This window comes from Lacticaseibacillus suilingensis (genome assembly GCF_016861845.1).
Lineage (GTDB): Bacteria > Bacillota > Bacilli > Lactobacillales > Lactobacillaceae > Lacticaseibacillus > Lacticaseibacillus suilingensis.
Genome location: NZ_BOLV01000020.1, coordinates 1 through 44740, shown reverse-complemented (window position 1 = coordinate 44740; position 44740 = coordinate 1). Strand labels below are relative to the sequence as shown.

The 44740-nt window shown below is 51.2% G+C and carries 39 protein-coding genes and 1 tRNA gene; 31 read left to right on the top strand and 9 right to left on the bottom strand.

All coding sequences use genetic code 11. The features are described 5' to 3' along the window. Positions 1-280: 280 nt before the first annotated feature. Positions 281-1036, bottom strand: a complete 756-nt coding sequence (locus JUF11_RS11105) for a MurR/RpiR family transcriptional regulator (RefSeq protein ID WP_204119667.1) — start codon at positions 1034-1036, stop codon at positions 281-283. A 159-nt stretch (positions 1037-1195) separates the two neighbouring features. Between JUF11_RS11105 and pfkB the strand changes: the two genes are divergently transcribed. Further along, entirely contained in the window at positions 1196-2131 is a 936-nt protein-coding gene (gene pfkB / locus JUF11_RS11100) for a 1-phosphofructokinase (RefSeq protein WP_204119666.1), read from the top strand. Positions 2132-2133: 2 nt separating this feature from the next. Beyond that, entirely contained in the window at positions 2134-4101 is a 1968-nt protein-coding gene (locus JUF11_RS11095; protein WP_204119665.1) for a fructose-specific PTS transporter subunit EIIC, read from the top strand. A 42-nt stretch (positions 4102-4143) separates the two neighbouring features. Here JUF11_RS11095 and JUF11_RS11090 read toward each other — a convergent pair whose 3' ends face one another. Next, positions 4144-4506, bottom strand: coding sequence for a DUF4828 domain-containing protein (locus JUF11_RS11090; protein ID WP_204119664.1), 363 nt, complete (start codon positions 4504-4506; stop codon positions 4144-4146). Between the two features lie 189 nt (positions 4507-4695). Between JUF11_RS11090 and JUF11_RS11085 the strand changes: the two genes are divergently transcribed. The 13 genes from JUF11_RS11085 (at position 4696) to JUF11_RS11025 (ending at position 17670) form a co-directional block, all read left to right on the top strand. After that, positions 4696-5676 carry a Gfo/Idh/MocA family protein gene (locus JUF11_RS11085; protein ID WP_204119663.1) on the top strand — a complete coding sequence of 327 codons (981 nt, stop codon included), beginning with the start codon at positions 4696-4698 and terminating at the stop codon, positions 5674-5676. A 14-nt stretch (positions 5677-5690) separates the two neighbouring features. Further along, on the top strand, positions 5691-6974 hold the full coding sequence (locus JUF11_RS11080; protein WP_204119662.1) for a DEAD/DEAH box helicase: 1284 nt from the start codon (positions 5691-5693) through the stop codon (positions 6972-6974). Between the two features lie 125 nt (positions 6975-7099). After that, positions 7100-7522, top strand: coding sequence for a DUF3284 domain-containing protein (locus JUF11_RS11075; protein WP_125581571.1), 423 nt, complete (start codon positions 7100-7102; stop codon positions 7520-7522). Between the two features lie 62 nt (positions 7523-7584). Further along, positions 7585-7658: transfer RNA gene (locus JUF11_RS11070), tRNA-Arg, on the top strand. A 55-nt stretch (positions 7659-7713) separates the two neighbouring features. Further along, positions 7714-8397 (top strand): site-2 protease family protein, encoded by a 684-nt coding sequence (locus JUF11_RS11065; RefSeq protein ID WP_204119661.1) that lies wholly within the window; start codon positions 7714-7716, stop codon positions 8395-8397. Positions 8398-8556: 159 nt separating this feature from the next. After that, a complete protein-coding gene (locus tag JUF11_RS11060; protein WP_204119660.1) occupies positions 8557-8826 on the top strand; it encodes a GlsB/YeaQ/YmgE family stress response membrane protein in 270 nt (89 codons plus the stop codon). Positions 8827-8878: 52 nt separating this feature from the next. After that, the gene (locus tag JUF11_RS11055) at positions 8879-9100 is read left to right on the top strand and encodes an Asp23/Gls24 family envelope stress response protein (protein ID WP_204119659.1); all 222 of its coding nucleotides are present in this window, start codon (positions 8879-8881) and stop codon (positions 9098-9100) included. A gap of 192 nt (positions 9101-9292) precedes the next feature. Then, a complete protein-coding gene (locus tag JUF11_RS11050; RefSeq protein WP_204119658.1) occupies positions 9293-11626 on the top strand; it encodes an ABC transporter ATP-binding protein/permease in 2334 nt (777 codons plus the stop codon). Positions 11627-11813: 187 nt separating this feature from the next. Then, positions 11814-12251, top strand: a complete 438-nt coding sequence (locus JUF11_RS11045) for a PTS sugar transporter subunit IIA (RefSeq protein ID WP_204119657.1) — start codon at positions 11814-11816, stop codon at positions 12249-12251. A 45-nt stretch (positions 12252-12296) separates the two neighbouring features. After that, positions 12297-13232 carry a LacI family DNA-binding transcriptional regulator gene (locus JUF11_RS11040; protein WP_204119656.1) on the top strand — a complete coding sequence of 312 codons (936 nt, stop codon included), beginning with the start codon at positions 12297-12299 and terminating at the stop codon, positions 13230-13232. Between the two features lie 116 nt (positions 13233-13348). After that, positions 13349-13615, top strand: a complete 267-nt coding sequence (locus tag JUF11_RS11035; RefSeq protein WP_204119655.1) for an ACT domain-containing protein — start codon at positions 13349-13351, stop codon at positions 13613-13615. A 9-nt stretch (positions 13616-13624) separates the two neighbouring features. Beyond that, on the top strand, positions 13625-14968 hold the full coding sequence (locus tag JUF11_RS11030; RefSeq protein ID WP_204119654.1) for a PFL family protein: 1344 nt from the start codon (positions 13625-13627) through the stop codon (positions 14966-14968). A gap of 152 nt (positions 14969-15120) precedes the next feature. Further along, positions 15121-17670 carry a BspA family leucine-rich repeat surface protein gene (locus tag JUF11_RS11025; protein ID WP_204119653.1) on the top strand — a complete coding sequence of 850 codons (2550 nt, stop codon included), beginning with the start codon at positions 15121-15123 and terminating at the stop codon, positions 17668-17670. A 142-nt stretch (positions 17671-17812) separates the two neighbouring features. On the opposite strand, the gene JUF11_RS11020 is transcribed toward JUF11_RS11025, so the two are convergent. After that, positions 17813-18829, bottom strand: coding sequence for an IS30 family transposase (locus JUF11_RS11020; protein ID WP_204119669.1), 1017 nt, complete (start codon positions 18827-18829; stop codon positions 17813-17815). Between the two features lie 246 nt (positions 18830-19075). Here JUF11_RS11020 and JUF11_RS13215 point away from each other — a divergent pair, with 246 nt between their 5' ends. The 3 genes from JUF11_RS13215 (at position 19076) to JUF11_RS11010 (ending at position 24468) form a co-directional block, all read left to right on the top strand. After that, positions 19076-19987, top strand: coding sequence for a BspA family leucine-rich repeat surface protein (locus JUF11_RS13215; protein WP_236000568.1), 912 nt, complete (start codon positions 19076-19078; stop codon positions 19985-19987). Positions 19988-20013: 26 nt separating this feature from the next. Continuing rightward, the gene (locus JUF11_RS11015) at positions 20014-21648 is read left to right on the top strand and encodes a BspA family leucine-rich repeat surface protein (RefSeq protein ID WP_236000573.1); all 1635 of its coding nucleotides are present in this window, start codon (positions 20014-20016) and stop codon (positions 21646-21648) included. Between the two features lie 216 nt (positions 21649-21864). Beyond that, positions 21865-24468, top strand: coding sequence for a BspA family leucine-rich repeat surface protein (locus JUF11_RS11010; RefSeq protein ID WP_204119651.1), 2604 nt, complete (start codon positions 21865-21867; stop codon positions 24466-24468). A 60-nt stretch (positions 24469-24528) separates the two neighbouring features. Here the strand turns inward: JUF11_RS11010 and JUF11_RS11005 are convergent, their stop codons facing one another. Next, the gene (locus JUF11_RS11005) at positions 24529-25761 is read right to left on the bottom strand and encodes an aminopeptidase (protein ID WP_204119650.1); all 1233 of its coding nucleotides are present in this window, start codon (positions 25759-25761) and stop codon (positions 24529-24531) included. A gap of 307 nt (positions 25762-26068) precedes the next feature. Here JUF11_RS11005 and JUF11_RS11000 point away from each other — a divergent pair, with 307 nt between their 5' ends. The 5 genes from JUF11_RS11000 to rfbB all read left to right on the top strand — a co-directional run bounded on the left by JUF11_RS11000 (position 26069) and on the right by rfbB (position 31470). After that, entirely contained in the window at positions 26069-26680 is a 612-nt protein-coding gene (locus JUF11_RS11000; RefSeq protein ID WP_204119649.1) for a TetR/AcrR family transcriptional regulator, read from the top strand. Positions 26681-26744: 64 nt separating this feature from the next. Further along, entirely contained in the window at positions 26745-28103 is a 1359-nt protein-coding gene (locus JUF11_RS10995) for a DUF2252 domain-containing protein (RefSeq protein ID WP_204119648.1), read from the top strand. Between the two features lie 95 nt (positions 28104-28198). Beyond that, positions 28199-29218 (top strand): YihY/virulence factor BrkB family protein, encoded by a 1020-nt coding sequence (locus tag JUF11_RS10990; RefSeq protein WP_204119647.1) that lies wholly within the window; start codon positions 28199-28201, stop codon positions 29216-29218. Between the two features lie 89 nt (positions 29219-29307). Next, the gene (locus JUF11_RS10985; RefSeq protein WP_204119668.1) at positions 29308-30378 is read left to right on the top strand and encodes an endonuclease/exonuclease/phosphatase family protein; all 1071 of its coding nucleotides are present in this window, start codon (positions 29308-29310) and stop codon (positions 30376-30378) included. 81 nt (positions 30379-30459) lie between these two features. Then, positions 30460-31470 (top strand): dTDP-glucose 4,6-dehydratase, encoded by a 1011-nt coding sequence (gene rfbB, locus JUF11_RS10980; RefSeq protein ID WP_204119646.1) that lies wholly within the window; start codon positions 30460-30462, stop codon positions 31468-31470. Positions 31471-31513: 43 nt separating this feature from the next. On the opposite strand, the gene JUF11_RS10975 is transcribed toward rfbB, so the two are convergent. Next, on the bottom strand, positions 31514-31819 hold the full coding sequence (locus JUF11_RS10975) for a hypothetical protein (RefSeq protein WP_204119645.1): 306 nt from the start codon (positions 31817-31819) through the stop codon (positions 31514-31516). Positions 31820-31904: 85 nt separating this feature from the next. Beyond that, positions 31905-32363 carry a flavodoxin gene (locus JUF11_RS10970; protein ID WP_204119644.1) on the bottom strand — a complete coding sequence of 153 codons (459 nt, stop codon included), beginning with the start codon at positions 32361-32363 and terminating at the stop codon, positions 31905-31907. Between the two features lie 135 nt (positions 32364-32498). Between JUF11_RS10970 and JUF11_RS13390 the strand changes: the two genes are divergently transcribed. From JUF11_RS13390 to JUF11_RS10945, 5 genes are all read left to right on the top strand, one after another. Beyond that, a complete protein-coding gene (locus tag JUF11_RS13390) occupies positions 32499-32681 on the top strand; it encodes a transposase (protein ID WP_204119643.1) in 183 nt (60 codons plus the stop codon). Between the two features lie 250 nt (positions 32682-32931). Further along, complete coding sequence (locus JUF11_RS10960) at positions 32932-34071, top strand: RNA-guided endonuclease TnpB family protein (protein WP_204119642.1); 1140 nt, start codon at positions 32932-32934, stop codon at positions 34069-34071. 435 nt (positions 34072-34506) lie between these two features. Next, positions 34507-35442 (top strand): NAD-dependent epimerase/dehydratase family protein, encoded by a 936-nt coding sequence (locus tag JUF11_RS10955; RefSeq protein WP_204119641.1) that lies wholly within the window; start codon positions 34507-34509, stop codon positions 35440-35442. An 18-nt stretch (positions 35443-35460) separates the two neighbouring features. Continuing rightward, the gene (map, locus tag JUF11_RS10950) at positions 35461-36255 is read left to right on the top strand and encodes a type I methionyl aminopeptidase (protein ID WP_125581610.1); all 795 of its coding nucleotides are present in this window, start codon (positions 35461-35463) and stop codon (positions 36253-36255) included. Positions 36256-36312: 57 nt separating this feature from the next. Beyond that, positions 36313-37242: a glycosyltransferase family 2 protein gene (locus JUF11_RS10945; RefSeq protein WP_204119640.1), complete on the top strand. Its 930-nt coding sequence runs from the start codon at positions 36313-36315 to the stop codon at positions 37240-37242. Positions 37243-37298: 56 nt separating this feature from the next. Here JUF11_RS10945 and JUF11_RS10940 read toward each other — a convergent pair whose 3' ends face one another. Both JUF11_RS10940 and JUF11_RS10935 read right to left on the bottom strand, forming a co-directional pair. Then, on the bottom strand, positions 37299-37520 hold the full coding sequence (locus JUF11_RS10940; RefSeq protein WP_125581614.1) for a DUF2922 domain-containing protein: 222 nt from the start codon (positions 37518-37520) through the stop codon (positions 37299-37301). A 34-nt stretch (positions 37521-37554) separates the two neighbouring features. Continuing rightward, positions 37555-37764, bottom strand: a complete 210-nt coding sequence (locus JUF11_RS10935; protein WP_204119639.1) for a DUF1659 domain-containing protein — start codon at positions 37762-37764, stop codon at positions 37555-37557. A gap of 231 nt (positions 37765-37995) precedes the next feature. On the opposite strand from JUF11_RS10935, the gene JUF11_RS10930 reads away from it, so the two are divergent. From JUF11_RS10930 to JUF11_RS10920, 3 genes are all read left to right on the top strand, one after another. Continuing rightward, the gene (locus JUF11_RS10930) at positions 37996-39069 is read left to right on the top strand and encodes a phosphomevalonate kinase (RefSeq protein ID WP_204119638.1); all 1074 of its coding nucleotides are present in this window, start codon (positions 37996-37998) and stop codon (positions 39067-39069) included. 259 nt (positions 39070-39328) lie between these two features. Beyond that, positions 39329-40282, top strand: a complete 954-nt coding sequence (locus tag JUF11_RS10925) for a glycosyltransferase family 2 protein (RefSeq protein WP_204119637.1) — start codon at positions 39329-39331, stop codon at positions 40280-40282. 30 nt (positions 40283-40312) lie between these two features. Beyond that, positions 40313-40735: a GtrA family protein gene (locus JUF11_RS10920; protein ID WP_204119636.1), complete on the top strand. Its 423-nt coding sequence runs from the start codon at positions 40313-40315 to the stop codon at positions 40733-40735. A 189-nt stretch (positions 40736-40924) separates the two neighbouring features. Here JUF11_RS10920 and JUF11_RS10915 read toward each other — a convergent pair whose 3' ends face one another. Beyond that, on the bottom strand, positions 40925-43588 hold the full coding sequence (locus tag JUF11_RS10915; protein ID WP_204119635.1) for a GW dipeptide domain-containing protein: 2664 nt from the start codon (positions 43586-43588) through the stop codon (positions 40925-40927). Positions 43589-44740 lie beyond the last annotated feature (1152 nt).

Here is a 44740-nt window from a genome sequence, read left to right as displayed (position 1 = left end):
TACCGATGCATGGCGTAACAGACTAGACCACTATCAAGAATTCGTTATCATCGTTGCACTTGACTTGAAAATTGAGGAATCTTGAATAATTGCCTAGTGATTCCCGAAATTAAAACAGATTACCAGAAGCATGACGTGCTAGCCCCGATAGGAAGTTAGCCTTCGTGCTTTTTTGTTGTTCAAGAATTGTATTGCCACATTCACTTCGGTGTCGGAATTTGCACATCTAAACTGGAATGAGGGTGTAGATACCCAGTTATCGTGCCGTAACACTGCTGGTCTATTTTTGCGTGGGCTTTTCCTTTGCTCGCACAACGAAGGCATCGAGCAAGATGCGGGCGATTACCTGAACTGGGAGGCGGGAGTGTACTTCGTAGTCAGGGAAATATGCTTCTTCGGATTTATGACCAACTAATAAGATATCAGTGTTCTGGGCCAGAGGGGCGTTGGCATCTGTAGTAATTGTGATGATTGGAACACCATTATGTTGGAGACTACGAGCGGCATCAACCAACTCCGGGGTTTCGCCGTTGAGCGAAATGAAAACGGCACAGGCATCCGGTTTGACTGTTTTGGCCAAGGTTTTGATGATATTTGGATCATGAAGTGTCTGTGTATATTTACCAATCAGTTGGAGCTTTAACGACATTTCATCGGCAATCATCTCAGACAATCCGCGTGCGAACAGGTAAACGATGCGAGCCCCAGCAATCTGTTGAATGCTATCTTCAATTGTTGCTATTTCGAGTTGATCAATGGTTTCCTCGACCTCGCGTAGATTGGCTGTGATGACTTGTCGGATGTTAGCATCGGCTTCTTTCAAGACCGTTGGTTCATGAGCGGGGCTTTGGCTGACGGAGTGTCGAAAATCTGTGTAACCGCTGTATCCCATTTTTTTCATAGTGCGGACGATTGTCGCGGTCGAAACTGTAGCGTAATTCGCAAAGTCAACAATGGACATTTGAATAATTCGCGCGCGATGTTTGTTAATTAGATTCACAACATATTGCTCACTGGCACTGAACCGACTCGTCATCTAAATCACCTCTTCGATAGAGTAACACTAGGCTCAATGTTAGATGGTTAAAAAATTTTTGTAAAGTTTTTCAGCTTTTTTGACAGTAATGTCTTCTTTTGGAAAACATTTTCATCTTTGAACGCGTTAACCTGTAATTGTAGACAGGAGGTAAGTGTGATGATTTATACATTAACTTTAAATCCAGCTATTGATTTATTTATTGACACCCCCCGTCTCGACGAGGGTGTGGTCAATCGCACTAACCGTTATGACGTTCAGGCAAATGGTAAGGGAGTGAATGTTTCATTCATTTTAGAACGACTAGGGGTAGCCAATACTGCGCTTGGCCTCGGTGGAGGTTTCACTTTGGCGTATATTCAATCCCAGTTAACGGCATCGGGCATTGAGAACCAGTTTATCGACACAGGAGGAATCACACGCATTAACGTTTTCACCCATGTGGACGATGGTGAGCGTGAATATAAGCTTGTAAATCCTGGTCCCGTTGTGCCGGCTTCCGGTTTGAAGCAACTCGAGAAACTACTTGAGCAGCTGACGAATCAGGATGCTCTAATTGTTTCCGGTAGTTTTGCACAAGGCATCGAGCCAGCGTTAATCAGCCAGTTGGGCGTAAGATCACAGCAACAAGGGTTCAAACTGATTATTGATACGTCATATTCAGCTGTGATGGATTGTTTGAAATATCGCCCATTTCTGATTAAGCCGAATAATGCCGAATTGGCAAGTTGGTATGGGCGTCCAGCTAATATTGATTCAATGGAAATTGTCAAATTAGGACGGGATATGCAACACCGCGGCGCTCAAAATATTTTAATCTCTTGCGGTAATGCAGGCGCAATTTTTATCGGCGATCAAGTGCTTAAGGGCAATGCCCCACAGATTGATGTTCTCAATACAGCCGGTGCAGGTGACACCATGCTTGGAACCTTTGTCGCAGGCTTGGTGAAGGGTAAACCTTCAGCAGAGAATCTCAAGTATGCGATTGCTGCTGGTAGTGATACTGCCCGTAATTCATGGGTGACAGACTTTAATCATTTGGACGATTTGTTAGCTCAGATAACAGTTTCTACGTTTACTGAAGGGGGTAAGTAGCAATGGCAATCTATGATCTAATTGCAGCTACAGGGTGTGCAACGGGAATTGCGCATACCTACATGGCCGAAGAGGCCTTGGAACAGGAAGCAAAGCGCCGGGGCCTGAGCATTAAGGTTGAAACCCATGGACAAACCGGGGTGGATGACCCATTAACGCAGGAAGAAATTGATAATGCTAAAGCAGTAATTGTTGCTTCAGATATCGATGTGGACGCTGATCGTTTCGCTGGTCTGCCAGTAGTCATGGTGCCGGTCGCGGCTGGGATTAAAGATCCAGGCAAACTATTTGACCAGGCTTTGGCGAAAGATGCGCCCATCTATAAGGCAAATGCAACAAAAAAAGCAGCCACTTCTGGCTCTGCTGAAGGAGAGAGCCTTTGGCATCTGATCTATACTAGCTTGATGAATGGGGTTTCTCATATGCTTCCGGTAGTTGTCGCCGGTGGCGTATTAACAGCTGTGTCATTCTTTTGGGGAATCTATTCAGCAGATCCTAAGAGTATTCAGTACAATGCATTTGCCGCCATGTTAAATACCATCGGTGGTTACACGATGAACTTGATGGTTCCAGTACTCACTGCATACATTGGCGAAGCGATTGCAAAGCGTAGTGGGCTAATCGTTGGTTTTGCAGTAGGGATGATTGCCCTCAATGGCGGAACAGGGTTTCTTGGTGGTATTGTTGGCGGTTATATTGCAGGTGCTGTTATTATTCTCTTGCAATACTTGCTCCGGCCGTTACCTGATAAAGAATTTAGGGGTTTAAAGGCAATTTTCCTTTATCCAGTTCTTGGGGTCTTTATCGCGGGAAGTATCATGTGGGTGTTGACAGCCCCAATGGCCAGCATCAACACTGGCATGATGAGCTTTTTGAAGAGCATGCAAAATTCGGATCCCATCTTGCTTGGACTTATTGTTGGTGTGATGTGTGCGTCTGACTTCGGGGGGCCAATCAATAAGGCTGCTTATCTTACTGGTACAGCGCTGTTGGCGCAAGGCAATGCCTTCTTTATGGCAGGCGTTTCGGCTGCTTGCATCGCCCCTCCTCTTGCCACAGGTATCGCGGTTCTGCTAAATCCCAAGGCCTACTCTAAGGATGATCGAAGCGCTGGTTATGTTAATTTTCTTCTTGGATCAACTCATATTACCGAAGGCGCCATTCCTTTCGCGGCAAAAAATCCGTTACTCAATATTCCTTCTTTCATGATCGGTTCAGCAATTGCAGCAATTCTCACTTACATGAGTAAAATTCAAGTTCCTGCTCCTCATGGTGGATTTATCATTATTATGTTGGTTAATCACCCAATTCTTTGGATTGTCTATATTCTGATCGGATCGGCCGTTTCGGGCGTACTGTTGGCTTTGATAGCGGGCCATTCAGCAAAGAAACATGGCGTCACTGCCAGCAGTGTTTCCTTCGCCGGTTTGACCGGTGAAGAAGCAGCGACTGCTATCGCTCCTGATATAGCTCACCAGACAACTAAAGATTACGCCTCGTCGTCAAATAGTACAGAGAATGACGGTACTTTTGATGAGATTCTCACCGAAAAGAATATTGTCTTGAATCTAAAAGCCAAGGACCGTAATGACGCCTTATATCAACTGGCAGAGTTGAGCGTGAAGAATGGAATCGCTAGCGATGCAGAGGCCGTTTACCAGAAATATCTCAAGCGTGAAGATGAAGGTTCAACCGGAATGGAACAAGGCATTGCCATTCCACATGCTCAGGATGCGACAATTCACCGATCCGCGATGTTAGTGGTACGCCTAACGACACCAGTAGATTGGAAAACTTTCGACAGTCAGCCAGTCGACACCATGATTAGTTTTCTCATTCCTGAGCATGATAACGGCGACCACCTCCATTATCTCAGCGATACTGCGAAGCTTCTGACACATCAAAGCTTTATCAAGCAACTCAAAGCGGCACATACGCCACTGCAAATCATAACCTTATTCAAAGCCTAATAAAAAAAGGATGACTCGCGTGATGCGCGGATCATCCTTTTTTTAATTGTCAGTCGTGGGTTTGATAATTTGGTAGGTGGCGTCTTCCGCTTCATCATAAATCGTCGCGGGGCCGGCGCTGTCGGCGGTGATGATGAGCTGATAGCCGTAATGATCGAGGAAGGTCAGCTTATCCGTGGTAATCCCAGTGACCGTGCCAGGGAGGGTGCTACCATCAATTTTGATCTTGAGGGCAGGGGAAATCATCAGCTGGTGGGTTTTATTCGTCAGCTCGTCCAAAAAGGCGTATTTGCCCGTGTATTGCAGCGCCAACGCTTCGACGGCGGTTGGTGTGGTGGGCTCGGTTTTGCGATGCGTAACCTTTTTTTCGATTGAGTTGACCATTTTTTTGAACAACGACGCCATGCCCATCATCCCTCCCTGATGTGTTGTGCGAGCAACCCCTTGCTCTGATGCTCTTATCATAGCACGCCGAGTATTACATCCGGTTATATTTCTGTTTACAATAATATGAGCGAAATATTTCAATAAAAGCCAGGCGGCACCGACGCTGGTGAGATGGTAGAATGAAGCTATGTGAAAGGAAGGTGCGTCATGAAATTAGGCATCATTGGGACCAACTGGATCACCCAACAATTCGTCGAAGCCGCCGAAAGTACCGGGGACTATCAGCTGACTGCGATCTACTCGCGGCACGAGGCCACGGCTGCGGCTTTTGCGGCCAAGACCCATGAGGCAACGCTCTACACTGAGCTGCCAGCATTTTTTGCCAGCGACCTCGACGTGGTGTATATCGCCAGCCCCAACGGCCTGCACGCCGAGCAAGCAGCGGCGGCACTGAATGCGGGCAAGCATGTGATTGTTGAAAAGCCAATGGTGACGCACCCCAGTCAACTGGCCTTGATTGAATCTGCGCAAGCCGCGCATCCGGAATGCCTGATTTTTGAGGCGGCCCGGCATCTCTACGATCCTAACTTCGCCAAGATTACTGCACTCGTGCAACAGCGGCGGGCAGCGTTGACCGGAGCGACGCTGGTGTACGCGAAGTATTCTTCCCGTTATGATGCCTATCTGGCCGGCGAAAACCCTAATATTTTCTCCCCGCGCTTTGGCGGCGGGGCGCTGATGGATTTGGGTGTGTATTCAGTCTATGCGGCGGTGGCTTGGTTCGGCGTGCCGGAGCAGGTTGTCTACCTGCCTAGCATGCTGGCCAGCGGCGTCGACGGCGGCGGCGTGGCGCATTTGCACTACGCCGATGTCGACGTCAATCTGGTGCTTGGGAAAAACTACAACACCAGCGCTAGCAGTGAAATCTATTTTGGCAAAACCACGCTGCAGCTCGGGGCCACCGGTAGCCTCGATGAGTTGAAGCTGGTGGGGGCAGAAACGGCTGACTTGCATGTGACGCAACCGGCAAACCCGATGGTGGACGAGGCGCGGTATTTTGCTCACGCCTTGATGACCCATGATCAGAACGCTTTTGAGCAGCAATGGCAGCTTGCAAAGCAGGTTCATCAAGTGCTCGGCGACTTGCGCGCGACCACCACGATTAAATTTGGCAACGACCCACAATAGGGTAAGGAGAGAACATGGCAATTGCATCCATTTTTCAACCGCTGTGGCAAGCGGCTGGCTTTACTGAAGAAACGCCGATTCAAACGGCGGTTTATCAACCGCTCAAGCAAGATCAGTCCATCGTCGGCCTGGCTCCCACTGGTTCTGGCAAAACGCTCGCGTTTGGCCTGCCGCTGCTAGAGAAACTGGTGCCAGATGATGGCCTTCAGCTTCTGATTTTGGCGCCATCCCAAGAGTTGGCCATTCAAACCCGTGATGTGCTGCGGCCGTATGCGAAAGCGACCGGGTTGAATTTGCAAGGCGTCACCGGCTCGGCTAACGTCAAGCGCCAGCTCGACTTGCTGAAACAGCATCCAGAGGTGATTGTGGCGACAGCCGGCCGCCTGCTGGAGCTAGTGGATTCGCGCCGGGTGAGTTTGGCGCGGCTGCAGACGCTGGTGATTGATGAGGCCGACGAAATGCTGCGCGAGCCGGGCTTGTCGCAGGTGCGCGAACTGGCGCAAGCGGCGCCTGCGGATGTGCAGCTAGGCTTCTTCTCGGCCACCGATAGCCCCATGTTCCAAGAGCTGGCAAAGTGGTTTGGACAGGATGTTGAGCGCATTGATGTACGGGCGATTGACCATACCCAAGGGTCGGTCACGCATTATTTTGTCCAAACTGATAACGCGCACCGCGAAGTTTGGCTGCGGCACTTGGCCCATCTCGACAAATTTCAGGCGTTGGTCTTTTTCAACCAAAACGCCGTGATGATGAAGGTGGCACGTACGCTAAGTCATCAAAGCGTTAAATTTGCAGTGCTGAACCGCACCGACCGCGCCACCACCCGGGCGAACGCCTTGAATGCTTTTCGCAAAGGCAAAGTGACGCTCCTACTGGTGACGGATTTGGCCGGCCGGGGCCTCGATATTCCGCACCTGCCGGCGGTAATCAATTACCAGACGCCAACGCGGCCGGAAGCCTACATTCATCGGTCAGGCCGCACCGGCCGGATGGGGGCGGCGGGGATGGTCATCACCCTTGGCGACGATCATGACCTGCGCGATTTGCGCCGGCTTGTGCCCCAGTATCAAATCGTCCGCGGTTACTTGAATGACGGCAAAATGAGCACCGAAGCGCCTGTCGAACAGGCGAAACCGGCCCGCCAAGCTAAGCCGGTGGCGCCAGCGCAACCAAACACGCCGGCCGCACAGCGCCATGCCCATGTGACTGGCGAAACGGCAGCGCCAGCACCCAAGAAAGCCCACAAAAAGAACCGGTTGCGCGACCGGAAGAATAAAGGGAAGCGCAAGGCGAAATAGGTGGCGCGTTGTATTTTTATTTGCTCGGTCCCAGCTGTCTGATCCTGTTTGCGGTTTCGCTTTCAATATGGCTATAATAGTGTATACAAGTCGGCGGGGGACCGCTAGTTTCGGAGGCATTTTCCATGAAGGTTACAGATACAGTTGACGCCCCAGTGGCATTTTTCTATCAGCGAATCATTGATTCCGTGCTTTATGATATCAACCATGAAAATGGGCAGACGCTGACCCCAGCGATGTTGCAAGGCTATGAATATCGCAAGTCGATGGGTCCGCGCGGTAGCATTCGCATCAAAATCACCAAGATTGTGCAGAACCAAACCTACGCTTTCGATTCCTTTGCGGGTCCAGATACCTATCACACGCGGTATGAACTGCGCCCGACTGAAGATGGTCGGACTGAAGTGAGCTACCAAGAAGACGTGGATTACGCCGAAACGATGAAGAAGCGTAATTCCCAGCTGATGATGATTTTGATTGGCTGGAGTAAGAAACGCCGCATGAAGAAAATGTGGGCGCAAATTGCGGCTTCGCAGGACCAAATTTAACTTTTCTCCCCGGCAATTCCATTTGCCGATGGCGAATGAATTGGTTAAACTGGTACTTGTCTGCAACAATAGCTCATCTGGATAGAGCAACAGTTTCCTAAACTGTAGGTGGCCGGTTCGAGTCCGGCTTGTTGCATTGCTTGGCCTCTGATTTCACATCAGAGGCCCTTTGTGTTCTAGGAGGTGCAGCCATGATCATTGTCCAAACAGCGGGAGCCACGCTCCTGCTTCTAGTGGCAGGCGCCTTGGGGCTTTCGTGGCTCAATACCGCCACCATCCAGCATCTGGTCAATGTCCGCGGGAAAAATAGTAGCCAACTTTGGCTCACCAAGCCGGGCCTCTGGCTTCATGAGTTGAGCCACGCCTTGCTGGGCCGGCTGTTTGGCATGCAGATTGCGGACTTTTCGGTGCATGATGGGCCGCAAGCAAGTTCGGCGGGGCACGTGACGCTGCGGTTTCGCCAAAAGTCGCTGTGGCAGCGCTTCGGCTTGTTTTTCGCTGGTGGGGCCCCGCTGTGGGTCAGCGGCACCCTCGAGCTTATCACCGCTCGATATGTGTTCTGGCCGCAGGTGCCGCTCGCTTTGATTAACCAGGCCACCTTTAATCCAGATTGGCGTTGGGCGCTGGCATGGCTGGTCGGCGTCTTCTTGATCAATCTCGGCGCCAGTCTGTCTGCCGCCGATATCAAAATGATGCTCCGCGGTCTGCCGGTGGCGGCGGTGTTACTCGTCATCGTGGCTTTGCTGCTGTGGGCAGTGGCACCGACCGCTTTAACCCAGTGGGTGGCTTTAAACTGGCTGCTGGCGCGACTGATTGTGATGCTCGGCGCCATTGCTGGCGGCACTTGGCTACTGTGCCGGGTGCTCTATCGTTAATCGCTACTAATTCGAGGCTCACCCATCGCAGTGGGCTTTTTGTTACTTATTTAATTATTGAAATCATAAGCAGATTAATACTATTTGCTCACTTGATACGTTACACTCAGGCTAGGCAGGACTGTCCTGTCGGCACTTTAAGCTGAAAGGAGTGAGACCATGCTTCATTTCATTTGGGTACTGATTATTGGTGCTGTCATCGGTGCCATTGGCTCGATGATTGTTGGTCGGAATCTACCCGGGGGCTGGATTGGCAACCTGATTGGCGGCCTGCTCGGCGCATGGGTGGGCGGCAATATTTTCGGGAGCTGGGGGCCAAACGTGGCCGGAATGGCCATCCTGCCGGCGATTATTGGCGCCGCGTTAGTGGTGTTCGTGATCTCGCTACTCATGCGCATTTTCGCGGGCCGCGGCGACGCAGCCAAATAAGCCCTACGCTTATCAACTGAATCAGCGTTAGGCCGCAGTGAGGAGGGTGCAGATGCGACTAGCATTGAAAATCGGCTTTGCTTTGGTGATTTTGCTCGGGCTGGTGGAAAGCGTGATGCTGATGGCCCTGGTCTGGCCAGTGCCTGGTTTGCGTTCACTGGTCTGGTCGTACTGGCGCCCGCTGCATTGGCTTATGCTGGCTGTGGCCGGCATTGTGGGCCTAGCGCTACTGAGCGGGTGGCTGGCACTTTGGTACCGCCGCTCCCGCCGTTAGCCTGATGACTCCTCGGCACCGTGAAAGATGAGGTCAAAGCCTCATCTTTTTTGGTGAAAAAAATAACACGAATCAGTCTTGAGGCGGAGGCCGCCAAAGCGACAACCTGTCATAATCGAAACTTGTACTTGGTTGATTGAAGCGCAAACGCGTATGATGAAAGCAACCAATAAAGATGAAGGAAGTGCTCAAGTGCTAGAACTTAAACATATCAAGAAATATTATCACGTCGGCGGTACCCTCACGAAGGCGCAAGATGACGTTTCGGTTGCCTTTCGGAAGCAGGAATTCGTCGCCATCCTTGGGCCTTCCGGGTCCGGGAAAACCACGATGCTCAACATCATCGGTGGCCTGGACCGGTATGACTCCGGCGATCTGGTGATCAAAGGCAAGTCCACCAAAGACTTTAAAGATGCTGATTGGGATGCCTACCGCAACAATTCGGTCGGGTTTATTTTCCAGTCGTATAATCTGATTTCCCATCTGTCCATTATGGAAAACGTGGAGATGGGGATGACCCTATCTGGCGTGCCTGCTGCTGAGAAGCAAAAACGCGCCGAAAACGCCTTGATTCGCGTTGGCCTCAAGGATCATATGCACAAGCAGCCGAGCCAGCTCTCTGGTGGTCAGATGCAGCGGGTGGCGATTGCCCGGGCGATTGCCAATGACCCAGAAATCCTGCTGGCCGATGAGCCCACCGGCGCGCTGGATTCGCAAACCTCCGAAGAAATCATGCAACTGATCAAGGAGCTCTCCAAAGAGCGCCTGGTCATTATGGTGACGCATAACCCTGACCTGGCGCACAAATACGCCGACCGGGTGATTGAATTTGCCGATGGTCAAATCAAGCACGACTCCAATCCCCATGTGGAAAGCGAAAAGCAAGACGGCTTCAAACTCAACCACACGAAGATGAGCTACTGGACGGCGCTGAAGCTTTCCGCAACCAACATTCGCACCAAAAAAGGTCGCACTTTCCTCACCGTGTTCGCCTCGAGTATCGGGATCATCGGCATCGCGGTCGTGCTGGCGTTGTCCAACGGCTTCCAAAAGCAAATCGACAAGACACAAAGTGAGGCCATGGCCTCGATGCCGGTCACGATTTCGCAGGTCGGCACTGACACCAACGCGATGATGACCGGGACAGAAACCAAGACTTTCTCGAAATCCTCCACCGTCACTGCTGAAAAGAGTGCGGCGGATAAAGCGCAACACACGAACAAGTTGCCCCAGAGTTATCTGGATTACATTAACAAAATGCCGACCAAAGATGCCCGCAGTATCGCGGTGACCTATGGCACCGGCATGAACCTGGTGCGCAAAGTGAATGGCAAGTACCAAACCGTTAGCTTCTCGACCAGCAATCCGGACAGTTCCAGCGTAGATGCCAGCGCGATGATGGCAGCGTCCACTGGCGTTGGCGGCAGTGTCTATCCTGTGAAGCGTACCAGCAGCGGTAAGACGTTCTTGCAGACGTACTACAAGCTGCTCAGTGGTAGCTACCCAACGAAGGCGACAGACATTGTGCTGGTGGTCGACAAGAAAAACACCGTTAATATCAACGCCTTGAAGAACCTGGGCTTTTCCGTCAAGGAAGGGCAGAAATTCAACTTCAACGACCTGATTGGCACCTCGGTTCAGCTGGTGGCGAATGATGATTACTACACCAAACTGCCAACCGGAACTTATTTGCCCACGCAAGATCTGAGCAAGGCCGCGGCGTCCAGCAACACCAAGACCTTGCATATCACCGGGATCGTGCGGGTGAAGTCCAAGAACTCTGATGGCTTGCTGGCGTCAGGGATTGCTTACAGCTCTGCTTTAACCAAGCAAGTCCTGGATGAAAATAAGTCCTCAGCGATTGTGGCTGCCCAAAAACAAAGCACCACCAACATCATGACTGGTCAGCAAATGGATCAAGCGACTCGCACTGCCATCATGACCACGCTGGGCGGCGTGTCCACGCCAACTTCGGTGCAGATTTATCCCACCACCTTTAAGCAAAAAGACAAGGTGCTGGCTTATCTGGACAAGTGGAACAAAGGCAAATCCAAAGCGGACAAGGTCATCTACACGGACCTAGCAGGGACGGTTTCTGATATGACTGGCGGTTTGATGGACGCCATCACCTACGTCCTGGTCGCCTTTGCCGGCATTTCCTTGGTCACTTCAATGATCATGATTGCCATCATCACCTACACCTCAGTCTTGGAACGGACCAAGGAAATTGGTGTGCTGAAAGCCTTGGGGGCCCGGAAGAAAGACATCACCCGGGTGTTCGATGCCGAAACCTTCATCTTGGGCTTTGGCGCTGGCTTGTTTGGGATTTTCGTCGCTTGGCTGTTGACGTTCCCAATCAATGCCGTCTTGGCCAATGTCACTGGCTTGAGTGGCGTCGCCGTGCTTAATCCGGTGCACGCCATCATCCTGGTGCTGATTTCCACGATTTTGACGCTGCTGGGCGGGCATGTCCCAGCCCGAATGGCCGCGAAGAAAGACGCTGCCATCGCGTTGCGCGCCGAATAAGTCGCAGCATATCGCCCCACTGCACCCAGCTTAGCTGAATGCGGTGGGGCTTTTTGTGCGGTTTGGCAAAAAAGTTGTCCCATGTTCTTGACCTGAAACGCGTCCCACACTTTACACTGATGGTGTTGATGGGTAGCGAATCAAACTGCTCCTCACTGCAGGGTCAAAATCGAAAGGGGAACCTATCATGTTGAAGACATTTTTACAGCAGCCAGTTTCGGCCATTAACTTAGCCGCCACATCAGAGTTAACCGCGCTGACGCGAAGTGCGCAAGTCCTTGCGTACCGGTTTGATTTGGACTTCACTGCCGTTCACGCTAGTTTGCTAGCGAGCGAAGTGCAAGGGGCGCACTTTGTCCAAGATGACATGGCCTTAATCTATGCTAGCGGCCAAGCATTGGCCACGCCGGCACTGATGATTTTGAATTTGAGGCAGCCAGTGCTTTGGGGTAGCTCAGCTGGTGGTAGGCCCGTTTCGCACTTGTTGACGCTTCTGATCCCAGACACCTTTGGTTCGGTGGCGACCGCGGCCTTGCTTACCCAGGTGATAGAGCGGGCTCAAAAGGCACCGGTACCCACCAGCAAAGCGGCGTTAAGCGAATATCGTCAAGCTATTCTCGGCTAGCTTGGGCCAACCACTTCGGGTAAACTAAAGGGCGGAGGAATCAACATGACCAATATTCGTGATATTGCCCGGGAGAGTGGCTACTCGGTGTCCACCGTGTCGCGGGTGCTCAATCACAAGAAATATGTTTCGCCGGCTGTCCGCGACCATATTGAGCAGGTGATGCAGCAGTTGAATTATGTGCCGAACGCGGTGGCGCGTGACCTCAGCAGTGGCCACACCAAAACAATTGGCGTCGCCTTGGCCATGGTGGCGCATCCTTATTACACCACGCTGGTCAAAGGCATCACGGAAGCAGCCTTTGAGGAGGGGTACCAAGTCACGCTGCTGCCGACAGATTATGATGCCAAGCTTGAACGCCGCTATCTTGAGCAGCTCCGCCAGCACGCGTTTGATGGCCTGATTTTCACCTCGCATAGCATGCCCATTAGCGAAATTGCGGCGGCGCAGGCGTTTGGCCCAGTGGTGGTTTGCCAAGATCCAGGCTCAGTCACCATTCCTGCTGCTTTTACGGATCGGCAGGCCAGTTATCATGAAGCTTTCGCCTGGATTAAACAAGCTGGTTATCAGCGAATTGGGCTGATGCTGCCACGCGATCCGAAGGTCAGCGCCACCGCCAGTGCCATGGTGCAGGCGTATACCAACGTCATCGGCGCCGCGCCTGCCGCCGATTTAACCTGGATTGGCTCGATGGCCTATGCCGATGGGCGTAAAGCCGGGGCCTTTTTCGCAGCGAACGGCGCCGATTTCGTCTTTGCCAACGGCGATGACATTGCCATGGGGGTCCATGATTACTACCAGCAAAACCACCTGCCGCTGCCAGGCTTGATGGGGCAGGAGAACCAAGTGTCCAGTGCGCTCCTGGGCATCTCAACCATTGACCACCATTTTCACGCGGTGGGGCGGGCGGCGCTGGCGCTGGCCACCGGCGCAAAAACGGGTCAAATCAAAATTGCTTCTGACTTTATTGCCAGACCATAGTTTGATCGAAAAAGTCGCTGCGGCGGCTTTTTTCAGTGCTCAGGGCTGTTTTTCGCCGCCCGCGCAGCGAGGCATTATGCTAAACTGATAGCAATATCAGGAAAAGAGGTCTCACTATGCAAGTGATCATCACCGTCATCGGTACCGATAAAGTGGGCATTATCGCCGCGGTCACCACGAAACTCGCTGCTTTGAATGTGAACATCCTCGATGTGTCGCAAACCATTATGCAAGGGGCGTTTACCATGATGCTGCTGGCGCAGCTGCCAGAGGACGCTGCCTTCACCAACACCAAAGCCGAACTGCAGGACCTAGGTAGCAGCATCGGCGTTGACGTCAAAATCGCGCGGCAAGAAATTTTCGACGCGATGCACAAACTGTAGGAGGCCGCGATGGAAACACAGCAGATCAAAGAAACCATTCAGATGATCAGCGAGGAAAACCTCGACATCCGCACCATCACCATGGGCCTGTCGCTACTGGATTGCATCACCGGCGACAGTAAAACCACCGCGCAAAAAATTTATGATAAAATCACGACGCAAGCGGCGCAGTTGGTGCCAGTCGCGGACGCGATCGAAAATGAATTCGGCATTCCCATTGTGAACAAGCGTCTGAGTGTGACCCCAGTGGCGCTGCTGGCCGGGAGCGACCCGCACCCGAATTTTCCGCAATTCGCCAAGGCGATGGATGAGGCTGCCAAGGCTGTGAACGTTGACCTGATTGGCGGCTATTCCGCCACGGTGCAAGCCGGTTGCACGCCAGCAGACAAAACCCTGATGGCCAGCATTCCCGAAGCCTTGGCCACCACCGACCGCGTCTGCAGCTCGGTGAATGTCGGCTCTACCCGCAACGGTTTGAACATGGATGCCGTGAAGATTATGGGCGAGGTGGTCAAGCAGGTCGCGGCCATCGACCCAGTCAACGCGATGAAGTTGGTGATTTTTGCCAACGCGGTGGAGGACAATCCCTTCATGGCTGGCGCTTTCTGGGGCGTTTCTGAAGGCGACGTGGCCATCAACACCGGCGTCTCCGGCCCCGGGGTGGTCCAGCGCGCGATTGCCGATCGGCCTGATGCTTCTTTTGAAGAAATCTGTGAAATCATTAAGCAGACGGCCTTCAAGGTGTCGCGCATGGGCCAATTCGTCGGCAAAGTCGCCGCTGAACGCCTACACGTGCCCTTCAATATCGTCGACCTGTCGCTCGCCCCGACGCCGGCCCGCGGCGATTCCGTGGCCGAAATCCTCGAAACCTTGGGACTGTCGCATGTCGGCACCCCTGGCACGACTGCGGCGCTGGCGCTGCTCAATGACGCGGTGAAGAAAGGTGGCATCATGGCCGCCGAACGGGTCGGCGGCTTGTCTGGGGCTTTCATCCCAGTCTCGGAAGATGCCAACATGATCAAGGCCGCAGAAAAGGGACAGATTTCACTGGAGAAACTGGAGGCCATGACCGCTGTCTGCTCCGTTGGGTTGGACATGGTCGCCATTCCAGGCGACACCCCAGCTACAACGATTGCCGGCATGATTGCCGACGAAGCCGCCATTGGCATGATCAACAACAAAACCACCGCCGTGCGGGTTATTCCTGTGCCAGGCAAAACGGTCGGTGATTCAATCAACTTTGGCGGGTTGTTTGGCCGCGCCCCGATCATGGCGGTTAACGATGGGGATGCTAGCGTCTTCGTCTCCCGAGGGGGGCAAATTCCAGCGCCGATTCATAGTTTCAAAAATTAATATTCTAATTCACGACCTGACCGATTTGCCATCGGCCAGGTTTTTTCGTGTCCACTAACCCTTCCCAGTGGACAACCGCTGGGGGAAATCATTTACAATTATATTTGTAAGAGATTATGCCATTGATAAGTGTAAGCGAAAGGGAGTGCAAGATGAGTAAGCAAGAACGCCGACGCGTGCGCGTGGCGGCCTCGTTAGGTCTGACAGTATTGATGAGCTCTGCCATTCTGGGGGGAATGGCACCGCTCGCGGCGAATGCAGCCGAGGTGGGGAGTGAGCCGACAACCACTGAGGTTTCACCAATGATCACGGCACCGGAAAATCCGAGTGATGGGGTGGTCAGTTTGCCAGAGGGAGAAGGCTTGGACACCGGAACGGTGGATGAAACGCCACTCCCTGACGAGGAAAGTGAGGAGGTCGAGGCTGAAACGCCAACAGGGGTTCCAGAAACTGCTCCTGAAATTGAAGAAACGCTACCAGAACAGTCCCGGCCTGAACCAAGTGTAGAAGTGCCAGCAGCAGATGCTGTCCAGGCAGACGAGATTACCTCAGACGAGGATGGAGTGCTTCGAGACACTTGGGGTGATGTGGAATGGACGTTTGAAGATGGCGTGCTGTCACTGAATGGCGGAGTCGGTGTTAATACCGATTCAGGCTCACCCTGGTATACGATTGCCAATGAAGTCACGAAAGTTGTTGTGACTGACACGATTACCGCACCAGAGGATATATCCTACCTGTTTGAGGACTTCTCAGCCGTAACCGCGTTTGAGGGTCTCGACAGAATTGATACGAGCGCTGTTAAAAATATGCGCGGTGCCTTTGAAAATACGACTGCGCTGACTAGTCTTAACTTAACTGGCTGGGAAGTTGCTTCGGTGACTGATATGGGCGGGCTTTTTGCGGGGTCTGGGTTGATTTCAGTGAATCTGTCTACTTGGCAGCCTAGTCACCTAACAACAACGCGTGGTATATTTTCATCGATGGAACGTTTAGAATACTTGAATATTTCTTCATTTAGCTTTAGCAGTAGTGCGAATGTCTTCGATAATTATGCACCAAACCTAAGGACTTTGGTTTTGGGCAGTAACACGCTCCTACACAATCTGCCGAACCCAAGAGGGACAGTGTGGGCTGGGGAAACCTCGGAGAATACATTTTCCAATCAATACACGGGCGGACATCCTGATACGTATCATTTGGAATTCGACACGGTTGAAGATTTGTGGGGAACGGTAGAATGGAAATTTGAAAACGGTGTTCTGTTTCTGTCGGAAGGAACTGGCGCGGATACAAACCGTGTTTCCCCATGGCGGGAACTGGCTTCGTATGTTGAAACAGTCGTCTTAGATGGCGATATTATTGCCCCTGCGGACAATCATAGCCTTTTCGCAGGATTCGACCATGTCACTGAATATCAGGGTTTAGATCGGTTAAATCTTGAGCACACAACGACGACGAAGAACATGTTTAAGAATAATCGAATGATTTCTTTCCTCGACGTCGCGGATTGGGATACCAGTAATGTGGGAGAAATGTGGTCAATGTTTGAAGGATGCAGTAGCCTGACCCAACTTAATATCGAAGACTGGAATGTTGATAGCATTTATGATCTGGATTCATTCCTAATGGGTACAAAACTTGAATCCATAGATCTATCAAAGTGGCATATTAGTGACGCATATTTGTATGATGCATTTGCCTCGATGTCTGAGCTAAAGAGTCTCGATATCTCTAACTTCGATCTTATGTATAATGGGAACCGTGAGCGCGGTATGATTAGCAACACACCTCAGTTGAGTGAACTAACACTCGGTCACAAGACATTGCTGTGGGGTAATGTTGACTTTCCGACGGGGCAACATTGGCAGGGAGATAACACCGGCCACCAATTCAGCTACCTTTATGGAGGCGGATATGCAGATACCTATCGGCTTGTGGAGGGTGCGCTTAGTAGTGCGGTGATTTACTTACATGATGATCGCAATGAAAAACAGATTGGCTGGCAAGTATTGTCCGGCGAGCCAGGTTCTACGGTCGCCTTATCCACAATGCACATTCCGAATGGTTACGTATTAGAGAACCCTGAGGAAACTATTGAATTGTCAGAAAACGCGACTATAACTGATGAGGATGTATTGCAGGTCGACATGACGCTTAAACGGGTCCATAAGACAACCACGCGCACGATTAAATTTGAGGGGCTTCCTGATGGACATGAAAAGGAAAAAATTCAGGAAATCAAATGGGACTGGGATTGGGCCGATGCAGACCTGATTCCGCAAAATGGCCGTCTCTTTTTCTTCGATGATTTAGTGCATTCACCACTCAGCGGGTATGAAGAATTCACTGTACCCGAGGTTCAGGGTTATGTAGCTAATGTCTCTGTCGTGGAAGCGAAGGAGTTTGAAGATGAGCTGGCCGAACTGCCAGACGATGAAGAAGTTGTCATCACCTACACGAAACTCGATACCGGTGATGGCGGCGATCAACAGCCTGACCCGAATCAACCTGATAAGGAAACGGGCACAGGTTCTGGCAGTAATGCGACTGACTCGGGCGGCGGTCAGATGACGAATCTCAGCACCGGCGAAGACAAAGCTTTGCCGCATACTGGCAGTCAGGTAGCGAGCGGCCTAACGTTGCTGGGCCTTGGCCTGCTGGGCCTACTGGGTTTAACCAAGCGGCGCAAACGTAACTAGCTGAAAAGTTTCATACGGATTACTCAATGGCGTGCTGTTCACAGTGTGAACAACACGCCTTTTCCATCCTTTTGAAAATTTCTCCTCAATTTTCAAGTCAAGTGCAACGATAATAACGAATCCTTGATAGTGGTCTAGGTTGTTAAGCCATGCGTCGGTAGTAATCGCATGGTCGAAGATAGTTCAGAATACGTCTGGGACGATGGTTCAGTGCTGATTGGACTGCTTGGATCTCAACCAGCGTAACGTCCCTGAGAGACTTTCCCTTCGGGAAGTACTCCCTGAGTAGTCCGTTGGTGTTCTCGTTAGTGCCGCGCTCCCAAGGCGAGTATGGATGAGCAAAATAGATCTGGGTTCCAACGATCTCCGACAGCTTGGCGAACTCGGAACCATTGTCAGACGTGATACTCTCAAACTCCTTGGCACCGTAATCGTTGATCGTGTCCTGCAAGGCTTTAAGGCAGGTGTCCGCATGATAGTCAGGTATCTTAACGATGATTTCAGTTCGGCTGTACCGTTCTGTGAGCGTCATCAGCGCTGGCTCATCAGCCGAACGAATACCTTTGACCAAGTCGCCTTCCCAATGTCCCACGCCTGTACGGTCATTCACGGCCGCAGGACGCAGCTCGATTGAGTCGCCGTATATCTTCTTGTTCTTACGTTTGTGGGCGTTCTTATAACCTTTGACGCGGCGTCGGAGCTTCTTGGGGAGTGTCATGTTGTCTAGTTCAAGCAGCCCGGAATCGATGTAGCGGTACACGGTAGTCGTTGAAGGGCAAGACTTACCCTGGTCGCGATAGAAGTGTACGAAACTATCAACGCTGTGCACGCGAGGCTTGCGGGTAAGCTCCTTGGTGAGAGCTTTGAAGAACGCACGGCCGGTTTTGAGAAAGGCGTGGTGTCCGGTTCTGTCGCGTTTGCGGTCGTGTATGGCTTGGGCAGTTTCCGCAAGATAGACTTGATGCGAGTGACGCTTCGAGTCGAGCTGAGTTACAGATCCACGCGTGATTTCCCGTGAGATTGTCGCTTTACTGCGATGAAGCTTCTGTGCAATCACGGTCGCGGTGTCACCAGTAGCCCGAAGGGCCTGAATTGTAGCACGGTCGCTAAGACTGAGTTGTTGGTAGTGCTTGTGAGTGTTAATCTGAGAGTGGGTCATGAAGATTCCTGCTTTCTTGTCTGGTTGCACTAACAAGAATAGGTCTTCATGGCCTTTTTGGTCTAGTCGCTAAGGTGTTGCACTTGAATTGTAAACTGGGGTTTTGAAAATTTCTAAATAAAAAAACCTAGTTTTAAAATATAACGTCGCTAACGCTTCCCAGTGGACAAGGACCTAGGGCAATCATTTACAATTATATTTGTAAGAGATTATGTCATTGATAAGTGTAAGCGAAAGGAGTGCAAGATGAGTAAGCAAGAACGCCGACGCGTGCGCGTGGCGGCCTCGTTAGGTCTGACGGTATTGATGAGCTCTGCCATTCTGGGGGGAGTGGCACCACTCACGGCGAATGCAGCGGAGGTGGGGAGTGAACCTACCACGACTGAAATTTCACCAATGATCACGGCACCGGATAATCCGAGTGATGCGGTATCGAGTCTACCAGCAGCGGATGACATCGGTGCTGAGGTGGTCGAGGAAACCCCTGACCCGGCAGAGGAAGAAAAGGAAGAAGCGTTTGACCCTGATTCCGAAGAGAATGCTGACCGTGAGCTACCATCACAGTCCGAGAATATCGAAGCAGACGGTGGTCAAGCAATTGAACAAGCCCCTTCAACGGTCGAATCGACAGAGGACATCCTGCTGGCCGAAGCTGATGTTATAGATGGGGACTGGGGCGACGTGCACTGGACTTTTGAGGATGGCTTGCTTTCGCTCTCCGGGGGCACTGGCGTTGGCACTCATGGAATTTCGCCTTGGCGATCTATCGCAACTCAAGTCACTAAAGTGGAGATTACTGGTCAGATTATCGCCCCGGCGAATATTCAGAGTCTGTTCGCGAACTTCAGCGCCGTTACCTCTTTTGAAGGACTATCCAATATGGATACCAGCAACGTCACGGTGATGTGGAATACTTTCAGAGATACGAGTAGCCTCGAGAGCATTGATCTGAGTAGCTGGGACGTGTCAAAAGTAAACGACATCGATGGAATGTTTGCGGGTTCGGGGCTTATTTCCCTCGATCTTTCCACTTGGCAGATTACGAAACCAATGCATGCATCGAATACGTTTGGCTCAATGCGAAATTTAGAATTTCTGAATATTTCGTCATTTGTCTTCTCATACGCTCGCTATTTGGGCAAGGTACTTCACGCCTAACGACAGTTGTACTTGGTGATAAAACGATGATTCAGGGAATAACCGGTGGTAACGTGTACGTTTGGAAAGGTGAAGACACAGGCAACGAATTCTCTGGTTCCTATCATGGCGGTAATGCCGACGTCTATCATCGAGAATTACGAACAACTCAAGGCACTTGGGGCTCGGTACCGTGGCGGTTCGAAAATGCGGTCCTTTACTTGTCTGAAGGAGAGGGTGTATCAACTGAAGATGGTGTGCCCTGGTTCGGCTTCGGCGCAGAACTCCAATCGGTCGTGTTAGAAGGGGATATCCTTGCCCCAGAAAGCATAAGCGGCATCTTTGCTGGCTTTACTGATGTTACAAGTTATGAGGGACTGGAAAAGCTGAACCTGAGTCAAACCACCGATATGAGCGACATGTTCATGGACAATGTTAGTCTTAGTGCTCTTGATTTATCTGCCTGGACCACCAGTAGTGTCACGAATATCAATTCCATGTTTTACAATTGTGCCAACTTATCTCAAATTGGGCTCGAAAACTGGAACGTTGGGAATCTGGATGATATCGGTTATTTTCTTGAAGGAACGAAACTTGAATCGTTAAATTTATCAGAATGGCAATTTAGCGGTTCGAACGCTTATAGAGCTTTTGCATCCATGTCTGAACTTCAATCCATAGATATTTCAAACTTTGATACGACCGAGACGGATACTTCCTCCATGCTCGTAGAATTGCCAAATTTGGTGGAAATCACACTGGGAGAAAAGAGTAAATTGTTGGAGTCACTGGATAATGTGCCTGGCAAAATCTGGCAAGGCGATCTGACTGGACACCAATTTGGTCTGGTCTACAACGGTGGTTATCCTGACACTTACCGATTAACTGAAGGCACTTTGGCTTACCACTTGATAGAATTCTATGATGGTCAGAACGGCGATAACATCGGCAACGGCGCTTTATATGGTCAGCCAGGTGAAATTGTGCCCCTCTCCCAGTTGACGCTTCCGGCGGGTTATGAATTGCCGGATGGAGACGCGACCATTCAGTTATCGGAATCTGGGGGAACGTGGACGAATGGAGAATTGCATCTGAATCGTTTGGTAACGACCACGACACGTACCATCCAGATCCAAGGTTTGCCTGAAGGCCATCTCAAAGATGAAGTCCAGGAGATTAAATGGCACTGGGATTGGCCTCAAGATGATGTGGATCCACTGAAGCGCAATCTTCGCTTCTATGAAGGAGTGGTGCACATGCCTCAGGGCGGATACGATGAATTCACCGTGCCGGAAGTTGAAGGCTACGAAGCTGACATCTCAGTGGTAGAGGCCAAGTCTTTCGACGCCGAACTCAGTGACCTACCCGAGGATGAAACCGTCACGGTCACATACACGAAACTGGATACAGGCGATGGCGGCAATCAGAACCCTGATCCAAGTCCAATCCAACCAGACCCTGACAATGGCGGTGGTTCTAGTGGCAGTACTGGTACTGGCAGCACCGGCACTGGCTCGATCGGCGGCGGTCAAATGACGAACCTCAGCAGTGGTGGTTCAACTAACACCGACCAAAATCAGGCCTTGCCGCAAACTGGAAGCCAAGTTGCCAGCGGTCTGACCTTGCTCGGCCTCGGTTTACTAGGTCTACTCGGCTTCACGAGGTCGCGCAAACGTAGCTAATCAGAAAGATGCATTCACATACGCAAAACGCATTGTTCGCAAGGGAGCAATGCGTTTTTGTGTGCGGCACGACTCGTTTTTGATAATAGAAAATGGCCTTTTTTTAGATGAAATGTCGCTAAGTCCTCCCAGTGGACAGCGCCCCTAAGCAATCATTTACAATTATATTTGTAAGAGATTATGTCATTGATAAGTGTAAGCGAAAGGGAGTGCAAGATGAGTAAGCAAGAACGCCGACGCGTGCGCGTGGCGGTCTCGATAGGTCTGACGGTATTGATGAGCTCTGCCATTCTGGGGGGAATGGCACCACTTACGACGAATGCGGCGGAGGTGGAGAGTGAACCAACGACCACTGAAGTTTCGTCGCTGATCACTGTGCCAGAAGATCCGAGTGATGCAGTGGTTAGCTTGCCAGAAGGGAATGCCCTTCAGGTAGCGGACGAAACACCTATGCCGAATACCGAGGAAGATGAGAATACCACCAATGTAGTGCCAGTCCCGGCCCCAGAGCTTGACGAAGAGAATCAGGAATCAGCGGGACAGACGGCGATTGAGGGCAGTTTTGTGGACGAGAGTGAAGTTTCAGACCCGAAAGCAACAGCGGCGGCCGCAGAAGACGAAAACCGTACGATTGAGGACAATTGGGGTAGTGTTCACTGGACGTTTGAGGATGGGGTGCTTACCCTGTCCGGCGGTGTGGGGAGTAGCACAGACGGAGACGGCCCTTGGCGTGAGATTGCGCCTTATGTCAATAAAGTTCTTGTGACCGATCAGATTACTGCACCAGAAGATGTTTCTGCTTTGTTTGCCAATTTTTCATTTGTCACTGAATTTGAAGGCATGGACAAAATCGATACGAGCAATGTTATCGAGATGACCGGTATGTTCGCTGGCACCCGTTTTCTGACTAGTATTGACCTTACGAGCTGGGATGTGGCTTTGGTTCAGAATGTGAGTTCCCTATTTTATCGCTCGGGAATTGTTTCATTGGATTTGTCGAGTTGGTCACCAAATAATTTACAGTTAACGTATCAGATGTTTGACGCAATGCCAAATTTGGAATATCTAGATATCTCATCACTCAGTTTTTCGCAGAACGTATCTATTTTGAACAATTTAACGCAGCTTCGCACACTGGTCCTCGGTTCTAATACGCTACTTTACTATGTACCAACTCCTCAAGGAGCCACCTGGGTTGGCAAGAACACGGGACATTCTTTTAGTGAGCAATATGACGGTGGACACCCAGATACGTATCACTTAAACTACGAGCTTGTTACTGGTACATGGGGAACCGTGGATTGGCGCATTGATGACGATATTCTCTATTTATTCTCAGGGGAAGGTGAGAATACCACTTCCGGCATTCCATGGGCTGATCACGCATGGAGAATCGAGAAAGTAGTGCTAGAAGGCAATGTGGTTGCGCCAGAAAATCCTGCTGGACTGTTCGCCAATCTCCGTAGAGTTACTGAGTATGTTGGCCTGGAATTGCTAGATATCAGTCAAACGGAAATTCTTACTAGCATGTTCGCAGGAAATCTTGCGCTCAAGACTCTTCGGATTGGAAGTTGGGATGTTAGTCATATTAAAAACATGCCAGCAATGTTTGAAGGTTGTACGAGTCTCAACCAAATCGATATTGAAAATTGGAACGTTGATAATGTCGAGTCTATGTCGGCGTTGTTTCTCAATACAGGCTTTGAATCACTAGATCTTTCAAAATGGCATTTCAGTGGATCTTACATTGGAACCGCTTTTCAAAACATGCCTAACCTCAAAACACTGGATATTTCTAATTTTGACCTAACCGGCGCTTATACCGGGAGTATGCTTCGGCACACGCCTAAACTGATAGAGCTGACCCTTGGGGATAATAGCCAGCTAGGGCCTAACAGCCTTGAACTCACAGACAAGGTCTGGCAGGGCGATTCGACAGGCCATCAGTTTAGTTTCGTGTACGGTGGCGGGTATGCTGATACCTATCGCCTAGTTGACGGAACGGTAGTCCACCATACGATAACATTCCTTGACAGTCAGACCGGCGATGAGATTGGCGAGGAAATTCTATACGGCCAGCCTGGGGAGATTGTGCCTCTATCTCGGGTGACACTGCCTGCCGGATATGAATTACCAGACGCAGATGCGACTATTCAGCTACCAGAAGCAGAGAAAATATGGACCGGAGAAGAGTTAGAACTAAATCGGGTGGTCACAACCACGACGCGTACCATTCAGTTCCAAGGCTTGCCTGAAGGACATCTTAAGGATGAAGTCCAGGAGGTTAAATGGCACTGGGATTGGACTGAAGAAGATATTGATCCCCTGAGTCGCAATCTTCGGTTCTATGACGGCGTGGTGTATACGGCTCAGGGCGGATATGATGAATTGCCCGTGCCAGAAGTTGAAGGCTACGAAGCAGACATTGCGGTTGTCGCGGCAAAGAGTTTTGATACCGCGCTCAGTGATGTGCCAGAAGATGAAACTGTGACGGTCACGTACACGAAAGTTGATTCTGAGGACGGTGGCGATCAGAATCCTGATCCAACTCCGAGCCAACCAGACCCTGACAACGGCAGCGGTTCTGGTGGCAGCAATGGCAATGGAAATACCGGTAATGGTAGCACTGGTACCGGCAGTACCGGCACCGGTTCCGTCGGCGGCGGCCAGCTAACGAACCTCAGCACCGGCGGTTCAACCACCACTGACCAAAACCAGGCCTTGCCGCAAACTGGCAGTCAAGTTGCCAGCGGCCTTACCCTACTCGGCCTCGGCTTATTGGGCTTGCTCGGCTTCACCAAGCGGCGCAAGCGTGAGTAATTCAACTTGAGGCCACAAGAAAACCCGTGCATCGCTGCACGGGTTTTCGCATACGCTCGATTAGGCCCAATCACCGTTGCGGAAGATTGGAATCACTGTGCCGTCTTTCTTAATACCGTCGATGTTCATCTGGGCGGAACCCATCATGAAGTCGACATGGGTGTCGGCGACATTCAAGCCGCGCGCGGTCAGTTCTGCTGGCGTTAAGTCAACACCGCCTTTGATGGAGAATGGATAAGCGGCGCCAAGTGCCATATGATCCGAAGCATTTTCATCATACAAGGTGCTGAAGAAAATCAGACCGGACTGGCTAATCGGGGATGGATCTGGCACCAAGGAAATCTCGCCGAGACTGCGGGCGCCATCAATGGCCAGCAGGTGCTGCAGCACCGCGTCGCCTTTGTCGGCGTGGGCCTCAACCACCTGACCATCCTTGAAGGTGAAATGCATGCCTTCGAGGATATTGCCAGAGTATGAAAGCGGCTTGGTGGAAGCGACCGTGCCGTCGATGCGGCGGTTGTCCGGGGCAGTGAAGACTTCTTCGGTGGGCATATTCGCCATGAAGCTTTCGCCCCGTGGATTGAGCGAGCTGCCGCCGGCCCAAATGTGGTCAGCTGGGAGGCCCACGGTCAAATCAGTGCCAGGGGCGGTGTAGTGCAAGGCATCGAATTGTTCAGCGTTGAGCCAGGCCGACTTATTGTGCAACACTTCTTCATGGGCGTGCCAAGCCGTGACGGGGTCGTCGGCGTAAATGCGGACGGTTTTGAAAATGGCATCCCAGAGCTTATCCAAGGCCGTTTCCGGGTCGTCATCAGGGAACACCTTGGCCGCCCATTTCGGTGAAGCGGCGCCGATGATGGTCCAGCTGATGCGGTTCGAGGAAATAGCATCACTCAGCGGCGCATAGGCCTTTTGGAAGCCGCGCTGGTAAGCGGCCACGCGTGCAGCATCGATGCCAGCGAGGTTGTCGGGATCGGCGGAGTGCACGGTGATGCGCTTGGCGTTGTGATCCAGCCAGTAGTTGAACATGGCGCTGGTTTGCGGGGCTTGGTTGGCGAGCCGGTCATCGGCGAGATTGGTCATGTCTTGACGCTTGATAAAGTCATCTTGCCACCAAACTTGAACCTCGGCGGCGCCGCGCTGGTAAGCCGTGGCGGTAATCAGATGCGCGAGGGCGAGCTGATCGGTGCCAATCTGCAGGTAAACCGTGTCGCCAGGTTTGACGCCAACGCCGGTGTCCACCGCGAGGGTCGCATATTGTTGCAGGAGTTCGTCAAAATGAGGAAGGGTCATGAAAAGTGCCTCCGTTTCAAATGATTTCCTTATATTGTACCGGTTATCGTTGGGGGCGTCTATCTTGAGTTCCAGTGGTAGGTTGAGATAACAGGCAAGCGGCAAGCAAGGATTCGGGCGTAAAGGCATTCATCAATGTTAATCCAAGTAAAATATGCCCTAATCTGACCAACATAGAGAATTCTAATAAATATATTTGCCTTTTATATATTTTTTGGTAAAATAACAGTGTGTTAAGTAAGTTAGTGTAAGAACGAGTTGGGAGCGTCTCCGATTAGCCTCGGAGCAAGAAAGTGGGGGAACACTTTTGGCAAGAAAGAAAACAATTACGCACGGGCAGATTCTGACCGCGGCGTATGGTTTAGTGGTCGAGGAAGGTTTTAAAAGCTTCACGGCCCGCAACGTCGCAAAGCGCATGGGGTGCTCGACGCAGCCGATTTATCTGGAATTCCGTAACATGGAAGACCTCAAAACAGCCGTGATGGACGAGATCAAAGCCACTTTGGCTTCGAAAATTGCGCGTCGCTTCACGACCGATCCGGTGGTTGATTTAGGCCTAGCCTACATCAACTTCGCCCTGGAAAATCCAGTGCTGTACCGGGCCGTGTTTGTGGAAGATCACTTTGGGGTCACTGACATGCGCGAATATGCGATGACCACCGCACTGAAGCGCCTTGATACTTATGCTCTGGCGGAACCCTTGAACGATGCGGAAAAGCGCAACACGATTATGGGGTTATGGATTGTCGCCACTGGGATTGCCAACTTGATGGCGCCTGGTTTTATCGATATCACGCGAGAACAGATGATCGACATTCTCAAAGCTGTGATTCAAGATTTCATCATCAACAAGCGTTTTTCCGAAGGCTCCGCGGCGGCGTGCTTAGCGCCATCCATCGCGAGCTCCATTGCCGGTTAGAAATTCACCTGAGAAGTGGTAGGCTAGAGGCAACTCTAGTCTATTTTTTATGGAGGCAAAGCACATGCAAGCAGATATGGCAGCAGAACTCAAACGGTTGCAGGCGCAAACGACTGTGACTTCAATCAAGGGTCTGCACGAGTTGGGCAAGGCGCACCGCGACCAGGTGCCAATCACGGCACTGGGACGGCGGCCGGTCATCAAACGTGACCCCGTGGCGTTCATTGACGCCATTGAAAGTAATCTGATCAAAGAGCTCTTGCCGCAGCGTCATGCCAAAATGGCGGCTAATCCGGCGGCGTTTTTCCGCGGTACGGCCGAGCTGATGGCCTATGACTTAAGCCATGAAGCGCAATCCGGGCTGCGCGTCTTAACCGACGGGGATGTCCATCTGCAAAACTTTGGCTTCTACGCTTCACCGGAGCGGCAGCTCTTATTTGATTTGAACGACTTCGACGAAGCGGCGCCGAATGCCTTCGAATACGACGTCAAACGCCTGACGACTTCGATCTATCTGTTTGGCGCGGATCAGCATTTTGAGGAATCCGCACTGGATGACTTGGTCCAAGACGTGGTGCGTACCTACCGGAAAGCGTTGAAAAATGCCTTCAAGCAAGGGGCCTTGGAGCGCTTCTACGCCAGCACCCCGGTGGAGGAGCTGATTGCCGACCTGCCGGAAGAGGACGCGGCCTTTGTGCGCACCATGGCTGCCAAAGCCGCCAAGCGCGATAACCAAGCCACCGTGAAGAAATTCACTGAGCAAGTAGGCCAGCGCCGGCGGTTCAAAGACGATGCACCGCGGTCGGTGCATGTCGACCAAGGCCTCGAAATTGCGTTGATGAAAGGGGTGCTGGCTTATCAGCAAACCACCCGCGCGGATGTGGCGCTGCTGTTGGGTCAGTATCACATCACCGACATCATTCGCCACAGCGTTGGCATTGGCAGTTTTGGTACGAGCTGCTACCTGGTGTTGCTGACTGGACTGGGTGGGAGCCATCTGGTGCTACAGGTCAAAGAAGCTCTGCCGCGCCGGCGGGAATTGGCGCCGAATGACCTTACCATTGATCAGGAGCGGGAAGCCAGCGAAGGGCGGCGGATTATTGCGGCCACGCAGATTTTGCAAAAGGCCTCCGACCCTTTCCTGGGTTGGTTCAATCTTGACGGCAAGAGCTTCTATGTCCGGCAATTCCGCGATATGAAGGGGTCGATTGACGTCAGCATCCTAGACTGGCGGCAGTATGCGGCTTATGGCCGGGTTTGTGGCTACCTGCTGGCGATGGCCCATGCGCAAAGTCCCATGGCAGCCATTGTTGCTGGGTACATGAATAAAACCTTTGATGAAACGATTCAGCATTGGGCGAAGGATTACTTGCATCAAGTGATTGACGATTACGCGGCGTTTGTAGCCAAGTATGGGCATTAAACCCGCGCGACATTTTCAGACACTTTCGCGCGGCGTGAGGATTTTGCTATAATTTAATTGAAGCGGACTAATGCAAACGTGAAAGGAGCGCCGTGATGAACAAGGAAACCAAGCACGGAGCACCGCGCGTCCATAGCACCAAACTCACCGCCGCGGAAAAAGAAGCGGTGCACAGCGGCCAGGTGCCCCTGGCGTCGCTGCCGGTGGCACGGCACATTAAACTCGGTGAAGCGATTAAGTTAATGATCGATCGCATTATGGATGCCCAAATCGGCAGTATGGCGGCGGCGCTGGCCTATTACACGCTGCTGTCTTTGTTTCCGATGTTCATTGTGTTCGGGAACTTGCTGCCGCTGTTTGGGTTCAACTATTATCAGATTCAAGGCTACCTGGGCCAGATTATTCCCGAAGATGTGATGAACTTTATCAATCCCATCATTCAAAACCTGATTGCCAGCAGTTCAGGCAGTGTCCTGTCTGTTGCTGGGGTGGTGACACTGTGGACTGCGGGGATGGCTGTCAGCGGCTTGAAAACTGGCTTTAACCGAGCCTATGAAGTCGACGCCAAGCAAAATTATCTCGTCCAACGACTGCTATCGATGTTGATGATTTTTACCCTGGTGATTTTGCTGGGCAGCGTCATGGTGGCCTTTACCTTTGGCCGGCAATTCTTGGAATGGCTGGTGCCCCAACTTGGGTTGTCAACCCAATGGCTGGTGACCTTTAACACCTGGCGTTGGCCGGTCACATTGTCGGCACTGGCGATTGTGGTGCTGGTCATCGACTACTTTTTGCCCAATGCACGCATTCACTTCTGGACCGTGTTACCTGGTGGTATGGTCACGATTGCCGGTTGGCTGGGGCTATCGCAGGCGTTTTCCTGGTACATGCGCTATTTTGGCACCCGGATTTCGACTTATGGCACCTTAAGCACGGTGATTGTCTTGTTGCTGTGGCTGGACTTTATGGCCATGTTGTGGCTACTTGGCGCCGTGGTGAATGCCATCGTCGCGGAGTATTACGGCGGTCGGGCTAAGGGGAGTAAAGGCAAGGTGCATGATTTTGTGCGCCGCAACCAAAAGCAGCTCAAGCAGCGGCGACTGGAACATCGCTGAGTGGTTGGCAGTTATGTGCGCTTAATCCTTGTGATTGAGCGCGGAGCATGTTGCGGCTGTTAGGTTGCATTTTCAGCGGGGGTATGATGATCAAAAAAATAGTTAAGGGTATTGGAATCGGCGTCGGGGCGGTGGTTTTGGTGGTGGCTGGATACGTTGGGTATCTGTTCGCCAGTTACCACCGGGTGCCGGATGATCAGCCGCTGAAGGTTGACCAGGCCGCGGCGGTCGAGACGTTGAAGCCGGGGCAGACCTACCGGGCGATGACTTACAACATTGGGTACGGGAGTTATCCGCCGAGCTATAGCTTCTTCATGGACGGCGGCAAATTCTCGCGAGCATACAGTGCCGCAGCGGTGCGCCGCAGCCTGGCCGGCGTAGTGAAAACCACGCAGCAAGTCGCCCCGGATGTGGCGTTTTACCAAGAGGTGGATCGCGACGGCGACCGGTCGCGGCACGTGAATGAGGTGGCCTTGCTGGCGAAGGGCCAGCCAAATTCCGACTTGGTCTTCGCGCAGAACTACGACTCCGCGTACCTCTTCTTCCCGGTCACCCAACCGATTGGCGCGGCTAAGTCAGGGTTGGTCACCACCAGCAGGGCGAAGATCAGCGCGGCGCGGCGCTACCAGTTGCCAGTGGATACGGACTACAACAAACTGATGGATCTCGACCGCGCTTTTTCCATGAGCACGGTGCCAGTCGCCAATGGTAAGTCACTGATCTTAGTGAACGTACACTTGTCGGCCTTCACGCCGAACCAGGCGGTGCAACAGGCGCAGTTCGCGAAATTATTCAAGTATATTGCGGCGGCCTACGCTGACGGCAACTACGTGATGGTTGGCGGGGATTATAATCACCGCGTCATCAAGAACGCGCCAGCGGTGTTCCACACCAGTACCAAGCCGCAGACCTGGACGCATCCTTTCCCGGTCGCGCAGCTGCCAGCCGGGTTCTACCAACCGACCCAGGGGCTCGCCGCGGCGGCCGTGCCGTCTGCGCGAGGGCTGGACAAGCCGTGGTCACCCAAGACCAGCTTCAAGACGTTGATTGATGGCTTCATCTTATCGCCGAATATCGAGGCTAAGCAGGTTCAGGTGATTGACACGGGATTCAAGTATTCTGACCACAACCCGGTTGAGTTGCGCTTCACACTTAAATAACCGCCGCCCTAATGACGATTTGGCTTGATTCACAATTGACAACCGGCTTCTAGACGACTTGGCACGGCTGGGGGAAATAAGATGAAACTACTCGTGACCGGTGGCGCCGGCTTTATCGGTGCTAACTTTGTGCGCTACGTTCGCCAGCACCATCCAGCAGTCAGGATGATCGTGTTAGACAAGCTCACCTATGCGGGTAACCGGGCCAACTTGGCCGGGGTGCTCAGCGACCAGGTTCAGTTGGTGGTGGGTGATATTTGCGATGCCACCTTGGTGGAGCAACTGATGGCGCAGGTCGATGCCTGTGTTCATTTTGCCGCGGAAAGTCATAACGATAATGCCTTGCGCGATCCGCAGCCATTTCTGGAGAGTAATGTGATTGGCACCTACACCTTGCTCGAAGCGGCGCGGCGGTATGATGTGCGGTTTCATCATGTCTCCACCGATGAGGTTTACGGCGATTTACCGTTGGCCACGTCTGACACTGCGGCGCGGAAGTTCACCCCAGAATCGCGTTACTTGCCTTCCAGCCCATACTCGGCGACCAAGGCGGCCAGCGACATGCTGGTGCACGGCTGGACCCGCAGCTTCGGCGTGCGGGCAACGCTTTCTAACTGCTCGAATAATTATGGCCCTTATCAACACATTGAAAAATTTATCCCGCGCACCATCACCAATATCCTCGCCGGGCGGCGGCCGAAACTCTATGGCACTGGGCGTAACGTGCGGGATTGGATCAACACCGCGGATCACTCGGCAGCGATTTGGGCGATTTTAACCCGCGGTCGGATTGGCGAAACTTATCTGATTGGCGCCAACCAAGAACTGGACAATCTCACGGTCATGCAGCAGATTCTAGAGGCGATGGGGCAGCCACATGATGCCTTTGATCTTGTGGCGGATCGGCCAGGCCATGACCGGCGGTACGCCATTGATGCGAGCAAGCTGACGCATGAGCTCGGCTGGCATCCGCAGATGACCGATTTTCGCGCTGGGCTGCGACAAACGATTCAATGGTATCAAAGCCATGAAGCCTGGTGGGCGCCGCAAAAAGCGGCGGTAGAAGCCGAATACGCTGAGCATCAGCAATAAAAATACCGCCGTCCAGCAGAGGATGGCGGTATTTGGGTTGGGCTTAGGCCCGAAGGTAAGATTGGACTAACGCTAACCCGATGATGACGAACCAAACGCCAGCGACACCAAGCAGAGCGAGCGCTACGACTAGGCCAATTTCACCCCCACCGTACTTTAGCAACTGACCGATGACAAAGGCGAACCCAGCCAGGGCGAGCAAGCCGATGAGGATGAAGCTGCCCGCAATCAGAGCAAAAGTCAATTTTTGCCTCTTGCTGCGCTTAACGTTTTCCGCAATGTGCAAGGCTAGTTTGATTAACCGGGAGTAAACACCTGCGGCCAATAGCCGCTCGATATATCGGTTCATGTCAACGTCCTCCATCATTTTGCCCAAATTATACCGCCGCCATTTAAAAAAGCCAGCACGCGGCTGGCAGTTTGGTGCAGATGGGTTAGAGACTTTGTGCCTTGTTCTTCAGGTCCAGGCAAAACTTCTCTAACGCCTTAATGTCGTCCGCTTCTGGCGCCAGGTCGATTTTGACATTGGCCGCGCCTTTGGTGGCCCCAGTGGCGGCAAATGCCTGGTCAAAATCGTCGACGCTGGTGCAGAAATCATCATAGAACCGATCACCGCTGCCGCAGCAGCCGTAGACCTTGCCGCTCAAATCAAGCGTCTTGAGATCGTCGAAGAAGTCCACGGCTTCATCTGGCAGGACGCCTTCACCGACATCAGAGTACGTGTAAGTGGCCACCACGCAGATATCCGCGTCTTGAAAATCCTCGGCCATGGCTTGTGAGACCTCGGTGGTTTCGACCTCGTAGCCGTAGTTTTCCAACTCTTCCTCGACGATGCCGGCGATTTCCTCATTATTCCCAGTCATGCTGGCATATACGATTTTTGCAGTAGCCATGAATATTGCGTCCTTTCAGGTTCGATTTATGAATTAGGGCAAGGAAACACGTTTTTTAGGACGTGATGAATTGCCCTGCTTTTGTGCCGTACGCAATCTGCGTTTAGTATTGCATCACGTGCTGTAACAAGCGCCATGAAGGATACTACAAGTTCTACGTATTGTAGAACGGCTCTCTACAATCTAGATTACTACATCATCTGGGGAGCTAAATACCGTAACGGAATTTTGAAACAAAATGTCGAGGTTATGCTTAAGCGAATGATGTATGAAATCACAGAGCGATATGGTTTAGAATCGACCACCGGGAATTGGTAAGGATGACCATATTCACTTGCCGTTGAGCGCTCTATCAAGCTTGCCTTGACAAATATTGTGCGCTGGCTAAAAGGAATTTCACCACGTTGTCAATTCGCACAAGGTTCGACACGCACAAAAGTTGTTGGTGCGGTGGGGGATGTCCCAGGTGACCGCGTAATGGTTATATGGCAGGCAATGGAAGGACAGGTCAGACAACCTGGCAAAATCAAAATATTGATTTTGCCAAGGTTGAAGGAGGTGAAGATTCATGACAATGAAGACTTTTAAGCTCCGCATCTATCCGAATGCCACTCAACAGATTCAATTTGAGCGTAACTTTGGTATGTGCCGGTTCGTTTGGAATGAATTGCTCAATATGCAGACCAAGCGTCACGAAAATGGCGGTAAGTACATTAATGAGTTTGGCATGAACTATTTGCTCAAGCCACTCAAGCAAGAATATCCATGGTTGAAGGAGGCCGACGCAACCAGTCTTCAGGGGGTTAGCCACAATTTGCATTTGGCCTTTCAAAAGCTGTTCAAGAAACACGCCGGTTACCCCAAGTTCAAATCCAAGCGCTTTGCGCGCCCCGCCTATCGATCAAATGCCGTTAACAGCAACATCGTTCTCGTAGATGATGCCCATATTCGGTTACCAAAGGTCGGCGTGATCAGATTCCGGACTGGGCAATTACCCGATGGTCGGATTAAGACCGCTACGGTTGTTCGGAGTAGCATGGGCAAATATTATGTGCTGGTGGCCTCGGATGTTGAAATTGCCTCCTGGCCTAAAACTGACGCGTTGGTGGGCATTGACATGGGGATTGCCAATCTTGCAATCACTAGTGATTGCAAAAAGTACGTGACAAAGCGCTTCGACAAAATACTAGCCAAGAAAAAGCGCTACTGGGAAAAGCGGCTCGCTAGGCGGCGGCGTCAAGCAGAAAAAGAGATTGCTTGGGATAAACATCTCAAAGCTGTTGCACCACGTCAGTTGAGTGATTTCAAAAACTACATGAAGGCCAAGGTGATGGTGGCGAAGTTCAGTGAGAAGGTGGCCAACCAACGACGCGACTACCTGCAAAAAATTAGCACTGAACTGGTATCTAGGTATGATGTAATCAAACTTGAGGACCTGAAAACCAAGGGGCTTCTGCGCAATCATAACTTAGCACGGGCAATCGCAAATCAAGCTTGGCGAGAATTACGGCAAATGCTGGCATACAAAGCGGCTTGGTACGGCAAACAGGTCATCACCGTGTCGACATACAAAACATCGCAACGATGCTCAGTATGTGGCTATGACGATGGTAAACACGAACTATCTGTCCGTGAGTGGACGTGCCCACAATGCCATACTCACCATGACCGTGACATCAACGCTGCTAAAAATATTCTGGCAGCTTAGAAAAAAGCAAACAGGCTCGTTAGAGTCTCTGGCATGGGACGTGCCGTGGTCAATAGCCGTAACCTCTGCACAGAAAGCTCAGAGCTGGATGTGTAAGTCAGCGGTGTTCCCAGAAGCTCGGTCATTTATGGCCGAGTCGTTCACCCGAATTAGTATAGCAGAAAACCGGTGAAAGAACTAGAAGAGGCTACCTGTCGGGCGTTGCCCAGTGCATCGCAACTGTAAGCGCGAGAATATATCTATCAAATACTAGGGCGCAAATATTAGGGCGACCGTTGAGTCTCGCAGGCTAGTTGCGTTTCGGATGCCCAGCACCTGAGTATTTGCGCTACCGGTCCCGCTAGGCCTACACCCAGCTCCACTCCCTTAGTGTATTTTCCTGGGTTGTGTTATGATTTATCTTGGATTGTAATGAGTCGCATAGGGAGTGAAAAAATGAGTAAGTATTTAGTGACAGGCGGCGCGGGCTTTATTGGCTCGAACCTGACCGAACAGTTGTTGACCGAACCAGAAGCAGAAATCACCATTGTGGATGATTTGTCGATGGGGCTGAAAAGCAACATTCCCGATTCGCTGCGGGTAACGTTCATTGAACACTCGATTACCGATCATGCTTTCATGAGTCAATTACTGGTAGATGGTCAGTTCGACTATATTGTGCTGCTGGCGGCGATTGCCAGCGTGGCGGACTCGGTGGAGCGGCCGTATGAAACCCATCAGGTCAACCAAGAAGCTAACCTGAACATCATCGAAACGCTGCGCGCCAAGCAGATTCCGTTCAAGAAGCTGTTTTTCTCCAGCTCCGCGGCGGTTTACGGCGAACTGCCAGAAATGCCGAAGCGGGAAGATCAGGCCGTGCAGCCTTTGACCCAGTACGCCGTTGACAAATATGCCACTGAGCGCGCCATCATTAACTACAGTCGGCTGTATGACATGCCGATGGTCTGCGTCCGGTTCTTCAACGTGTACGGCCCGAAGCAAAATCCAAAGTCCCCTTATAGTGGCGTGCTGTCCATTATCATGGATAGCCTGATGAACGACAAGCCCTTCACGTTCTTCGGTGACGGCTCGCAAACGCGCGATTTTGTCTATGTCGGGGATGTCATCAGCGCCATTGTCGGCCTCTTGCACACCCCGGCAGCCAAGGCCGATGTCTTCAACATCGCCAACGGTAAGCAAACCGCGTTGATGACCGTCGCGAAGCAGCTCGAAACCCTTACCGGCAAGCACCTGAACGCCAGCTTCAAGCCAGAGCGGGCCGGAGATATTCATGATTCCTATGCCGATGCCAGCAAAATTGACCAGTTTGGCTTCATGATTCACACGCCATTGGCCACTGGGCTGGCTCAGTACGTTGATTCCGTCAAATAAACAGGGAGATGCAAGTTTTTGATTACATTAAAATCACAGCGTGAAATTGAAGGCATGGCGAAATCCGGCGCCATTTTGGCTGGCATGCACCATGCCGTCGCTGAAATCATTAAGCCCGGTGTATCCAGCTGGGAAATTGAAAAAGTTGGCCGCGAATACATCGAAAGCCACGGCGCCATTCCCGCCGAACTCGGGTTTGAAGGCTACAAGTACGCGACCTGCGTGGCCATCAACGATGAAGTGGCGCATTCCGTGCCCCGCAAAGGGCTGGATTTGAAAGACGGCGACATTGTGACTGTGGACACCGTGGTTAACTGGCAAGGGTACATGTCCGACTCCGCCTGGACCTACGCCGTTGGCAACATCTCCCCAGAGCGGCAAAAGCTCATGGATGTGACCAAAAAAGCGTTGTATCTGGGCATTGACCAGGCCGTGGTGGGCAATCGCCTTGGCGACATCGGCTATGCCATTCAGCATTACACCGAAGATGAAATGGGTTACGGCGATGTTCGCGAGCTGATTGGCCACGGCATTCAGCCGACCATGCATGAAGCGCCGAATGTGCCGCATTATGGCGAACCTGGTCATGGCTTGCGGCTGAAGGCTGGCATGACCATCACCATCGAACCGATGATTACCACCGGCACTTGGAAGATCAAAGCCAAGCAGGTGCCGAATGATGACTGGGAATACTACGTCACCGCTGATGGCTCGGATTGCGCTCAGTATGAGCACACGTTGGTCATCACCAATGACGGGCCGAAGATTTTGACCAGTCAAGATGCGGTGGCCGACGCAAAATACTTGCTGTAAAATGAGAACGGCCAGGCCAGTAGATGGTCTGGCCGTTTTGTTTAGAGGAGGATGCGCATGTTATCGATCGTCGTTCCTTGTTATAACGAAGAAGAAACGGTCCCCTTATTTTACCAGGCGGTCGAAGCCATTCGACCAGAGCTGGGAGAATCCGTCGAGTACCTGTTTGTTAACGATGGTTCTAAAGATCAGACCTTGAATGAACTGCGTCAGTTGGCGCTTAAGGACAAAGCGGTCCGCTACTTGTCGTTTTCGCGGAACTTTGGCAAGGAGGCGGCGCTTTACGCTGGCCTGCAACATGCCAAGGGCAGCTTGGTGGTGGTGATGGATGCCGATTTGCAAGACCCACCGGCTTTATTGCCGAAAATGGTAGCCATGCTCAAGCAAGGCGAGATTGACTGCGTGGGGACGCGGCGGGTGGATCGCAAAGGCGAACCCCGGATTCGCAGCTTTTTTGCCCGGCGATTCTATAGGTTGATTAATCGTATTTCCGCCACCGAGTTTATCGACGGGGTGCGCGACTTTCGGATGATGACGCGGCAGATGGTTGACGCTATTTTGGAGCTATCTGAGTACAACCGCTTTTCGAAGGGGCTGTTTAGTTGGGTCGGGTTCAACACGACCTACCTGGATTATCCTAATCATGAGCGGGTGGCGGGCAAAACCTCCTGGAATTTCTGGCAGCTGTTGAACTACTCTTTCGACGGCATCGTGAATTTTTCCGAAACCCCCTTGAACGTGGCCTCGATTGTCGGTGCCGTCAGTTGTGTGAGCGCCGCAGTAGCCCTGATTTTCATCTTTGTCCGGGCACTGTTGTTCAACAATTCTGTTGCCGGCTGGCCATCCTTGGTATGTATCATTTTGTTCCTTGGTGGGTTGCAACTGCTGTCACTGGGGATGATTGGCAAGTACGTCGGCAAGATCTACTTAGAAACGAAAAATCGGCCGCAGTACATCCTCAAAGAAACCAACGACGACCGCCACTAAAAAACGCCTGTCCGAAGGCTTCGGGCAGGCGTTCGTTGGTGCTGGTGGGTCAGGTGCTAGACTGAGAAGTAGACGTTTTCAGTCGTGAGCACCAACTTGGCGCTGTATGCCGACTGATACCAGCTGATATCATCGGTGCCAAAGAAATTCTGAACGGTGATCAATTCGACCAACGCTTTGATGGCTTCAGGATCAACCGTCTCAGGAATGTTGCGGATGGTTAGGTTCCGCTTTTTGTTCTGGCTGTCCAAAAAGGTCAACACAAGATTGCCTAACATGAGCCTCTCCTCCTTTCTTCAAGATTAGGTGTCACTAGTCAGCTTCCACATCGCTGGCGATGGTCACCTGGACGTTAGCCAGCTGGTCACCCGGTAAGAGCGCGGCTAGCGCTTTGCCGAATGCCAGTAGCTCATCATCTTGGGCCGTTTGCTTGATGGATCCGTAAGTGCGGCTCAGGGTGTAGTCTGGGTCGCTCGGATCATGGAACGTGAAGCGTACGGCTTGCCGTTTAACGAGACGCATGGGCGATACCTCCCTTCATGATTTAGTCGTAGGATTTTGCCTACACTATATAAATCGATAACTCGGCCAATTTGAAACAGTGATTTGGAAAAAAGTTCAGATTTCGCTACAATGGAAGGGTTGGTTTCTTGAGAAATGGTAACAGTTGGGGCTTTGGTTTGTTGCTCGCCACGGTTATCGCTATAATCAATGTGACAGAAATGAAAGATTCGTTGGAAGGGTTCTGATGATGTGGTAACAGCGCAGGCGCCAGGCAAACTTTATATTGCCGGTGAATACGCGGTGGTGGAAACTGGGTACCCCGCTATTATTGTGGCTTTGAATCAATTCGTGACCGTGACCGTGGAGAAAATGGCTGACTACGGGAGCATCGTGTCCAAGCAATATCAGGAAAATTCCCTGCTGTGGCAGCGGGATGGGGATGCGATGGTCTTCGATAACCGGGACAATCCCTTCCACTACATCCTCAGCGCCATCAACCTGACTGAAAAATACGCCCGCGAGCTTGGGAAGCCGCTGGCGCTGTATAAGCTGTTTGTCGATTCCGATTTGGACTCCGATGACGGCAAGAAATACGGGCTAGGTAGCTCGGCCGCGGTGACGGTGGCCACGGTCAAGGCGCTGAATAAGTTCTATGACCTGCAAATGTCCGCTGATCAAATTTACAAACTGGCAGCCATTGCCCATCTGGATGTGCAAGGCAATGGCTCGCTGGGCGATATTGCCGCGTCGGTGTATGGCGGCTGGATTGCTTATCGTTCATTCGACAAAGCCTGGCTTGCCGCTGAACGCAACAGCCACACGCTAGCCGAGCTGCTCGAGATGGACTGGCCACAGCTCCAGATTGACTTGCTTGAGGCCCCGGCGGAAATGCGGCTGCTGATTGGCTGGACCGGGTCCCCAGCCTCAACCTCACGCCTGGTGGACAAGATTACCATCGCGAAAGCCAAAAAGCGCGCCCAGTACGAGGCCTTTTTGACTGAAAGCAAAGCCATCATCGAACAGTTGATTAAAGACTTCCGGGCTCATTCGCTGGCTGGGATTCAGGCGGGGATCCGCCACAATCGGACGCTGTTAAATAACCTGGCGGATTTCTCTGGCGTGGCGATTGAGACGCCGCTGCTTAAGAAGATGTGCGAGTTGGCCGAAGCCAAAGGCGGGGCGGCCAAGTCCTCCGGGGCTGGCGGCGGCGACTGCGGGATTGTGCTGATTGAAAAGCAACAACCGATTGAGCATCTGTTGAGTAGCTGGCAGGCAGCCGGCGTGGAAGCACTCGATTTTCAAGTGCATTTAATTCAAGACTAAATCCAAAGATAAGTAAACGCGGCCGCTTCAAGTTTGACTGAAGCGGCTGCGTTTTTTCGAAAAACCAGAACAATCCGTTCTTGCCCTTGCAGATAATACAATTTAATTTTATAATTATTGCAATTAATCGCCGATTTGGAGTGATCGGCTTTCTGGGTTAGGCGGAGTGGGTCCCGCCGAGTATTGAGCCAGTGGTGGCAGTGTGTTGGTCATGATTTCCTGTTAGGTTTGGGTTGAAACATGATGGGAAGGGTTAACCATGACTGACATTCTACTCGCAATTCCATGCTTTAATGAAGAGGCCAACGTTGAATCCGTGTACGCGCGGATCAAGGCTGACATTGATTTCGCAGGGCTTGGTATTGACCCTGAGATTCTGTTTATCGACGATGGCAGCAAGGATCAGACCGTCCAGGTGGTCAAACAATTAGCAGCGGCGCATGCCGACGTTTCTTATATTTGCCTTTCACGCAATTACGGCAAGGAAACGGCGATGGTCGCTGCTTTTGATTATTTTCATCATGATGCCATGATTATGATGGATGGCGATCTGCAGCATCCGCCGGTGCTCGTCAATGATATGGTGAAACTTTGGCAAGCCGGCTTCGAGGACGTCTATGCCAAGCGGAACCAACGGGCCGAGGAAAGTTGGTTTAAAATCAAAACCTCGAAATGGTTCTATGAGTTACTGGGCGTCCTTTCCCGAACCCCAGTGACTCCCGATGCCGGCGACTTTCGGTTATTAGACCGCAAAGTCGTGCTAGCGCTTCGGCAGCTGCGAGAAACCCAGCGTTACACCAAAGGCTTGTATAACGTGGTGGGGTTTAAAAAGGCGGCGATTGACTTTGACGCTGCACCACGACTGCACGGCAAAACTAAATGGAGTTTTCGCAGTTTGATTAACCTAGCCATGGAAGGCATTACTTCCTATACAACGACCCCGTTGCGCTTATCGACTTTTTTAGGCTTCTTGGTGTCAGGTTTTGCCTTTGTTTACATGGTTTATGTGCTGATCAAGACCATGATTATTGGGCCGGACCAGTCAGGGTTCCCAACGATTGTGGTGCTGATTCTGTTTTTAGGCGGGTGTATTCTCATTTCCAATGGTATTCTGGGAGAGTATCTGGCGCGAGTCTTTATGGAAGTGAAAAACCGGCCACTGTACTTTGTGGAAGAAAAGAAGACGCATGAAGCCGATCAGCAGAAGAAATGATCTGCGTAGTGGCGAGTGGACTGAGGAAAGATGAAAGAGCTGTTTATTAAAGGGAAAGATTGGCTTGAAGCGCGCAAGCTCTGGGATGTTTTCACGTATGTTTTTTTTGGTGGGCTAACCACTTTAGTGAATGTGGGTGTCTTTGCCGGTGCCACACATGGCGGGCTTTCGTGGCAGATTGCCAACTTTTTGGCTTGGTTATTATCAGTCCTATTTGCCTTTGTGACGAACAAGCTTTGGGTGTTTAACTCGCATACCGAGAATCTGAGCGCGTTGGGCTGGGAATTCAGTAAATTCATCATTGCCCGAGTGGCCAGCCTGGGGATTGATTATGGGTTTATGTTGCTGTTTATTCAGTCATGGGGGATGAATGAGACGGTCGCCAAGATCTTGACGCAGTTCGCCATTGTGGCAGCGAATTATGTGTTTAGTAAGTTCGTGATTTTTAAATAACTGGACTCATTGCTGCCTATTGCGAGGCGACTGTGATAGGAATCTAGTGCGCTGTAACTCTTGAGGTGACTCTAAGATTGAAGTATTGAGGTAAAAGTGGATTAGACTCAAACTCCCCTAGTCGCGATACTGCGACTAGGGGAGTTAACTTAACGTGTGAAAGTTTTTATTATAGTCGATTTACCAGAGCTAGCGATTGAGTTTTACGCCGCGGGCATCAATCCATAGTTGGCGACCATTACTGAGCTGAATTAAGTAGAAATGGTTACCCGTCACCGCGGACCTTGTCGTGGTGACTTCTTTGAGGATTTTGATATTTTGCCTGTCGAATTGAAGGGCGTTTGTGTTCGGTAGTACTGACATCGCATCGGTGTAATACGGGGCAGAGTACAATCCATCACTTCGTCCAGACTGGTTAATGGTTCCTGTCAGGGACAGTGACTTTTCACTAACAATCGTGTCGTAGTTGATTGGTTTCAGCGCAAGCTTATCAATCCACTTGGTGGTCCCGTCCGGCAGCTTAACTTTTGCGTAAGTGCCTTGACTGGTAGTTCCTTCTTCGAGAACAGTGACGCCCCTGCCGTTGAAGGCCGTTGCCAGCGTGTTCTGTGTTAGGCTGTCAATGTTGCTTTTGTATGGGTGTGCGTATAGACCATCCTTGCGGGAGCCTTGATTAATGACGGCTGTGTAGGTCACCTGGAGCTGGTCGGTGACAGCGTCAAGTGGTATTAGCGTGACACCACGAGCATCAATCCACAAACGTCGGCCGTTGGCCAAGATGATTTGATAGAAGCGATTGCCGTCCTTCGCAGGGCGATTTGTCGTCTTTTCGGCGGTAATTTCAATAAGTTGTTGATCAAACAGTTTGGCATTATGGTTTTCCGTGACCGTCAAGGCATCGGTGTACCATGGTGCCGAGTACAATCCGTCCTGCCGGCCAGACTGATTAATCCGGCCAACCCATGATAGTGACTTGGCAGCAGTGACTGTGTTCAGGTTAAGTAGCTTGATACCACGGCTGTCAATCCAATGCCTGTTGCCATTAGCAAACTGAATCTCATAGAAGTGATTACCAAGTGCGCTGCCCCGTGAGGTTGTCTTCTCGGTTAACACTGTCACGACTTGCCCGTTGAACAGTTTTGCGTTGTGATTTTCCGTGATGGTTAGCGCATCGGTAAACCAAGGCGCTGAGTATAGCCCGTCCTGGCGGCCAGTTTGGTCAATCACGCCAACACGATCAAGCTTGGCGGTACTGGTAACTTTGTCGTAGAAGTCTGTGGTTAAGCCGCGTTTGTCAAGCCATTCGACTCTGCCATCAGGAAGAGTAATCTCACAATAAGTGCCATTGGGGGTTGTTGCCTCGCCACTAACATTGACAATATCCCCGGCAAACTTAGGGGCATTTGTATTGGCGTAGATGTTGGACAGCTTCGTGTTGTATGGCCCATCAGGGTACAGGCCGTCGCTTCGGTTGGTCTGAACGATTTTAGCTAGGTAGTTGGTCTTAATCTGATTATTCGGATTGAAGAATGGCACGATTTTCACGGCACGAGTATCGGTCCAGAAAGTCCGTCCATCGACTAGGCGGACTTGATAGAAGGTGTTACCGGCCGCGCTACTACGCGTCGTTGTTGCTTTGCTGAGGATTTGGACCGTCTGCCCTTGGAAGGCGGTGGCGTTCGTGTTTGGGATGGTGGTCATGATATCGGTGTAGTAGGGGGCGGAGTAGAAGCCATCTTGGCGGGTCGATTGATCAATCCTACCGCCCAAATTGACTGCTTCCTTGGCGGTAACCTTGTCGTAAACGATCGTTTTCGAGAATAAGTTTAAGTAATCAATTGATACATCCACACTTGAGTTGTAACCCGGGATTCTTGCCACCGAAGAAAACTGCCAAGCGCCATAATCGGGGTTCCAAAGGTTAGAAGCGCTTGGTGTGTATGGATACTGTGCCACCCAAGTTCGTGCCTTGCCAACGGTGCCGATAGCTTGGTTTGACCAGCTATAATTCTTCCCGGTGTAGAGGACCTGATTCGTGTAGCCCTTACCTTTCAGGGTGCTCCAGAAAGCGTTCAAGTTGGTGGCCACATCACCCTTGATGTCTTTGTCCTCTAGGTCTGCGACGACTGGTGCCGTTTTCTCAACCCGGAGGCGCGTAAGAGCATCCGCATAATAGTTGGCTTCAGCCACCGCGGCGGCCTTGGTCGCAAAGTGAACATAGTGGTAGGTCGCGACTTTTAAGCCAGCATTTTTTGCATACTTAAGTTGTGTAACAGCATATGGATTGGAATAGGAATTACCTTCGGAGGCTTTGACAATCACAGCCTTGACCCCAAGGCGTTTGAGGGTGGTGTAGTTGGCTTGAGTCATTTCATTTTGATAGGAAGCCACGTCAATCGTATCGACCCGGGGGAACCCGGATTGGCCGATCGTGAAGCTCGTGACCGCATCAGCGACCTGTACAATTTGCTGGCTCCGGCCAGTCAGCTTGTAATCTTGCGTAGCCTGTGCCTTGGCAAAGGCCAACCAGGCACTCGCCTGATTGGGCGTAATCGTATAGGGCATGCGCAGATAGTGCGTGTTTGAGGTCGACCCAGTTTCGTTGATGTCACTTGAAGTGAAGGTATGCTGCCCTTGATCGCCTAAGGTGCCTTGCTCGATACTGGCCTGGCTGTGATGATTGGTCTCGTGGAAGTCTATTGTTTTAAGGTTCGTAATAAGCGAGGGGGTATCGATGGCCTGACTCGCAGCCTGCACAGTTGCGGTTGGCACCGGTGCAGTAATTAATGCCAATAAACCAATTCCTCCCCAAGTGATGGTGTTAATAATCAAACGTTGTTTTAAAAAGTTCATTTTTTCCTCCTAAACCGCTGGTACATTAGGCTCATTCTAACGGAAGAATCTCGTTATTTCAATTACATGTATCTCTTCCCACAAAACTGTAATGTTCGTAATATTGAACTGGTGAACACGTGTAATCAAAAGTCATATCAAAGTTATTTTAAACTAGCCAACTATTGCCGGCTTAAGAAAATGCTCGAGAAATGAACTAATGTTTGAGCAACACCTTATCATGAATTGTATGCAGTAAGGACCATTGTTGATGGTGCCAAAGATAAAAAGAGTCCCATTACCCCTAACTCCTTTGGCTTATTAAATGAGATGTATACCAGAGAAACGATAGATAATTCCGGTTAGTTCATGGAATTGCATACAACAACGCCCTTTCATTTGGGACTGATGATTTTGGCGGTCGAAGAGGCGAATACGAGACAACTTCGATTGTGGACATGCGAACCTACGTTGGAAATCAGAATGTGGGCCAACCCTGTACTGGGGCTTGATGAAATCGAGATAATTTAACGACGCCGTCGAATCTTCATACATTCGATGGAACAGTCTTAAGAACTGATGCTTAATGCCATCGAGGCCAATGCATTTGGATCACCACGAACAACCAAAAACGGACGAACTAATCCAAGTGACTACAGCTCGATACTTCATTTCATTATTGCTAGGGCATCACCGTACAGCCATGGCAGGGGATACGCACCAAAATCAGAGTCCAACTAAACTCACTATTTAGTTGATGTGCTGACAAGCGTCCTGTCCCATAAGCCTGTGTCGTTGCTTCTCACTCATATCTACCATGCCCTGAGGTAGATGACTTCACTACAGAAAAGCCAGGAGAATCAAACACTGAGATGGTAGATAAACAAATAATGAAAAAGGTCGCCAACCCGTGATGCTGAAATCCTCGGTTTTTGTTGCGTGACGTGTTGGCAACAGGGATTTACGATATTTCAAAATAGATCTTGAGCATGAAAGCTCAGTTGCATTTCAAAATGCACTGGAGCTTGTTCGGTTTGTGTTTTGTACTTTGATATATGGATAGTTATCATTTTTCCAAGAGTTACGGAGTTTGTCAGTAAGCACCCAATAACAGACCGGCTTTGATTGCCCCTTGCCGGGCAGTATGATTGCCTCATCAAATCTAAATTGGTG

Coding starts and splice junctions, on each gene's coding strand:
- JUF11_RS10955 (WP_204119641.1), top strand. CDS start 34,507: ATGAGTAAGTATTTAGTGACAGGCGGCGCGGGCTTTATTGGCTCGAAC.
- rfbB (WP_204119646.1), top strand. CDS start 30,460: ATGAAACTACTCGTGACCGGTGGCGCCGGCTTTATCGGTGCTAACTTT.
- JUF11_RS11080 (WP_204119662.1), top strand. CDS start 5,691: ATGGCAATTGCATCCATTTTTCAACCGCTGTGGCAAGCGGCTGGCTTT.
- JUF11_RS11035 (WP_204119655.1), top strand. CDS start 13,349: ATGCAAGTGATCATCACCGTCATCGGTACCGATAAAGTGGGCATTATC.
- JUF11_RS11055 (WP_204119659.1), top strand. CDS start 8,879: ATGCGACTAGCATTGAAAATCGGCTTTGCTTTGGTGATTTTGCTCGGG.
- JUF11_RS11045 (WP_204119657.1), top strand. CDS start 11,814: ATGTTGAAGACATTTTTACAGCAGCCAGTTTCGGCCATTAACTTAGCC.
- JUF11_RS11010 (WP_204119651.1), top strand. CDS start 21,865: ATGAGTAAGCAAGAACGCCGACGCGTGCGCGTGGCGGTCTCGATAGGT.
- JUF11_RS10945 (WP_204119640.1), top strand. CDS start 36,313: ATGTTATCGATCGTCGTTCCTTGTTATAACGAAGAAGAAACGGTCCCC.
- JUF11_RS10970 (WP_204119644.1), bottom strand. CDS start 32,363: ATGGCTACTGCAAAAATCGTATATGCCAGCATGACTGGGAATAATGAG.
- JUF11_RS10915 (WP_204119635.1), bottom strand. CDS start 43,588: ATGAACTTTTTAAAACAACGTTTGATTATTAACACCATCACTTGGGGA.
- JUF11_RS11040 (WP_204119656.1), top strand. CDS start 12,297: ATGACCAATATTCGTGATATTGCCCGGGAGAGTGGCTACTCGGTGTCC.
- JUF11_RS10925 (WP_204119637.1), top strand. CDS start 39,329: ATGACTGACATTCTACTCGCAATTCCATGCTTTAATGAAGAGGCCAAC.
- JUF11_RS11075 (WP_125581571.1), top strand. CDS start 7,100: ATGAAGGTTACAGATACAGTTGACGCCCCAGTGGCATTTTTCTATCAG.
- JUF11_RS10990 (WP_204119647.1), top strand. CDS start 28,199: ATGAACAAGGAAACCAAGCACGGAGCACCGCGCGTCCATAGCACCAAA.
- JUF11_RS10920 (WP_204119636.1), top strand. CDS start 40,313: ATGAAAGAGCTGTTTATTAAAGGGAAAGATTGGCTTGAAGCGCGCAAG.
- JUF11_RS11030 (WP_204119654.1), top strand. CDS start 13,625: ATGGAAACACAGCAGATCAAAGAAACCATTCAGATGATCAGCGAGGAA.
- JUF11_RS11020 (WP_204119669.1), bottom strand. CDS start 18,829: ATGACCCACTCTCAGATTAACACTCACAAGCACTACCAACAACTCAGT.
- JUF11_RS10940 (WP_125581614.1), bottom strand. CDS start 37,520: ATGTTAGGCAATCTTGTGTTGACCTTTTTGGACAGCCAGAACAAAAAG.
- JUF11_RS11015 (WP_236000573.1), top strand. CDS start 20,014: ATGATTCAGGGAATAACCGGTGGTAACGTGTACGTTTGGAAAGGTGAA.
- JUF11_RS11105 (WP_204119667.1), bottom strand. CDS start 1,036: ATGACGAGTCGGTTCAGTGCCAGTGAGCAATATGTTGTGAATCTAATT.
- JUF11_RS11065 (WP_204119661.1), top strand. CDS start 7,714: ATGATCATTGTCCAAACAGCGGGAGCCACGCTCCTGCTTCTAGTGGCA.
- JUF11_RS13390 (WP_204119643.1), top strand. CDS start 32,499: ATGAAGGATACTACAAGTTCTACGTATTGTAGAACGGCTCTCTACAAT.
- JUF11_RS11090 (WP_204119664.1), bottom strand. CDS start 4,506: ATGGCGTCGTTGTTCAAAAAAATGGTCAACTCAATCGAAAAAAAGGTT.
- JUF11_RS11095 (WP_204119665.1), top strand. CDS start 2,134: ATGGCAATCTATGATCTAATTGCAGCTACAGGGTGTGCAACGGGAATT.
- JUF11_RS10995 (WP_204119648.1), top strand. CDS start 26,745: ATGCAAGCAGATATGGCAGCAGAACTCAAACGGTTGCAGGCGCAAACG.
- JUF11_RS11085 (WP_204119663.1), top strand. CDS start 4,696: ATGAAATTAGGCATCATTGGGACCAACTGGATCACCCAACAATTCGTC.
- JUF11_RS11060 (WP_204119660.1), top strand. CDS start 8,557: ATGCTTCATTTCATTTGGGTACTGATTATTGGTGCTGTCATCGGTGCC.
- JUF11_RS11025 (WP_204119653.1), top strand. CDS start 15,121: ATGAGTAAGCAAGAACGCCGACGCGTGCGCGTGGCGGCCTCGTTAGGT.
- pfkB (WP_204119666.1), top strand. CDS start 1,196: ATGATTTATACATTAACTTTAAATCCAGCTATTGATTTATTTATTGAC.
- JUF11_RS11005 (WP_204119650.1), bottom strand. CDS start 25,761: ATGACCCTTCCTCATTTTGACGAACTCCTGCAACAATATGCGACCCTC.
- JUF11_RS10960 (WP_204119642.1), top strand. CDS start 32,932: ATGACAATGAAGACTTTTAAGCTCCGCATCTATCCGAATGCCACTCAA.
- JUF11_RS10975 (WP_204119645.1), bottom strand. CDS start 31,819: ATGAACCGATATATCGAGCGGCTATTGGCCGCAGGTGTTTACTCCCGG.
- JUF11_RS13215 (WP_236000568.1), top strand. CDS start 19,076: ATGAGTAAGCAAGAACGCCGACGCGTGCGCGTGGCGGCCTCGTTAGGT.
- JUF11_RS10935 (WP_204119639.1), bottom strand. CDS start 37,764: ATGCGTCTCGTTAAACGGCAAGCCGTACGCTTCACGTTCCATGATCCG.